55 protein-coding genes, 1 tRNA gene and 3 pseudogenes (2 of these 59 only partly in view) are annotated in these 55,133 nt (G+C 62.8%); 31 read left to right on the top strand and 28 right to left on the bottom strand.

Features of this window, described 5'->3' with window-relative positions; all coding sequences use genetic code 11:
• A protein-coding gene (locus tag AC1D2G_RS22990) for a DMT family transporter (RefSeq protein ID WP_477300170.1) crosses the window boundary here: on the bottom strand, positions 1-758 show its 5' portion. 133 nt of this gene lie to the left of the window's left edge; the window shows 758 of its 891 coding nt (coding positions 1-758); its start codon is at positions 756-758; the stop codon falls past the left edge of the window.
• Between the two features lie 97 nt (positions 759-855).
• On the opposite strand from AC1D2G_RS22990, the gene AC1D2G_RS22985 reads away from it, so the two are divergent.
• Positions 856-1,341 carry a MarR family winged helix-turn-helix transcriptional regulator gene (locus AC1D2G_RS22985; protein ID WP_477416783.1) on the top strand — a complete coding sequence of 162 codons (486 nt, stop codon included), beginning with the start codon at positions 856-858 and terminating at the stop codon, positions 1,339-1,341.
• Positions 1,342-1,344: 3 nt separating this feature from the next.
• On the opposite strand, the gene AC1D2G_RS22980 is transcribed toward AC1D2G_RS22985, so the two are convergent.
• The 4 genes from AC1D2G_RS22980 to AC1D2G_RS22965 are packed head-to-tail and all read right to left on the bottom strand — an operon-like array spanning position 1,345 to position 3,743.
• Positions 1,345-1,770 (bottom strand): DUF1178 family protein, encoded by a 426-nt coding sequence (locus tag AC1D2G_RS22980; RefSeq protein ID WP_477416781.1) that lies wholly within the window; start codon positions 1,768-1,770, stop codon positions 1,345-1,347.
• Positions 1,767-2,633 (bottom strand): carbon-nitrogen hydrolase family protein, encoded by an 867-nt coding sequence (locus tag AC1D2G_RS22975; protein WP_477416779.1) that lies wholly within the window; start codon positions 2,631-2,633, stop codon positions 1,767-1,769. Before AC1D2G_RS22975 ends, AC1D2G_RS22980 begins: the two co-directional genes overlap by 4 nt.
• Before the next feature lie 12 nt (positions 2,634-2,645).
• The gene (gene grxC, locus AC1D2G_RS22970) at positions 2,646-2,915 is read right to left on the bottom strand and encodes a glutaredoxin 3 (protein WP_477416777.1); all 270 of its coding nucleotides are present in this window, start codon (positions 2,913-2,915) and stop codon (positions 2,646-2,648) included.
• Positions 2,916-2,942: 27 nt separating this feature from the next.
• Positions 2,943-3,743, bottom strand: coding sequence for a ComF family protein (locus AC1D2G_RS22965; RefSeq protein WP_477416775.1), 801 nt, complete (start codon positions 3,741-3,743; stop codon positions 2,943-2,945).
• 64 nt (positions 3,744-3,807) lie between these two features.
• Between AC1D2G_RS22965 and AC1D2G_RS22960 the strand changes: the two genes are divergently transcribed.
• Complete coding sequence (locus tag AC1D2G_RS22960; RefSeq protein ID WP_477416773.1) at positions 3,808-4,680, top strand: class I SAM-dependent methyltransferase; 873 nt, start codon at positions 3,808-3,810, stop codon at positions 4,678-4,680.
• A 28-nt stretch (positions 4,681-4,708) separates the two neighbouring features.
• On the opposite strand, the gene AC1D2G_RS22955 is transcribed toward AC1D2G_RS22960, so the two are convergent.
• From AC1D2G_RS22955 to argJ, 5 genes are all read right to left on the bottom strand, one after another.
• A complete protein-coding gene (locus tag AC1D2G_RS22955) occupies positions 4,709-4,888 on the bottom strand; it encodes a Flp family type IVb pilin (RefSeq protein ID WP_095084830.1) in 180 nt (59 codons plus the stop codon).
• Positions 4,889-4,997: 109 nt separating this feature from the next.
• Positions 4,998-5,315, bottom strand: coding sequence for a hypothetical protein (locus AC1D2G_RS22950; RefSeq protein WP_477416771.1), 318 nt, complete (start codon positions 5,313-5,315; stop codon positions 4,998-5,000).
• A 128-nt stretch (positions 5,316-5,443) separates the two neighbouring features.
• Positions 5,444-5,866 carry an 8-oxo-dGTP diphosphatase MutT gene (mutT, locus tag AC1D2G_RS22945; protein ID WP_095084832.1) on the bottom strand — a complete coding sequence of 141 codons (423 nt, stop codon included), beginning with the start codon at positions 5,864-5,866 and terminating at the stop codon, positions 5,444-5,446.
• Between the two features lie 8 nt (positions 5,867-5,874).
• Positions 5,875-6,627, bottom strand: a complete 753-nt coding sequence (locus AC1D2G_RS22940) for a GNAT family N-acetyltransferase (RefSeq protein WP_477228434.1) — start codon at positions 6,625-6,627, stop codon at positions 5,875-5,877.
• Positions 6,628-6,656: 29 nt separating this feature from the next.
• Positions 6,657-7,898, bottom strand: a complete 1,242-nt coding sequence (argJ, locus tag AC1D2G_RS22935; RefSeq protein ID WP_477416769.1) for a bifunctional glutamate N-acetyltransferase/amino-acid acetyltransferase ArgJ — start codon at positions 7,896-7,898, stop codon at positions 6,657-6,659.
• A gap of 166 nt (positions 7,899-8,064) precedes the next feature.
• Here argJ and AC1D2G_RS22930 point away from each other — a divergent pair, with 166 nt between their 5' ends.
• The 3 genes from AC1D2G_RS22930 (at position 8,065) to AC1D2G_RS22920 (ending at position 10,815) form a co-directional block, all read left to right on the top strand.
• Positions 8,065-9,294 carry a caspase family protein gene (locus tag AC1D2G_RS22930; RefSeq protein ID WP_477416767.1) on the top strand — a complete coding sequence of 410 codons (1,230 nt, stop codon included), beginning with the start codon at positions 8,065-8,067 and terminating at the stop codon, positions 9,292-9,294.
• Between the two features lie 356 nt (positions 9,295-9,650).
• Positions 9,651-9,917 (top strand): hypothetical protein, encoded by a 267-nt coding sequence (locus AC1D2G_RS22925; RefSeq protein ID WP_477416765.1) that lies wholly within the window; start codon positions 9,651-9,653, stop codon positions 9,915-9,917.
• 298 nt (positions 9,918-10,215) lie between these two features.
• Positions 10,216-10,815, top strand: a complete 600-nt coding sequence (locus AC1D2G_RS22920) for a TetR/AcrR family transcriptional regulator (RefSeq protein ID WP_477299747.1) — start codon at positions 10,216-10,218, stop codon at positions 10,813-10,815.
• A gap of 76 nt (positions 10,816-10,891) precedes the next feature.
• Here the strand turns inward: AC1D2G_RS22920 and AC1D2G_RS22915 are convergent, their stop codons facing one another.
• Positions 10,892-11,830 (bottom strand): peptidylprolyl isomerase, encoded by a 939-nt coding sequence (locus AC1D2G_RS22915; protein ID WP_477416763.1) that lies wholly within the window; start codon positions 11,828-11,830, stop codon positions 10,892-10,894.
• A 260-nt stretch (positions 11,831-12,090) separates the two neighbouring features.
• Between AC1D2G_RS22915 and secA the strand changes: the two genes are divergently transcribed.
• The gene (secA, locus tag AC1D2G_RS22910; RefSeq protein WP_477228428.1) at positions 12,091-14,823 is read left to right on the top strand and encodes a preprotein translocase subunit SecA; all 2,733 of its coding nucleotides are present in this window, start codon (positions 12,091-12,093) and stop codon (positions 14,821-14,823) included.
• A 96-nt stretch (positions 14,824-14,919) separates the two neighbouring features.
• Here secA and AC1D2G_RS22905 read toward each other — a convergent pair whose 3' ends face one another.
• Positions 14,920-18,807, bottom strand: coding sequence for an ATP-binding protein (locus AC1D2G_RS22905; RefSeq protein ID WP_477416761.1), 3,888 nt, complete (start codon positions 18,805-18,807; stop codon positions 14,920-14,922).
• Positions 18,808-19,194: 387 nt separating this feature from the next.
• Here AC1D2G_RS22905 and AC1D2G_RS22900 point away from each other — a divergent pair, with 387 nt between their 5' ends.
• The 4 genes from AC1D2G_RS22900 to AC1D2G_RS22885 all read left to right on the top strand — a co-directional run bounded on the left by AC1D2G_RS22900 (position 19,195) and on the right by AC1D2G_RS22885 (position 24,476).
• Positions 19,195-20,595, top strand: coding sequence for an oligosaccharide flippase family protein (locus tag AC1D2G_RS22900; RefSeq protein ID WP_477416759.1), 1,401 nt, complete (start codon positions 19,195-19,197; stop codon positions 20,593-20,595).
• Positions 20,595-21,875, top strand: a complete 1,281-nt coding sequence (locus tag AC1D2G_RS22895) for a GNAT family N-acetyltransferase (RefSeq protein WP_477228427.1) — start codon at positions 20,595-20,597, stop codon at positions 21,873-21,875. The genes AC1D2G_RS22900 and AC1D2G_RS22895 overlap by 1 nt, the downstream gene beginning before the upstream one ends.
• A 371-nt stretch (positions 21,876-22,246) precedes the next feature.
• A complete protein-coding gene (locus AC1D2G_RS22890) occupies positions 22,247-23,902 on the top strand; it encodes an arylsulfatase (RefSeq protein WP_477416757.1) in 1,656 nt (551 codons plus the stop codon).
• Positions 23,903-24,167: 265 nt separating this feature from the next.
• Positions 24,168-24,476: a KOW domain-containing RNA-binding protein gene (locus tag AC1D2G_RS22885; RefSeq protein WP_095084841.1), complete on the top strand. Its 309-nt coding sequence runs from the start codon at positions 24,168-24,170 to the stop codon at positions 24,474-24,476.
• 231 nt (positions 24,477-24,707) lie between these two features.
• Here AC1D2G_RS22885 and AC1D2G_RS22880 read toward each other — a convergent pair whose 3' ends face one another.
• Positions 24,708-24,944 (bottom strand): hypothetical protein, encoded by a 237-nt coding sequence (locus tag AC1D2G_RS22880; protein WP_477416755.1) that lies wholly within the window; start codon positions 24,942-24,944, stop codon positions 24,708-24,710.
• Between the two features lie 233 nt (positions 24,945-25,177).
• Here AC1D2G_RS22880 and AC1D2G_RS22875 point away from each other — a divergent pair.
• From AC1D2G_RS22875 to AC1D2G_RS22850, 6 genes and pseudogenes are all read left to right on the top strand, one after another.
• A pseudogene (locus AC1D2G_RS22875) lies at positions 25,178-25,303 on the top strand (IS1 family transposase); the annotation flags it as partial.
• A gap of 89 nt (positions 25,304-25,392) precedes the next feature.
• Entirely contained in the window at positions 25,393-25,761 is a 369-nt protein-coding gene (locus tag AC1D2G_RS22870; RefSeq protein ID WP_477416753.1) for a cupin domain-containing protein, read from the top strand.
• A 244-nt stretch (positions 25,762-26,005) separates the two neighbouring features.
• On the top strand, positions 26,006-26,212 hold the full coding sequence (locus AC1D2G_RS22865) for a hypothetical protein (protein WP_477416751.1): 207 nt from the start codon (positions 26,006-26,008) through the stop codon (positions 26,210-26,212).
• A gap of 816 nt (positions 26,213-27,028) precedes the next feature.
• The gene (locus tag AC1D2G_RS22860) at positions 27,029-27,268 is read left to right on the top strand and encodes a DUF3302 domain-containing protein (protein ID WP_095084844.1); all 240 of its coding nucleotides are present in this window, start codon (positions 27,029-27,031) and stop codon (positions 27,266-27,268) included.
• Positions 27,265-28,200 carry an HlyD family secretion protein gene (locus AC1D2G_RS22855; RefSeq protein ID WP_477299755.1) on the top strand — a complete coding sequence of 312 codons (936 nt, stop codon included), beginning with the start codon at positions 27,265-27,267 and terminating at the stop codon, positions 28,198-28,200. Before AC1D2G_RS22860 ends, AC1D2G_RS22855 begins: the two co-directional genes overlap by 4 nt.
• 317 nt (positions 28,201-28,517) lie before the next feature.
• Positions 28,518-30,150: pseudogene (locus tag AC1D2G_RS22850) on the top strand (arylsulfatase).
• A gap of 32 nt (positions 30,151-30,182) precedes the next feature.
• Here the strand turns inward: AC1D2G_RS22850 and AC1D2G_RS22845 are convergent.
• Both AC1D2G_RS22845 and AC1D2G_RS22840 read right to left on the bottom strand, forming a co-directional pair.
• Positions 30,183-30,500 carry a helix-turn-helix domain-containing protein gene (locus AC1D2G_RS22845; RefSeq protein ID WP_477299757.1) on the bottom strand — a complete coding sequence of 106 codons (318 nt, stop codon included), beginning with the start codon at positions 30,498-30,500 and terminating at the stop codon, positions 30,183-30,185.
• A gap of 66 nt (positions 30,501-30,566) precedes the next feature.
• A tRNA-Leu gene (locus AC1D2G_RS22840) sits at positions 30,567-30,651 on the bottom strand.
• A 292-nt stretch (positions 30,652-30,943) separates the two neighbouring features.
• On the opposite strand from AC1D2G_RS22840, the gene AC1D2G_RS22835 reads away from it, so the two are divergent.
• Both AC1D2G_RS22835 and AC1D2G_RS22830 read left to right on the top strand, forming a co-directional pair.
• Positions 30,944-31,528 (top strand): YqaA family protein, encoded by a 585-nt coding sequence (locus AC1D2G_RS22835; RefSeq protein WP_477228421.1) that lies wholly within the window; start codon positions 30,944-30,946, stop codon positions 31,526-31,528.
• Between the two features lie 81 nt (positions 31,529-31,609).
• Positions 31,610-32,128, top strand: coding sequence for a disulfide bond formation protein B (locus AC1D2G_RS22830; RefSeq protein WP_477416749.1), 519 nt, complete (start codon positions 31,610-31,612; stop codon positions 32,126-32,128).
• 165 nt (positions 32,129-32,293) lie between these two features.
• Here the strand turns inward: AC1D2G_RS22830 and AC1D2G_RS22825 are convergent, their stop codons facing one another.
• Both AC1D2G_RS22825 and AC1D2G_RS22820 read right to left on the bottom strand, forming a co-directional pair.
• Entirely contained in the window at positions 32,294-32,851 is a 558-nt protein-coding gene (locus AC1D2G_RS22825) for an HNH endonuclease (RefSeq protein ID WP_006328497.1), read from the bottom strand.
• 127 nt (positions 32,852-32,978) lie between these two features.
• The gene (locus tag AC1D2G_RS22820) at positions 32,979-33,620 is read right to left on the bottom strand and encodes a DNA-3-methyladenine glycosylase family protein (RefSeq protein WP_477299759.1); all 642 of its coding nucleotides are present in this window, start codon (positions 33,618-33,620) and stop codon (positions 32,979-32,981) included.
• Positions 33,621-33,692: 72 nt separating this feature from the next.
• On the opposite strand from AC1D2G_RS22820, the gene gluQRS reads away from it, so the two are divergent.
• Positions 33,693-34,568 (top strand): tRNA glutamyl-Q(34) synthetase GluQRS, encoded by an 876-nt coding sequence (gene gluQRS, locus AC1D2G_RS22815; protein ID WP_477299760.1) that lies wholly within the window; start codon positions 33,693-33,695, stop codon positions 34,566-34,568.
• A gap of 138 nt (positions 34,569-34,706) precedes the next feature.
• A complete protein-coding gene (locus AC1D2G_RS22810) occupies positions 34,707-34,925 on the top strand; it encodes a hypothetical protein (RefSeq protein ID WP_477299761.1) in 219 nt (72 codons plus the stop codon).
• 61 nt (positions 34,926-34,986) lie between these two features.
• Here the strand turns inward: AC1D2G_RS22810 and AC1D2G_RS22805 are convergent, their stop codons facing one another.
• Positions 34,987-35,301 (bottom strand): DUF6678 family protein, encoded by a 315-nt coding sequence (locus AC1D2G_RS22805; RefSeq protein ID WP_477299762.1) that lies wholly within the window; start codon positions 35,299-35,301, stop codon positions 34,987-34,989.
• A gap of 19 nt (positions 35,302-35,320) precedes the next feature.
• Positions 35,321-35,508: pseudogene (locus AC1D2G_RS22800) on the bottom strand (IS1 family transposase); the annotation flags it as partial.
• Between the two features lie 121 nt (positions 35,509-35,629).
• On the opposite strand from AC1D2G_RS22800, the gene AC1D2G_RS22795 reads away from it, so the two are divergent.
• The gene (locus AC1D2G_RS22795; protein WP_477299763.1) at positions 35,630-36,544 is read left to right on the top strand and encodes a DMT family transporter; all 915 of its coding nucleotides are present in this window, start codon (positions 35,630-35,632) and stop codon (positions 36,542-36,544) included.
• Here AC1D2G_RS22795 and AC1D2G_RS22790 read toward each other — a convergent pair.
• Entirely contained in the window at positions 36,514-37,365 is an 852-nt protein-coding gene (locus AC1D2G_RS22790) for a YihY/virulence factor BrkB family protein (RefSeq protein WP_095084852.1), read from the bottom strand. The genes AC1D2G_RS22795 and AC1D2G_RS22790 overlap by 31 nt on opposite strands.
• A gap of 58 nt (positions 37,366-37,423) precedes the next feature.
• Between AC1D2G_RS22790 and AC1D2G_RS22785 the strand changes: the two genes are divergently transcribed.
• From AC1D2G_RS22785 to AC1D2G_RS22755, 7 genes are all read left to right on the top strand, one after another.
• On the top strand, positions 37,424-38,290 hold the full coding sequence (locus tag AC1D2G_RS22785; protein ID WP_477299764.1) for an SDR family oxidoreductase: 867 nt from the start codon (positions 37,424-37,426) through the stop codon (positions 38,288-38,290).
• A 23-nt stretch (positions 38,291-38,313) separates the two neighbouring features.
• A complete protein-coding gene (locus AC1D2G_RS22780) occupies positions 38,314-38,505 on the top strand; it encodes a twin transmembrane helix small protein (protein WP_095084854.1) in 192 nt (63 codons plus the stop codon).
• Positions 38,506-38,523: 18 nt separating this feature from the next.
• Positions 38,524-39,105 (top strand): cob(I)yrinic acid a,c-diamide adenosyltransferase, encoded by a 582-nt coding sequence (locus AC1D2G_RS22775; RefSeq protein WP_477416747.1) that lies wholly within the window; start codon positions 38,524-38,526, stop codon positions 39,103-39,105.
• Between the two features lie 33 nt (positions 39,106-39,138).
• Entirely contained in the window at positions 39,139-39,933 is a 795-nt protein-coding gene (locus AC1D2G_RS22770; RefSeq protein WP_095084856.1) for a rhomboid family intramembrane serine protease, read from the top strand.
• Between the two features lie 180 nt (positions 39,934-40,113).
• Positions 40,114-40,863: an electron transfer flavoprotein subunit beta/FixA family protein gene (locus AC1D2G_RS22765; protein ID WP_115140588.1), complete on the top strand. Its 750-nt coding sequence runs from the start codon at positions 40,114-40,116 to the stop codon at positions 40,861-40,863.
• A gap of 23 nt (positions 40,864-40,886) precedes the next feature.
• Complete coding sequence (locus AC1D2G_RS22760; RefSeq protein WP_477299766.1) at positions 40,887-41,816, top strand: electron transfer flavoprotein subunit alpha/FixB family protein; 930 nt, start codon at positions 40,887-40,889, stop codon at positions 41,814-41,816.
• Between the two features lie 117 nt (positions 41,817-41,933).
• A complete protein-coding gene (locus AC1D2G_RS22755; protein WP_095084859.1) occupies positions 41,934-42,812 on the top strand; it encodes a 3-hydroxybutyryl-CoA dehydrogenase in 879 nt (292 codons plus the stop codon).
• 27 nt (positions 42,813-42,839) lie between these two features.
• Here AC1D2G_RS22755 and AC1D2G_RS22750 read toward each other — a convergent pair whose 3' ends face one another.
• From AC1D2G_RS22750 to AC1D2G_RS22740, 3 genes are all read right to left on the bottom strand, one after another.
• A complete protein-coding gene (locus AC1D2G_RS22750; protein WP_477416835.1) occupies positions 42,840-44,819 on the bottom strand; it encodes a PAS domain S-box protein in 1,980 nt (659 codons plus the stop codon).
• Between the two features lie 255 nt (positions 44,820-45,074).
• Positions 45,075-45,713 carry an NrsF family protein gene (locus AC1D2G_RS22745; protein WP_477416745.1) on the bottom strand — a complete coding sequence of 213 codons (639 nt, stop codon included), beginning with the start codon at positions 45,711-45,713 and terminating at the stop codon, positions 45,075-45,077.
• Position 45,714: 1 nt separating this feature from the next.
• Positions 45,715-46,266 (bottom strand): sigma-70 family RNA polymerase sigma factor, encoded by a 552-nt coding sequence (locus AC1D2G_RS22740; RefSeq protein WP_457150780.1) that lies wholly within the window; start codon positions 46,264-46,266, stop codon positions 45,715-45,717.
• Between the two features lie 205 nt (positions 46,267-46,471).
• Here AC1D2G_RS22740 and AC1D2G_RS22735 point away from each other — a divergent pair, with 205 nt between their 5' ends.
• The 3 genes from AC1D2G_RS22735 (at position 46,472) to AC1D2G_RS22725 (ending at position 50,312) form a co-directional block, all read left to right on the top strand.
• A complete protein-coding gene (locus AC1D2G_RS22735) occupies positions 46,472-47,479 on the top strand; it encodes an iron ABC transporter substrate-binding protein (RefSeq protein WP_457150779.1) in 1,008 nt (335 codons plus the stop codon).
• A 173-nt stretch (positions 47,480-47,652) separates the two neighbouring features.
• Entirely contained in the window at positions 47,653-49,233 is a 1,581-nt protein-coding gene (locus AC1D2G_RS22730) for an ABC transporter permease (protein ID WP_477416833.1), read from the top strand.
• Positions 49,230-50,312: an ABC transporter ATP-binding protein gene (locus AC1D2G_RS22725; RefSeq protein ID WP_095084865.1), complete on the top strand. Its 1,083-nt coding sequence runs from the start codon at positions 49,230-49,232 to the stop codon at positions 50,310-50,312. The genes AC1D2G_RS22730 and AC1D2G_RS22725 overlap by 4 nt, the downstream gene beginning before the upstream one ends.
• Positions 50,313-50,357: 45 nt before the next feature.
• Here the strand turns inward: AC1D2G_RS22725 and AC1D2G_RS22720 are convergent, their stop codons facing one another.
• The 5 genes from AC1D2G_RS22720 to AC1D2G_RS22700 all read right to left on the bottom strand — a co-directional run.
• Positions 50,358-51,167, bottom strand: coding sequence for a phosphodiesterase (locus AC1D2G_RS22720; protein ID WP_477416743.1), 810 nt, complete (start codon positions 51,165-51,167; stop codon positions 50,358-50,360).
• 62 nt (positions 51,168-51,229) lie between these two features.
• Complete coding sequence (locus AC1D2G_RS22715) at positions 51,230-52,330, bottom strand: sn-glycerol-3-phosphate import ATP-binding protein UgpC (RefSeq protein ID WP_477416741.1); 1,101 nt, start codon at positions 52,328-52,330, stop codon at positions 51,230-51,232.
• A 14-nt stretch (positions 52,331-52,344) separates the two neighbouring features.
• A complete protein-coding gene (locus AC1D2G_RS22710; RefSeq protein ID WP_477416739.1) occupies positions 52,345-53,259 on the bottom strand; it encodes an ABC transporter permease subunit in 915 nt (304 codons plus the stop codon).
• Between the two features lie 7 nt (positions 53,260-53,266).
• Positions 53,267-54,151 carry a carbohydrate ABC transporter permease gene (locus tag AC1D2G_RS22705; RefSeq protein ID WP_095084869.1) on the bottom strand — a complete coding sequence of 295 codons (885 nt, stop codon included), beginning with the start codon at positions 54,149-54,151 and terminating at the stop codon, positions 53,267-53,269.
• A 158-nt stretch (positions 54,152-54,309) separates the two neighbouring features.
• A protein-coding gene (locus AC1D2G_RS22700; RefSeq protein ID WP_477228404.1) for an extracellular solute-binding protein crosses the window boundary here: on the bottom strand, positions 54,310-55,133 show its 3' portion. Its footprint extends 529 nt past the window's final position; only the last 824 of its 1,353 coding nucleotides appear in the window; the start codon falls outside the window, past its right edge; it ends in the stop codon at positions 54,310-54,312.

Here is a 55,133-nt window from a genome sequence, read left to right as displayed (position 1 = left end):
ACATAGCCGATCTGGCTGAGATAGACGGGGCCACCGACCGACTGCAGGCGGAAGAAGAAGGCGAACATCGCCGACGCCGACGCGGCCTGGGCGACGACGACCAACGGCACGCCGCCGAGGAGTGCGAAGGTCCCGGCGCCGAACAGAGCGAGAATGCCAACAAACAGCATCGCCGCCGACGCCAGGTGGCTGCCAACTGCAAGCTCGATCGGACCGGTGCCTTCCGGCCAGTCCACCGTGCGGTAGATGTTGCCGGCGGCAAGGCTGACCGGGATGAGCAGGCCCATCACCACCCACAACAAATCGGCCGGCTGGCCGGCCTCGCCGCGCGTCACCGCCACCATGACCGCGCCGACGAAGCCGACGGCGATGCCGGCGATGCCCAGCATGTTGGGACGCCGGACACGCAACACGATCGAGAACACCAGCGTGATGACAGGCGACAGCGTGAACATGATGCCGGTGTAGCCGGCGCCGAGATGCGGAATGGCCGAGAACATCATCAGGTTCGGGACGGCATAGGACACCGCCGCGGTGATGAAGAAATAGCGCAATTTGTGCGCGGTGAGCCGGATGCGCTGGCCGCGCAGCAGCAGGGCGAACAGCAGCACGCCGCCGGCGCCGAGCGAGATGACGAAGGCCCAGACCATGGCCGGCACACCGGCAGCCGTGGCGAGCTTGCCGAACGGCAGCGTCAGGCCGAGCAGGCCACCGGTGATCACCAGCAGGCCGAGCGCCGAATCCCAGAGAAATTTCATCATCGAGCCCCGTCGTGCGCGGCCCTTGGCCGGCATTGCATCTTGAGGTAAGATAATGGAAAGATTCTTAACGTCAAGATATATGATGGTGAGGCAGTTGGACAGAGCAGCAAGAGCGATCGAGCAATGGAAGCGGGAGCGGCCGGATCTGGATGTCTCGCCGATGGCGGTGCTCGGGCGGCTGAACGAGGCCGCCTCGCTGATCGCCCGCGAGCGCCTCGCTCCGCTCTTTGCCCGGTACGGGCTGCAGTCCGGGGAGTTCGACGTGCTGGCGACGCTGCGCCGCGCGGGATCACCCTACGCGTTGACGCCGACCGCTCTCTATGAAGCGACGATGGTGACGTCGGGCGCCATGACCAACCGGCTCGACCGGCTCGAAACGTCCGGATTGATCCTGCGCGGGCCGCACCCCAACGATCGGCGCGGCATTGTCGTGCGGCTGACCGAAAAGGGTCTCGCGCTGATCGACGAGGCTGTCAGCGCCCACGTTGCCAACGAGCATCAGATCCTCGCGAGCCTGACGCCGTCGGAACGGGAAACGCTGTCTCGTCTGCTTGAGAAATTGATCGGGACCGTGAGTTAGCACTCAGTGGCGGTCGTCCGGAAACACCGGGATCGGCATGAACTCGACGCCGTCCTCGGCCAGGCTCTTGGCCTCGTCCAGCGTCGCCTCGCCATAGATGCCGCGCGAGTCGGTTTCGCCGAAATGGATCTTGCGCGCTTCCTCGGCAAACTTGTCGCCGACATAGTCGGCATTCTCGCGCACCTTCTCGGCCATCGCCTTGAGCTGCGCCAGGGCCTGCTTCTGCGCCTCGCCCATGGCGAGCGCTATCGTTTCCTGCTTGCGCGCCGTGGAGACGGCCGGCGCCATCAGGGCCTTTTGCACCTTGTGCGAACCGCAGCTCGGGCAATCGACGAAGCCGCGCTTCTTCTGGGTGTCGAAATCCTCGTTGCTCCGAAACCAGCCCTCGAATTCGTGGTCGTGCTCGCAAATCAGGGCAAACCGGATCAAGAGGCCGCACCCCTGAGACGCGGCGCCTCGCCCACGCCGGCATTGACGGCGAAATCCCGCGCATTCTTGAGATTGGGGATCTTCTTGCGCGCCGCTGCCGACTGCGCCGGATCGATCTCGGCAACGATCACCGCCGGCTCGTCATGCGCGGCTTCGGCGATGACGCGGCCCCACGGGTCGACGATCAGCGAATGGCCATAGGTCTCGCGGCCGTCCTCATGCAGGCCGCCTTGCGCGGCGGCAACGACATAGGCGCCGTTCTCGATGGCGCGTGCCCTGAGCAGCACGTGCCAGTGCGCCTCGCCCGTCTGGCGGGTGAAGGCGGCAGGCACGGAAAGCAGGTCGGCGCCGGCCAGCGCCTCGGCGCGGAACAATTGCGGAAAGCGCAGATCGTAGCAAACGGCGAACCCCAGTCTCGCGCCTGCGATCTCGGTCACGACAGCCTCGGTGCCCGGCTCGTAGGCGGCGGATTCGCGCCAGCTCTCGCCATTGTCGAGATCGACGTCGAACATGTGGATCTTGTCATAGGTGGCGAGCGCGGCGCCGTCCGGGCCGAACAGCAGCGCCCTGTTGGCGAGCTTGCCGTCGGCGCGCAGGATGGCGGTCGAGCCAATATGCAGGAAGACGCCAAGCTCGCTCGCCAGTTTGCGCGCGGTCGCCACCACGATGTCCTTGTCCTCCGAGGTGAACGAGGCGGCACGCGCCTCCTTGTCGCGGATCAGCGCCCCGGTCATTTCCGGCGTCTGGATGTAGGTCGCACCTTGGCCGGCGGCTTCACGCACCAGCCGTTCGAGATCGACAGCGTTGCGCTCGGGGCTCTCGCCTGAACGCATCTGGATCGCAGCGGCCTTGAAAACACCCATCGTCATATCCCCTCAAATCGTTGCGCCGTTGGCGAGCATCTTATCGAGCCGGCCTTCGGCCTCCAGCTCGTGCAGGTCGTCGCAGCCGCCGACATGCGTATCGCCGATGAAAATCTGCGGAAAGGTCACGCGGCCGTGAGCGCGGGAAATCATTTCCTGGCGCAGTTCGGGCGAGAAGGAGGCGTCGTGCTCGGTAAAGGCGACGCCCTTGCGCTCGAGCAGCCGCTTGGCTGCCGTGCAATAGCCGCACATCATGCGGGTGTAGATGGTGACATCGGCCATGACGAATTTCCGCTGTTCGTTGCCGACTTATATAGTCGCGGACTCGTCCGCCCGAAAGTCCCCCGGCAACACACGCGCAAAGGTCAGCACGTCGACGGCACCGGCGCCACCTCTTTTCAGCGCCTTGGTTGCCGCCCGAACGGTGGCGCCCGTGGTGTAGACGTCGTCGATCAAAAGGACCCTGCGGCCGGCAATCTCGATCTCCGCCTCGGCGGGCACCCGAAAGGCGGCCCGCACATTTTCCTCACGTTCCTGCCTCTCCAGCCCAACCTGCTGGCGGGTGAGTTTGACGCGCCGCACCGCCGAAGGCGCGAAGGGCAATTGGCTGAGCGCGGAGACCGCCCTTGCCAGTTCCGCCGACTGGTTGAAGCGCCGCCTGAAAAAGCGCCGCCAGTGCAGCGGCACCGGCACCACCACATCCGCCTCGGCGATGAGATCGGCGCCGGCGCGCACCATCCAGCGCGCCATCCATGGCGCGAGATCCGTGCGATCCTGGTATTTCAATCCTTGCACCATCTGGCGGGCGACGCCGGAATAGGCGACGGCGGCCCGCGCCCGCTCGAAGGGCGGCGGATCGGCGATCGCCTCGGCGGATAGAAAGCCCTCGCCCATATTGTGGGTGAACGGCGTGCCCATCACCGGACACCATGGCCGTTCCAGGAGCCGCAGCTTCGGCCAGCAGGCGCCACACAGGACGCCGGGCTGCGAGACATGCCGGCGGCAGCCGGCGCAGACCGGCGGAAACAGGATGCGCGCCGGCCAGCCGAGGGCCGATCGGGCCAGGCTCTTGATCTCGATGGGCTTGATCTTGGGCATCGGATCGGCCACGTGGTTGGTCCTGCGCGCCACTATATGAACAATCTCAGGGCGTGGACAAACAAGGATTTGCCCGTTGCGGCCGATAATGGATATTTCGCTTTGGCTGGCGCACAAGCGGCGCGCGCTCGCCCATCCCGTTGACGGTGCCGATTTCCTCATGCGCCGCACGGCCGAGGATCTTGCCGATCGGCTGGCTGCGGTCGAGCGCCGGTTCGGCAAGGCCGCGGTGCTGTTTTGCCAGACGGCGGCGGCAGCCGAAATGATCGCCCAGAGCGGCAAGGTCGCGGATATTGTCCGTGTCGAGACGGACGCGGCTTTCCTGAATGGGAGCGCCGGTTTGATCGCACCACTCGAAACCGTGCCGTTCGAACCGGAAAGCCTCGATCTGGCGGTCTCCCTTCTGTCGCTGCAGGCGATGAACGACATCCCCGGCATGCTGATCCAGATCCGCCGCGCGCTGCGGCCAGACGGGCTTTTCCTCGGCGCCTTTGCCGGCGCCGGCACGCTTTTCGAGCTGCGCGAAAGCCTGCTTGCGGCCGAGACCGAGCTTTATGGCGGCGCCAGCCCGCGTGTCATCCCGTTCACCGATGTGCGCGATGCCGGTGCGCTTCTGCAGCGCGCCGGTCTCGCCCTGCCGGTCGCCGACGTCGAGACGGTGACGGTGCGCTATGCCAGCCTGTTCGGCCTGATTGCGGATCTGCGGGCCATGGGCGAAACCAGTGCGCTCACCGATCGCAGCCGGCGGCCGGGCTCGCGCAAGCTGTTTGCCCGCGCGGCGGAAATCTACGTCGAACGCTTTTCCGACCCCGATGGCCGCGTGAGGGCAAGTTTCTCGATCGTCTGGATGTCCGGCTGGGCGCCCGACGCATCGCAGCAAAAACCGCTGAAGCCCGGGTCGGCCAAGGTCTCGCTGAAGACAATACTGGAGGCTCCCGACGGGCAGTGAACCGGCCCCGCAGGCGCGGACGGCTACCTCAGGGCCCGAGGGCGTTGACAAGCCTGCTGGTATTGTCGCTGAACAGCCAAGTGATTGCGTTGAAAACCTGGCCGATGCCGCCAATGATGGTCAACGACAGCACACCGATGATCAGGGCATATTCGACAGCCGTGGCGCCGGTCTCGTCCTTCAGAAAACGAAGCAGCACTGCATTCATGACCTAAACCCCTCTGGCCAGAACCTTACCGCCGATCTGTTAAGAAAGGTTAACGGCAAAGGCTTAACAGGCGGTGAAACCGCCGCCCTTGTCGAATCTCTTAACCATGTCAGCAGTCGCCGCTGCTTCTGCCATTGGACCTGATGATGCAGACCGAACTGGGCTCCGGCTGCAGCACGCTGCGGCGCACCGTATAGGTTTCGCGATGGCTGACCGAGCCGGTGGCCGTCATGTCGAGCTCGCTGGCAAAATCGTCGCGGGCCGACAGCGAGCGTGTCTGGCTGTCGAGGAAAGGCGCGGCGATCAGCGCCAGCGCCACCGCGGCCGAACCGAACAGAAGCGTGATGCGCAAGATGCCCATGCCCGCGTCGGCGGCGCGAAAGGCGCGATCCGACCGGATCGAGTCCCAATCCCTGTCCAGGTTCATTCTATCGCTCCCCAGCGAATCGGCGGCACGGCCACGAAACGACCATGCTTCACTTTTTCACGGCGAGATAAATCTTCCATTAACGCTGACTGATACAGCGCTTTCAACACGGCAGGCGGAAGACGTCCCTAGAGGAGATCGATGAGGAACGGGATCAGCGGCGCATCCGCCGGCGGCATGGGATAGTCGCGCATCTGCTTTGGCCGCACCCATTTCAGCGCCTGCCCCTCCCTGGGCTGGGCGATGCCGCGGAAGCGGCGGCAGATGAACAGCGGCATCAACAGGTGGAAATCATCGTAGGAATGACTGGCGAAGGTGAGCGGCGCCAGGCAGGGAATGTCGGTCTCGATGCCGATTTCCTCGTGCAGTTCGCGGATAATGCATTGTTCCGGCGTCTCGCCGGGCTCGACCTTGCCACCGGGAAATTCCCACAGGCCGGCAAGTTGCTTGCCCTCGGGGCGCCGTGCCAGCAGCACCCGGCCATCGGCATCGACCAGCGCACAGGCGGCGACCAGCAGCAGGCGCTTGCCGGCGATCGTCACATCACTCATGCCCAATTTCACTCCTGAACAGGCGGCCGGCGATAGTGGTAGCGATAGACCTCGTCGAAGCCGAGCGATCGATAGAGCGCCAGGGCCGGCACATTGCCGGCCTCGACCTGCAGCCAGGCTTCGCGGGCGCCACGCAGCCGCGCCCACTTCAGCGCCGACAGGATCAGGTTGCGGCCATGGCCCTTGTTGCGCGCCGACTTGTCGGTGGCGATCTCGAACAGGCCGGCAAGATCGCCATCGTGCACGCAGATCAGCGTCGCCAGCGGCTCGGCTCCGTCTTCGAGCGCGAACAGCCCGGCCTCGGGCTGGATGGCGCCGATGATCTCCGACAGGCCGGGTCGCAGCGATACGTCCGAACCGCTGACCTTGAGCGACGCGCCGATGAAGCGGCTGATGTCCTTCAGCGGGATCTGGTCCATGGCGGCATCGAGTTGCGCGTCGGCCAGCGGCAGCCGCATCACCAGCGACTCGTCGAATCGGCTCCAGCCCTCGCGGTCGAGATGACTGGCGAGACTGGGACCCGACAGCGGCGACATGCGGAACGTCAGCGGCCTGCCATAGGCATCGAAACGGCGGCTGGCACGGCCGATGCGGTCGGCGATATGCTGGGTGTCGCCCGGATCGAGAGGATTGACCGAATTCAGCCGCTTGGCCGGATGGCCGGCGGTCAGCCGCACCACCCAGGTGCCGTCATAGTGGACGGCCGCTGCTGGCCAGGCGCGAAAGCCGGCCGCCTCGTAGCGGCGGACGATCGCGAGCATGCTTGCCGGATGCCTGGAAGCCAAAGCCATCAGCTCCGATAGTCGCCATTGATGGCGACATATTCCTTGGTGAGATCGCAGGTCCACACCGTCGCCTTGCCACGGCCGATGCCGATGTCGGCGCGGATGCGGATTTCGTCGCGCCTCATGTAGGCCGACGTCGCTTCCTCCGAATAGCCGGGGTCGCGCTCGCCCTCATGCGCCAGCCGGTTGTCACCGAACCAGATCGACAGGCGGTCGCGGTCGGCGGGCTCGCCGGCCTTGCCGACCGCCATGACGACACGGCCCCAATTGGCGTCCTCGCCTGCGACCGCCGTCTTGACCAGCGGCGAATTGGCGATCGACAGCGCGATGCGCTTGGCCGACCGTGCCGATTTCGCGCCGGTGACCGTGACTTCGACCTGCTTGCGGGCGCCCTCGCCGTCGCGCACGACTTGCAGCGCCAGCGATTTCAGCACCTTGCCGAGCGCCCGGCGGAACGCGCCAAGGCGCGCATCCTTCGCGTCGGTTATCTCAGGCGCGCCGCGCTTTGCGGCCTTGCCGGTGGCGAAGATCAGCAGCGTGTCGCTGGTCGAGGTGTCGCTGTCGACGGTGACCGCGTTGAAGGTCTTGGCGGTGCCGCGCGACAGCAGGTCCTGCAGGACGGGTGCGGCGATCGGCGCGTCGGTGGCGATGAAGGACAGCATCGTTGCCATGTCGGGCGCGATCATGCCGGCGCCCTTGGAGATGCCGTTGATGGTGACGTCGGCGTCGCCGAGCTTGACGGTTGCGGTCGAGACTTTCGGATAGGTATCCGTGGTCATGATCGCCTTTGCCGCTTCGGTCCACAAATCAGGCTTGCCGTTGCTGACCAGTCCGGCCAGCAGATGGCTGAACTTGCCGGTGTCGAGCGGCTCGCCGATGACGCCGGTCGAAGCCAGGAAAACCTCGCTCGCCTTGCAGCCGGCGGCTTTGGCCGCGGCTTCGCCCGTCAGCGCGGTGGACTCGCGGCCTTTCTTGCCGGTGAAGGCGTTGGCGTTGCCGGAATTGACGACCAGCACCCGCGCCTTGCCGGCGCCGAGATTCTGCCGGCAGAAATCGACCGGCGCCGAGGGGCACTTCGATTTCGTGAACACGCCGGCGACTGCGGTGCCTTCATCGAACACCATGGTCAGCAGGTCGGTCCGGTTCTTGTATTTTATCCCGGCCTCCGCGGTGGCGATGCGTACCCCCTCGATTTCAGGCATCTTGGGGTATTTCTTCGGCGCAAGCGGCGAAATCGTCGTGGACATGGGGACCTCGGGCGGGAAAATCGCAAGGGAAGGCCGGTTTGCCCGATACGACGCGCGGGCGCAAGGGCGTTTTCGCTTCACGCCAGGGGCGGAAACCCGATCTGAATTAAGCCTGCATTTCAAATCCGTTGGCATCGCCGGGGCCGATTGCATTATGATCTTCCCTATGGGCAGGCTTGCGATCCTCGCATGGGCGTTTCTGGGACTTTTGCTGCTGAGCGCCGATGCCCAGCCGCAGCGGCGCGTGGCGCTTGTCATCGGCAACGGCACCTATGCCGAAGCCGGCACGCTGGCCAATCCGGTCAACGACGCACTCGACATCGCCGACAAGCTGCGCGCCATCGGCTTTGAGGTCATCGAAGGCAATGATCTCGGCAAGCGCGAGCTGGAACGCAGCATCGGCGCGTTCTCCGATGCGCTCGAAGGCGCCGGTGTCGGGCTTTTCTACTATGCCGGCCACGGCTTGCAGGTCGAGGGGCGCAATTACATCGTGCCGGTCGACGCCAGGCTCGACATGCCGGTCAAGCTCCAACTCGAGGCCGTGCCGATCGACGAGGTTCTCGACATCATGGAACAGCAGACCAAGGTCAGCCTGGTGTTTCTCGATGCCTGCCGCAACAATCCGTTTGCCCGCAGCCTGAGCCGCACCGCCACCACCCGCTCGGCGACGGCGCTGGCCGGACTGGCGCAGTTCGATTCGACGCGCGGCTCGTTCATCGCCTTCTCGACAGCACCTGGTGCGGTCGCCATGGACGGAAGCGGCCGCAACTCGCCCTTCGCCGAAGCCTTGCTGCGGCACATCGCCGAGCCCGGCCAGAGCATCAACGACATGATGATCGCGGTGCGCCGCGACGTGGTGTCGCAAACGCGCGAGGCGCAGCGCCCCTGGGAACAGGGATCGCTGCTCGAGCGCTTCGAATTCGTCCCGGACGGACAACCCGCCCAGCCACAGAAGCCGGCCGCGGCTCCGGCACCCCCGACGGAAGTTGCAGCACTTGAACGATCCGTCGGTGACGACAAGGGCTCGATCGAGAAATTCCTGCGCCGCGACTATCTGGCGCCGGACACCAAGGCGATGAGCGAGACCGTCAAGCGGCTCTACGGTCCCTCCGCGACCATTTTCGGCACGCGCTACGACGCCGTCGCCATCGCCAGGGTCAAGGCCGACTGGTTCGCGCAGTGGGCCTCCTGGTCGCTTGCCCTGGAGCCCGGCAGCCTGGAGATCACCCCGCATGGCGAAGATCGCGCCGAGGCCGTCTTTGCGATGCGCTACGACTATCTGCCGAAGGACAAATCGGCGGCGCGCCTGACCGGCAAGGCACGCGTCACGCTTGGCCTGGTCAAGGCAGACAGCGGCTGGCGCATCGAGTCCGAGACATCTCAAGCGATGCAATAGAGATCGGCGCAAAGCATGGAGCAGTTGTGTGGCAATCCGTTGCCTTGTCAAAATTGAAAACGAAGCCTCGATGTGGACCTTCGCGTCGATGCCTGTGGTTGGCGACTGGGTGCACATGCCATCCGGCGAGAGTCTGGCCATCTACGCCGTAACTGAAATAACACATGTACCGCAGCCAGCCACAGCAAGCGCCGAGGAAGTGCCGCTCGTGTTTATCACTCTGGAAGGCGCAGGGGAGTAACATGCCAACCGGACCTAAAGGCCAAGGCTAACGGATGTCGGCCAAATACCTCCGAGATCGCTACGAGGTTGAATCGCTGAGGCTAAGGCCCGAGGATTCCACTCGCGACTTAGCCTTGATCGAAGCCGTCTCCTCTCTGGGAGTGCAGGGCGCTGTTTTCCATCTGATCAAAGAAGTGCCGGACCAATTCGATGACGAATATGTCGTTCTTGTCGATGCAAAAATCGTGGTCCAATTTGAAATGAAGCGGGAGGCTAGAGCTTCTCCAGAGGGAGCAAAACTCTGGTTCCTAGCGGAATATCAACGCGCGATAGGACAGGGGCGAGCAAGAATCCTGCTGGACCGTGCCGCCGATGCCGCGCGTTCGATTATTTCAAATTGAGGCACAACCGCCGGTCGCGTTTCATGTCGATAGGAATTTTTTCCTTGACTAGTGAGGGCAACTATGCTACGTATTTGTCGATGGTGCTGATTTGCGCCAGTGACCCGCCGCCCAGGTGGGTTTTTGCTTTTTGATGCTCCGTCAACCAACACGCCGGCGAAGGCTCCTATGGAACCCGTTAACCCGGGATCGTTGCCCCTGCCGCCGCCACTGCCTCCAGCAGCTTGAAAACGGGGCGTTTCGTTTAATCGCCGGGTCGCGTATATTGCCGGCGAAATTGTTGGCGAGGACGACAGAAATGGGCGTAGACGTCGATCCGGCGCGCAAATCGATCGGCGCGCGGCGCAACCCAGACAGCGCCGATGCCATTCTCGAAGCCGCCGAGGCCGTGCTGGTCGAGGCCGGTTATGCCGGTTTCTCGATCGAGGCGGTGGCGCGGCGGGCTCGCGCCGGCAAGCCCACCATTTACCGCTGGTGGCCGAGCAAGGCCGCATTGCTGCTCGAAGTCTACCAGCGCCAGAAGCGCGTCGATGTTCCCGATACCGGGCGGCTGGAGGAGGATCTCGTCGGTTTCCTGAAAAACCTGTTCGCCCACTGGCGCGAGACATCGTCTGGCAGCGTGTTCCGGTCGCTGATCGCCGAGGCACAGTCGGATGACGCGGCGTCCACGGCACTTGCCGGCTACGCACTGGGCCGAACGTCGCATACCGGCCAGATAATCGAACGCGCCAAGACGAGGGGCGAAATCGGCGTCGACATCGATTCAGCGCTGGTCGCCGACCTGATCGCCTCTTTCGCCTGGAAGCATCTGTTGACCAACCGGCTCGACGAGGACGAAGCCACGATCCGCAAGACGGTCAGCTACGTGATGCGAGGCATAGCAGCGCCTGGAAAGTAAACGCGGCCCGCGCGGCCGATAGAGGGCGCGGCAACCCTTGGCTGCCGCGCCCTTTTCAGGCTTACTTCCTTCAGGCTTACTTGGCGCTTTCCAGCGTATCGACCGCCTTCTTCAGCTTCTCGTTGGGGATCTCGACCTTGGCGCCGCCGCGCAGCGACTTGACCAGCGCAAAATACTTGTCGCGGATGACCGCCTGCCTGGCCTGGTCCTTGACGTCGTCGAATGCCGGCGGCTGCTTGGTGCGCTTGTCCTCGAGCTTGATGACATGCCAGCCGAACTGCGACTGCACCGGCTGCTCGGTGTATTTGCCGACCTGGAGCGCGAAAGCCGCCTTGTCGAACTCCGGCACCATCTGGCCAGGTCCGAACCAGCCGAGATCGCCACCGCTGGTCTTGCCCGACGGATCGCTGGTGTGCTCGTTGGCGAGCTTCTGGAAGTCGGCGCCGCCGTCGAGCTGCTTGATGATGGCCTCGGCCTCTTCCTTCGTCTTCACGAGGATGTGACGGGCATGCACCTCGTTTGTGGGCGGTGTGTTGGCGATCTCCTGGTCGTAGCGGGCGCGAACCTCGGCGTCGGTGACCTTGTCGACGACGCCCTTCTCGACCATCTCGCCATGCAGCGCGCGCTGCTGCAGGAAGGCCATGCGGCGCTGGAAGTCGGGATCCTTGTCGAGGCCGGTGGTGACCGCCTGGGCGGCCATGACGCGGATTTCGATGGCCGCCGAGAGGGCCGCGGCGCGGCGCTGCTCGGGCGGCAGCTGGGCGAACTGCTGCGACAGCTCGCCTTCGGCAAGCACCAGGTCGGCTTCGGTCAAGGGCTGGCCGTTGATCGTGGCGATCACGGTGTTCGGATCGACCGGTGCCGCGGCAGGTGCTGCCGCATCCGCCGGGGCAGGTGCTGCCGCATCCGCCGGAGCGGGAGCGGTCTGCGCCATCAGCGGCGACAACGAAAGGGCCGACAAGCCGAAGGCCAGGCCAAGGCTGGCAAGCGACGCACGGCGGAACAACAAGGACATAAGATGACTCCGGTAAGGGATTATGAGGGCGGAAGGTTCCAGATCAGCCGGATTGTGGCGGAATTTGGCGCGACGGGCAGGGCCAGCGCGGCGTTGACATCAGTTGAGCCCCCTCTTATCTGTCCAACGACTTTGCGTCCAGAACCGTTTTCCGGGCGCTTTTTGTGTTTGCCCGTATTCAAGCGGTGCGTTCACGTGGATTTGATGGGGCCAGCCGGCGTCCGTCTCAAGATTGAGAATTCTATCGAAAGGACCATTGGATGGTCAGTCTCGGCGGTCTCGCCCGTAAGGTTTTCGGTTCCTCCAACGACCGTCGGGTCAAATCGACCCGGCCCCGTGTCGAGGCGATCAACGCCATGGAAAACGAGATGCGGGCACTCTCCGACGAGGAGTTGGTTGGCCGCACCGCGAAATTTCGCCAGGACATCGCCAACGGCGCCACGCTCGATGACCTTTTGGTTCCCGCCTTTGCCACCGCCCGCGAGGCGGCGCGCCGCGTGCTCGGCATGCGGCCCTTCGACGTCCAGCTGATCGGCGGCATGGTGCTGCACAATGGCGGCATTGCCGAGATGCGCACCGGCGAGGGCAAGACCCTGGTCGCGACGCTGCCGGTCTACCTCAACGCGCTCGCCGGCAACGGCGTCCACGTCGTCACCGTCAACGACTATCTCGCCAGCCGCGACTCCGAATGGATGGGTCGCGTCTACAAATTCCTCGGCCTTTCGGTCGGCGTCATCGTCCATGGCCTGTCCGACGAGGAGCGCCGCGTCGCCTATGCCGCCGACGTCACCTACGCCACCAACAACGAACTCGGCTTCGACTATCTGCGCGACAACATGAAATACGAGCGCGCCCAGATGGTGCAGCGCGGTCACAATTACGCGATCGTCGACGAGGTCGACTCGATCCTGGTCGACGAGGCGCGCACGCCGCTGATCATTTCCGGTCCGCTCGAGGACCGCTCGGAAATGTACAACACCATCGACACCTTCATCATCCAGCTGCAGCCGCAGGATTATGAGATCGACGAAAAGCAGAAGACCTCGATCTTCACCGAGGAAGGCACCGAGAAGCTGGAAAACCTGCTGCGCGATGCCGGCCTGCTCAAGGGCGAGTCGCTCTACGACGTCGAGAACGTCGCCATCGTCCACCATGTCAACAATGCGCTGAAGGCGCACCGGCTGTTCCAGAAGGACAAGGACTATATCGTCCGCAACGACGAGATCGTCATCATCGACGAGTTCACCGGCCGCATGATGCCGGGCCGCCGCTATTCGGAAGGCCTGCACCAGGCGCTCGAAGCCAAGGAGCATGTGACGATCCAGCCGGAGAACCAGACGCTCGCCTCCGTCACCTTCCAGAACTACTTCCGCCTCTACAAGAAGCTTTCCGGCATGACCGGCACGGCGCTGACCGAGGCCGAGGAGTTCGGCAACATCTACAATCTCGACGTCACCGAGATCCCGACCAACCTGCCGGTCGTCCGCAAGGACGAGGACGACGAGGTCTACCGGACGGTCGAGGAGAAGTACAAGGCGATCGTCAAGGAGATCCGCGAAGCCAGCGCCAAGGGCCAGCCGACGCTGGTCGGCACCACCTCCATTGAAAAATCCGAGCAGCTGGCCGAGCGCCTGCGCAAGGAAGGCTTCAAGGATTTCGAGGTGCTGAACGCCCGCCACCACGAGCGCGAGGCGGCGATCGTCGCCCAGGCCGGCAAGCCGGGCGCCATCACCATCGCCACCAACATGGCCGGCCGCGGCACCGACATCAAGCTCGGCGGCAATGCCGAGATGCGCATTGCCGATGAGCTGGGCGACATGCCGGCCGGACCCGAGCGCGAGGCGCGGGAAAAGGAAATCAATGACGACGTCGAGCGCCTGAAGGAAAAGGCGCTGGCCGCCGGCGGCCTCTACGTGCTCGCCACCGAACGCCATGAATCGCGCCGCATCGACAACCAGCTCAGAGGCCGCTCCGGCCGCCAGGGCGATCCCGGCCGCTCGAAATTCTTCCTGTCGCTGCAGGATGATCTGATGCGCATCTTCGGTTCCGAGCGCATGGACGGCATGCTGCAGAAGCTCGGCCTCAAGGAAGACGAGGCGATCATCCATCCCTGGATCAACAAGGCGCTGGAAAAGGCGCAGAAGAAGGTCGAGGCGCGCAACTTCGACATCCGCAAGAACCTGCTGAAATACGACGACGTCTCCAATGACCAGCGCAAGGTGGTGTTCGAGCAGCGCATCGAGCTGATGGACGGCGAAGGCCTCTCGGAAACCATTGCCGAGATGCGCGAGGGCGTCATCGACGAGATCGTCGCCAAGGCCATTCCCGAAAACGCCTATGCCGAGCAGTGGGACGTTGCCGGGCTGAAGGCCGAGGTCGCCGAATTCCTCAATCTCGACCTGCCGGTCGAGGACTGGGCCAAGGAAGAGGGCATCGCCGAGGACGATATCCGCGAGCGCATCGCGCAGGCCGCCGACGCCGCGGCCAAGGAGCGCTCCGAGCGCTTCGGCCCCGAGGTGATGAACTATGTCGAGCGCTCGGTGGTGCTGCAGACGCTCGACCATCTGTGGCGCGAGCACATCGTCAATCTCGACCACCTGCGTTCGGTCGTCGGCTTCCGCGGCTACGCCCAGCGCGATCCGCTGCAGGAGTACAAGGGCGAGGCATTCGAGCTGTTCCAGGCGATGCTGGGCAATCTGCGCCAGGCCGTCACCGCGCAGCTGATGCGCGTCGAACTGGTGCGCCAGGCCGCCGAAGCACCGCCGCCCGAGGCGCCCGACATGTTCGGCATGCATATCGACGGCACCACCGGGGAGAATGATTTCGACGGCGGCGAGACCGCCCTCCTGGTCCGTCCGGAGACGACCGCGATTGTCGCTCCCGAGAACCGCGACCCGAACAACCAGGCGACCTGGGGCAAGGTCGGCCGCAACGAAGCCTGCCCCTGCGGCTCCGGCAAGAAGTACAAGCACTGCCACGGCGCATTCGCGTAAGCGAATGCTTTCCTTCTCCCCGTCACTATACGGGGAGAAGGTGCCGGCAGGCGGATGAGGGGCGGCGCGGATCGGACGGGTTTGTGCTCGCCAGTTTCAACCGTTGTAAATCACCCCAATAATTCGGCGCACATGTCGCACTTCGGGGATGCCAGATTGCGCCTTTCCAATGGAGAGGACTTCCGATGAGCCAAGACCGCCTATGCTCTCGAATTGGCGCAGATGACTGAGATTGCCCGGGAGAGCTAAGCCTATCCGCTTGAAGATCCCGGATCCATTGTCGAGAGCCAGCGCGACTAATGCTCCCTCATGACGCCCAATTTCGGCAAGGCTGATCGAAGACCCTCCGAGCACTACCTGCTTTGGCAGTGCAAGCGGCACAGCACTCTCATCAACAACGCGAAATGCGACCTCAACCCGAGCCAAAACTTTAGACGCATCGACAAGAACTGCCTCATCTTGCCCTTGATCTACCTTGATGTCGTGGTCGAATAGAACTCCCATAACCTGATGGGCAGCGACCTCTACTTCAGGAAAAAATAATGTTGAGGGGCTTCTTGTTCGAGGATCTGGAACTTCCGCTGTTAGCCCAATAATATCCGAGCCCTTTGAACGCAAGAAACGGCGCGCGAAGACCGATTGACCATGACGCGCAATGACAAGACGTCGATCGAGGACCAGACCAGGTTGAGCCTCAACGATCGCCAAGGCTCCCTGTGGACCTGCAAAGCCAAAATTATGGCGACGCAGATAGAATGCAGCCTTTCCGTCCAATAACTTAGGATCGAACGGTTCAGTAGCTTCCTGCGAACCCTCAGTGGGGGAGTGTTGGGTGAATGCAGCAAGATCGGGATAGACTACCACGTCGAGTTGCGACGGCGGCATCGGATCTAGGGCCGGCGGAGCAACAAGTGCCTCTATAGTTGGCTGAATGGCGGCCCTGCGTTTCCATCGATCGCATTCCTCGTACATGCGCCCGGTAAGTACGACAAGTTGCCCAAGATCATCGGCACATTGAGCAACTTCGCCAGGTCGAATGTCTTGACGATTGCCGTGGTGAGCTTTGTTCATTAGCTGCAGCACTGGCGAGCCCTCGGCCAATGCTGGATGCGCAATAAAGTCCGCAAACACCTGCATCGCAAACATCCCTTGCGGGCCGGCCTTTATGTAAGATCGCAGACGATCCACAAAGGTTTTCAATGTAGGATCGGGACTAGCTTTTGCCCAAGCCACGTGGGCAGGATCGTCGAATACATCGCCCAACACCCCTTCAAAGAAAAATCTGCATCCGTCCGTAAAAGACCGAGCCGGCTCTTCAGCATCTCGATCCCTGTCATACAATATCTTGCGGACCTCGATCTCGGCTTGATGAGGCGTAGTTCTAATCACAGGTTGATTTAGGGTCGCCGGATGAACGGCGAGATGCTCCACGGGAGGAACAACCGGTAGGCGGGCAACTGCGCCAGAAAAGCGCCTATCGTAGGATGTGACAATTAGCTGTGCACCTATTTCGACGAGAGTTCCCAGAGAGTCCGCTAGTTGTCTACGATTTTCATCATCAAGCAATTCTTGCGGATCATCCAGCAAGAGGGTCTTCAGGCCCCCACGGGTGTTCAGCACATGCTCCCAGAACGCGAAGAAGAACCCAACTAAACTGGCTCGCAAAGCCGACGCATTTGTCACGTGCTGAGCGGGCGCAGATACGCCGCCCGCACGTACAACGAGATCGAGTTCGCCCTTCCGTCCCATAGAGGTGTCGACTAATTCATGCGCGGTGCTGGGAAACGTGCTGACATAAATTCGCGACCGCCATAACGCCGCTTCGGTGCGGAGCGTCTTACGAAGCTGATCGACTTGCCAATCCGCCAACTCGCCTAACTTTGAAAGGTTTACTAGTGCGGCGCTTGCAGTTTCGTATTCGGTGATCCGCTTCTCGGCAGCACGTCGAAGTTTGATTTCATCTTTCAAACGGGTGCACTTCGATAGAGCCTTGGTAATCGGCTCAGCGCCTTTCACTGTGGCGTCAAGCTCCAAGAGCTTGCCCATGAGCGTGTTCTTTTCTAGAGCTTCACCCGCTTTGGGCCTGCGACCGAGGACGCTCTCAAAGACTTGACGCGCAAAAACTTCGTTTCCCTGTCGCCACCGGGCAAAACGCATCGCTAAGTCGAGACGCCTCAAGCCCTCTGCCAAGGCGACACAACTCGCAGGAAGCGAGACAGGCCTGGCTGCACCCTCGTCAAATGCGTTGACCGTTTCACTTTTGAGAGTGGCTAATTCACCCGAAAACGCGTCGAGTGCGTAAAGCTCATCGACAAGCGCTTTACGTATGAGGTCAACAGGATGGTCGGGGAGGTCCCGCTTGAGTTCAGCTTGCAACGCTTCCGGTAGAACGTTGTTGAGTTTGCCAAGAGCGGCTTGCGCCCATCGATTTAGCGTCTGAGCAAATAGAACCGCGTCCGCGCTTGCCTCATGGAGGTGCGTCTTGACCAGCCGGCCGCTGATGGGATCACGCGCGTCGAGCAGGGAAGCGCCACATACCGCGCACAGATCTTCACTGCGATCAAGGTCGGGGTGTTCATTCAGCCACGTAGCCACGTGAGCGTAAAGACGCGATCGAGCCGCAGACGATGGATCTTGCGCCAAGGCTTCGAGTAATTTTGCCTCTCGCATTATCTCGCTGAATTTGGTCTCGGCCGTGTTCAACTGCTCCAGCGTGAGTTCGCGGAAACCTCGCAACCTCGCCATCGAAGGAAGCCGTTGAGGTTGGCCTACTTCGTTGATTGCTGGCGAAATCGAACTCTCAAGATCCGCACTGCGTTTCGGGTCCGCAGGATCGAATCCTTCACCAAGAATATTCTGAACGGACCCATAAGCGGTCGCCTTTGCGGTCTCAAAATACCTGATGATTTCGTCAACAGTTTCTTCAACAGCCGCATCATTAGGCTCCGGCACTGCCTTTGGCAGCATGAGTACTGGATAGGGCTTTAGCTCCACCGCCAGATCATCCCGCGCAGTTCTATAAATCCGATCAATTCCCTCCATCTCCTTAGTTTTGGCCTTGATAAGGTCTTTTATTTTGTTCTTGGCGCGCAGAGCGTGCCCTGCAAGGTCCACCAGCGCTGAAAGGCCGGTCAACTCCGCAACGGCACGGCCAAGTTCGGATTCGCTTCCGACTTTGATGAGTGGGAGAAGGCCTGGCATAACTGTACCGATCCGTATCGCGATCGGATCAATGCCGAGGCCCGTCAACTCCGGCGGTATCTCCTCAAGGGCACCTCGCGCAGTTCGCTTCTGAGTACGGCGGATGGGAGGCAATAACCCTCCTTCTTCGTCAGCAAAGGTCAGTTCCACCCATGTATCAGCTGGAACCCATCCCTGATCAGGTCGGTACTGAGAAACATCCGGCATAGGGGTAACTGGAGAGAGACGATGCGCCGTTTCATCGCTCCCTCCACCTGCATTTTCTATCCAGCAGTCGAAGTCTACGTCCGCCTTTTCTGGCTCGCGCTGCGGGCGAAGAATCTCACCTGTTAGAGCCCAAATAATAGCATTTAGAAGAGAGGTTTTTCCGGAGCCATTGCGGCCTTCGAACAGGGTCACCGGGCCTGGAAATTCATGAACATAATTTTGCGGCGGCGCGTTAGGAGTTCCAAATTTGTGAAGTCCCGCAAACCTGTGAACTTCGACCTTTGCCAGTGTCAGGCGCCTATTGTTGGCATTGGCTGGGCGCGCCGGAATCGCCACCACCTCTGGCGGCTTTGCGAGAATTGCATCTACCAATTGTTCAACATGGACAGCACTTACATTCGCAGTCCAATTCGCCGCGCCTCTCGTTCGATACCATTGCAGCGCACTGCGGGTCCTATCATCGGACAAAGAAAATAATACGTCGCCCTCAATAGTAACTGAACGACCGCTGACTAAATCAACCAGCAAAGATTGGAGAGTATGTAGGTGCAAGAGCTGCGGCGTAGGTACAATCATTTTCCCCCCGATATTTTTTCCACGAACTCTGTTCGCGGTGGATCTCTGGTTGTCGCGTTTGGCCCAACGGTTTGAGCTCAACGAATATATTTTTCAGAGATACGACGAGCAGCCCCAAACTGCGCAATCGAATTTTGTACACAAACCAAGATTTGTCTATAGCTTTGCAGTACCCCTGCGTCGGCCAGAAAGCTTTATTTTTGGAACGTCTTCCATAGCCGGCACGGCAGCGCAAATCCCCCAAAGCCTGTGCCGCCCCTCATCCGCCTGCCGGCACCTTCTCCCCGTATAGAGACGGGGAGAAGGACAAGCTCACCCAACCGTTTCTTAATGTGTCCTTGCTACACCGACGCCTGAAAAAGAGGCGGAAAACGGAGAGTAATCGGGGTGCGCTTTTCCGCGGCCACGACAGCCGGGCGGTTCTTGCCGCAGCGTTTGGCGCTGCGCATCGGGCCGTTGCTTGGCCGCATCGACGCCGTGCTGTTCACCGCCGACGAGCGCGGAGAGGCCGGCCGCATGTCGGTCATCGCTTTCTCCATCCGCATCATCAGCGCCGTCATCGCCTTTGTCAGCCAGGTGCTGATGGCGCGCTGGATGGGCTCGTTCGAATACGGCATCTTCGTCCTCGTCTGGGTGACGATGGTCATCGTCGGCAACCTCGCCTGCCTCGGCTTCCACACCTCGGTCATCCGCTTCATCCCCGAATACCGCGAGCGCGGCATGCTGGCCGAACTGCGCGGCATCGTGCTGGCCAGCCGGCTGTTCGTGCTGATCGCCTCCACGCTCATCGCTGGGCTCGGCGCGCTCGGCGTCTGGCTGGCCGCGCCATGGATCGAGAACTACTACGTGGTGCCGTTCATCCTCGGCGTCATCTGCCTGCCGATGATCGCCATGTCCGATTTGCTGCAAGGGCTGGCGCGCGCCAATTCATGGGCGCTGTTCGCGCTGTCGCCGACCTATCTGGTACGCCCGGTGCTGATCCTGCTGTTCATGGCGCTGATGCTGGCCGCCGGCTATGCGCCCGACGCCAGGACCGCCATCTTCGCTTCGATCGCCGCCACATACGTCACCACGCTCGGTCAGCTCATCGGCGTTACCCAGCGCATGGAAAGGCGGATCCCGGCCGGACCGATGAAGGTCCATTTCGCGCAATGGTTCCTCGTGTCGCTGCCGATCTTCCTGGTCGAGAGCTTCTTCTTCCTGCTCACCAACGCCGACGTGCTGATGGTCGGCGCCTATATGGATCCCAACGACGTCGCCGTCTATTTCGCCACCGTCAAGACACTGGCGCTGGTGCACTTCGTCTATTTCGCCGTCAAGGCAGGCGTTGCCCAGCGCTATGCGCAGTTCACCCATGGCGAGCCGCAAAAGCTCGCCGCCTTCGCCCGCGAGACGGTGTCGTGGACGTTCTGGCCCTCGCTGCTGATGGCGATGCTGGTGCTGGCGCTGGGTGAGCCGATGCTGGTGCTGTTCGGCCCTGAATTCAGCAGTGGCTATCCGCTGTTGTTCCTGCTCGTTTTCGGCGTCGTGGCGCGGGCCGCCGTCGGTCCGTGCGAAAGCCTGCTGACGATGAGCGGCAACCAGAACATCTGCGCCGCCGTCTATGCCATGACGCTCGCCTTCAACATCGGCCTCAACGTGATGCTGATCCCGCATTTCGGCCTGTGGGGCGCGGCGATGGCCACCGCCTTTGCCATGATCTTCGAAGCCTGTGCGCTGTCCTTCACCGTATGRCGCAAGCTCGGCATCGTCATGCTTATCTTCGTGCCTGCGAAAGGAGCCGCGTGATGGCCGCCATCCCGTTGCTTGAAGAAACCAGCGGCGGCACGGCCGGCGCCATGGTGTCCGGCCTCGCCGGGCTGACCCGCGACCCCGACCCCGCCCATATCGAGATCCTCGCCAACAACCGGCCGGAGCGCAAACTCGCCATCTACCCGGCATCGGCCGGCTTCGACCTGGTCGAGGAACTGGACTACCTCTGCACCCGCACGGTCGAGCCGAACGTCTTCTTCAACCCGCGCTTCCTGGCGCCGGCCATGCCCCGGCTGGAGGATCGCGAGGTGCGGCTGGCGGTGATCCGCGACGGCGACGAATACCGCAACCGGCTGCGCCTTCTGGTGCCGTTCTCGGTGGAACGGCCGGGAATGCCGCTCGGCGTTCCGGTCATGCGCACATGGTCGAGCCCGTTCGGTCCGCTCGGCACGCCGCTGGTCGACCGTGACGACCCGGTCGGCGTCGTCGAGGATTTTTTCTCGATGCTGTCGCGCCCGCACCTGAAGCTGCCTAAAGTCTTCGTCCTGCCCGATATCCGGCTCGACGGTCCGGTGGCGAGCCTGTTCGCGACCGTGGCCGAGACGCGCGGCCTGATGCTGGTCACCACCGGCCAGACCCAGCGCCCCGCGCTGGAGAGCCAAGCCGACGGAGACGAGTATCTGAAGGCCTCGCTGCGCGCGCACCATTTTCGCGAGTTCCGCCGGCTGAAGCGGCGCCTCGGCGACCTCGGCAAACTGGAGCATGTCGTGGCGCGCGGCCCCGATGAGATCCGCCACGCCATCGAAAGCTTCCTGACGCTGGAAGCGGCCGGCTGGAAAGGCCGCGAACGCACCGCCATGGCGATCGACCGCTACCGCGCCGCCTTCGCCCGCGAAGCCGTGCACCGGCTGGCCGAACAGGACATGTGCCGCATCCATTCGCTGACGCTCGACGGCCGCACGATTGCTTGCCTGATCGTGTACGTCGAAGCCGGCGTCGCCTACACCTGGAAGACGGCTTATGACGAGACGCTGGCCGCCTATTCGCCGGGCACATTGCTGATGATCGAGGTGACCAGGCAGCATCTCGACGATCCCAACATCATGATGACCGATTCCTGCGCCATGCCCGACCATCCGGTGATGAGCCGGCTATGGACCGAGCGCAAGCCGATGGGCACGCTGGTGATCGGCCTGACGCCGGATGCCGATCGCCTCACCCGCCAGGCGGCCTCGCAGCTGCATCTCTACCGCGAGACCCGCAACATGGCCCGCCTGCTGCGTATCCGGATGAAGAGCCTGCTGGGACGGCGGTAGACCAGAGCTTGGTGGTAACCGATGCCTAGGCTTCCCACGTGGCCAGGCGCCTGGAATAGACCTGTTCGGCAACCGTCCCCCTGGGAACAGGCGCAGCGGCCGCTCCGGCTTATCCACGACCGCCGGGATCGCCCATGCGGTCGCCGAGGGATCACCCGGTTTCTGGCCTTCATCCCGTCGCGCCGCCGGGCACATTCGGGCATCGGCACGGCCGGGGTTGGCCGAAGAGCGACGCCAGTCAAGGGCGTACCTTGCTTACGCCACGAGATGTAACAGTAACGTACTTACCTAGCGTCATCGCCAGTCGCAGGGTGACATATGTCGGGCCGCTAAAGACTGGCTTGGGTTAGGCGTGCCCAAGGGAGCAAGCAATGGCCAAACAGCAGCAAGAACACGAAACCGATAGCAGCACCTTCAGCCGACGCAGCGTCCTGCTTGGAGGCACCGCGCTTGCGGCGGCAGCCGCCGCCCTCACATCGCGGCCGTCGACCCAGCCCGCGCAGGCGGCAGGTGGCAAGCCGAACATCCTCGTCATCTTTGGCGACGATATCGGCTTTTGGAACATCAGCGCCTACAACAGAGGCATGATGGGCTACCGCACGCCCAACATCGACCGTATCGCCAATGAGGGCGCAATCTTTACCGACCTCTACGCCCAGCAGTCTTGCACCGCGGGACGCGCGGCGTTCATCACCGGGCAGAGTTGCTTCCGCACCGGCTTGCTCAAAGTCGGTCTGCCGGCCGCCCCGGAAGGACTGTCCGGGAAGGACCCGACGCTCGCCGAGTTGCTCAAGCCGCAGGGCTACGCCACCGGCCAGTTCGGCAAGAACCATGTCGGCGACCGCAACGAGTTCTTGCCCACCGTCCACGGCTTCGACGAGTTCTTCGGCAATCTCTACCACCTCAATGCCGAGGAAGAGCCGGAGAATGTGGACTATCCCAAATCGCCAGAGTTCCGCGCGAAATTCGGCCCGCGCGGCGTGCTCAAATGCACCGCCACCGACACGGATGATCCCACCGAAGATCCCCGCTTCGGCCGGGTCGGCAAGCAGAAAATCGAGGACACAGGCCCGCTCACCAAAAAGCGCATGGAAACGGTCGATGAGGAATTCCTGGGCGCGGCCAAGGACTTCATCGATCGGCAGCACAAGGCCAGTAAGCCGTTCTTCTGCTGGTTCAACACGACCCGCATGCATATTAACACCCATCTCAAGCCCGACTCGGAAGGCAAGACCGGCTTGGGCCTGGAGGCTGACGGCATGGTCGAACTCGACGGCTATATCGGCCAGATTCTCAAGCAGCTGGACGATCTAGGTATTGCCGACAACACCATCGTGCTGTGGACCACCGACAACGGCGCCGAAGTTTTCTCATGGCCCGATGGCGGCACGACGCCGTTCCATGGCGAGAAAAACACCAGTTGGGAGGGCGGCTACCGCGTTCCCGGCATGATCCGCTGGCCAGGGGTCGTCAAGCCTGGCACAGAGATCAACGACATCGTCTCGCACGAGGATTGGGTTCCGACGCTGGTGGCGGCAGCCGGCGAGCCGGACGTCAAGGAGAAGCTCCTGACCGGTTACGAGGCTGCGGGCAAGACCTTCAAGGTCCACCTCGACGGTTACGACCAGCACGATCTGCTGGCCGGTACCGGCCCCGACCCTCGCAAGGAGTTCTTCTACTGGACCGACGACGGAAACCTCGCCGCCTTGCGCTATGACCGTTGGAAGATCCTTTTCCTGGAGCAGCGGGCGGAGGGCTTCGACGTGTGGCAGGAACCGTTCGTAGCCTTGCGGGTGCCCAAGATCTTCGACCTGCGAGCCGATCCGTTTGAACGCGCCCAGCATGAAGGGGCCGAATATATCAGGTGGCGCTTCGATCGGACGTATCTGCTCATGCCGGCGCAGGCCTTCGTAGGCCAGTACATTCAAAGCTTTGTCGCGTTCCCGCCGCGGCAGAAGCCGGGCAGCTTCTCGCTTGACCAGGTGCTGGCAAAACTCCAGGAAGCCGGCGGCGCTGGCAAGAACTGAAGCCAGCTGACGAAACCTTTCAGCGGGGCCGCGCCGGTTCAACCGGCGTAGGCTCCGTTCGCGACTTGACGCATCATCTTTCACTCCTCTCCCCGATATGATGAGGCCGTCGCATATTCCCCGCCACGTCCCGCTTCGGAGGTAAGGCAACGTGTGGTCGCCAATGGCTTTCTACCGCCAATAGGCGTAATTGCGCAGTTGCTAATATACCCATAAATTAATCAGTGCGGCAGTAACAAACCCACCGGAGTGGCCGGTACGCTGCATGACTTTGGCAATTGGCATTGGAGATCTGGTGGGGGTCACGGCCACTGTGCGCAGGCGGATTGACGATGAGCGCGTCAGCGTGTCGGTCCCGAACTATGATTGCCCGCAATCGATCCGAAGCTATGATTTTGCGCATTCGATCCGCACCGAGGTGCAGCGGGGGGATCAGATCGAGCTTGTTGGCGAGGTCACCCGGATCGATGGCGAGACGGTGACAATCGACCTGGGGCCGCTGGTGACGGTCGAAATCGATATGGTCAGGCTCATCGAGAGATACCGGCCAAAGCAGCGCAGGACGCCACTCTGAGGCCCCTTCTTTCTAAGAATTCCTCAATCGATCCGCAACCCCAGCATCGTGATGCACGATGGACCCGATTCTGCTTCGACCTCGTACGCACGGTTATGGGTTTGAGCGATCCTTCGCCAGAGCGTTGAAAAGCAACGCGCACGCCACCAGCGATACGAGCCCGCCTAACAGGTCGTCCCCCGTCAGGCCGAAAAGATAGACCGTCTCAAACGCCAACGCTGCCACTGCTGTTCACCCAGGTGCGAATTGATCAGCCTTCCTGTCCATCATCAGGGCTACACCGCGAGCCGCAGCTATCTTTGCGACAAGAGCCTCTAGATCGGCATCCGATCGCATCGATCCGGTTTTCTGTCGGAGTCGGGAAACCGCCAGTGTGACAGAAAGGGGAGCCTTCCCCTTCGCCTCGCTCACAATTTCGTCGGCCGCCGCCGCAACGTTACAGAACTCTGGTGCAACTTTGATCCTCATGGCTAGCCACCTCCATACAAAGGTCGCGCGCCATAAACTCTCGAACCCAATCCAAGTTCCAACCAAACCGAGCCGGCTGGTGTCGCGCCTCGGAGCGGGAGCGGGCCATTCATGGATGCTGGGGATCAAAACCAGCATAGGGCAACGAGCGGCTGCGCGGTTGGTTGCGGACCGATCATTTTGGTAGTGGGTCAGGTTTGAAATTTGACCGGATGCAATATGCATTCAAGCATCTCAGCACATTATTCGCGGAACGTCAGAACCTGACAATGCGGATGCACATGCTCCGCTTCACGTGTCTGACAAACGGCTTTTCCAAGAAGGTTGAAGCTGATGCAAACGCGGTGGCTTTGCACTATTGTTGCGCTGGTGGAAGCGGAACAGGCGAAGATTGACCGCAAGCGTGTTACAAGAAGCACGTTGCCGCCTAAACATTCGGGGGAAGCCAATGCAAATCACGGAAATATATGCTGACGAAGTTAGCGAGACGCACTTGCGCAATGTTCCGGTGAATCTTGCGGCACGCGACTTTGCCCCTCCATCTGCCCCCATTGGCGCGTCACCCGAAACGCCGATGACGACCGGTGTATTTCTTGAATTGCCGCCCGGATGGGATCCGCAATACCATGCGACGCCGCGCAGGCAATTGGTGGTGTTGCTCCAAGGTCACCTCAAAATCACGACCACCGACGGAACTTCAGCCGACTTCCAGCGGGGCGATGTCCTCTTGCTCAATGACAAAGACAGCAAGGGCCACCGGTCGCTAGTCCAAGGTCAAGAGGCGGTTGGCCTGCTTCTCGTTGGCATCGCAGATTGATTCATCGACAAATTTCAGACTGACCCACTGCCGTCATTTTAGAGAAATTGAATATTCGAATAAACGGCCTATAATTTGCCAGCCGGCAAACCCACCCCTCTTTGCCGGTAAGGCCCGGCGGTCAAACCCCGAGCCACCGCTATGGCCGCCGGACCGCTGAAGACGGTCGGCAACGCCACGACGTTGTGCCGGGGTGAGGCGGGCACGAATCGATGGCGGCGCCCAGCCAAGGGAGGTCATTCGCATGCAAACGGCAGCACTGCAGCTTCGATCGCTCCGAGAAGCCTTATTGCCAATGATGGGGTTTACCGCCTGGCACGAAAGCGTCAGCGAAAAAGGCACGCCCATTTGGACACGTTACATCGCGAAAACGGACTCATGGGAGGTCCGTCCGATGACGCCTGAAGAGGAAGCCAAGGCTTTCTGGTGGTATTGTCCACCATTTATTTGAACCCCGTCCGAGGCGCCGCAGCCACTGTCTGGCCTCAAAGCCCGCGCCACGGAGGGACCGCTGGCGCGGGCCGGCCGATGTGCCCACCAGCCTGCGACGGAGCCAAGCAGCGGCGTCCGAAGCATGAACTCAACAATTCAAGCCCGCTAATGTTCCAGCCTCTTTTGTCGGCACGCATACCGGCCCGGTATTCCCTCACAGTCGCGGCGCTGGTCTCGTGCCTGATCTGTGTCGCAGGGTCCAGAACCAAGCCGTCGAGGAGGATGGTCACGCGGTCGTCAATCTGTACGCGCTCCCGTGGCGCGCGTAGTGATCCGCGTGGGACCGACAGAACCGAGTGTCCAGCCCGTCCTCCGTGCCCGCTCTGGCCGGCTTGCTGCACCAAACCACGCGACTGCGGCTAAACATGCTGCTCGGCTCCTAAGCCCGCCTCTTCACCTCAGTCTTGCGTTCGCGCCTCGCCGCCCAATACGTCAATCCGGTATCCCTCAAGATGGCCACCCCGTATCATCGGGCAGGCAAGCGTCTAACAGCAGGGAGAGCGAACGACACCGGCAAAAGGCCGCGCCATGGTTACGCGGCGTTACCGTTACGTACTTGTGTGTGCCACCGATGGGCGAGACCCTTGCTGACGATTGCCGTCGTCAGAATGGAGGACTGGCAAATGATCCGTATGCTGCTTGCCGTGCTGAACTTCGAGTAACGGTCAACTTGCGGTCTTACTGAGGTACACCAGCGCTCCGGTTCGTCCTGACGCGAACGTGGAAAGAATGTCGGAAAGGCTGGAACCGGCGATTGACAGCGTGGAGCGGCGATATGACCTTCATCGACATCTTCGCCTGGATCGTCCTCCTCGTCGTCATAGCGACACTTGTTGCGGTCGTCGTGGCGCTGGGAGCAATGCCGGGCCGTATTGCACGCAAGCGGGGCCATCCCTGGGCGCAAGCGGTGGCAGTTGGTAGCTGGGCAACCTTGATCTTCGGCTTCGTTTTCTGGCCGCTGGTGCTGATCTGGGCCTATGTCGACTTCCCGGAAAAGCGGGACGCGACCAAATGATCGTCGTCCTTCTCAATGGTTACATTGCGCTTCTCGCCCTCTTCGTCTGGCTGAGGTTCATCCCGTTCAACCTGTTTTGGAAGCTGTCCCCGGTCATCGTGCTGCTGGCTCTTCTCATCGGCCTGTTCATCCCGATGGGATGGGGAGCGCCGTCCGGGCCAGCCGCAGTGCAGCGCAACTCCGTACAGATCATTCCGTCCGTGGCGGGCGAAGTCATCGACGTCCCTGTGCTTGCTAACACGCCGCTCAAGGCAGGCGATGTTCTTTTCCGCATCGACCCGACGATCTACGAGGCACAGGTTCGCGGCATCGAGGCGCAGCTCAAGCTGGCGGAGCTGCGGCTTGGTCAGTTCTCACAGCTTCAGAAGAACGATGTCGGACGCGCCTTCGATGTCGAGCAGCGCCAGGCCGAGCGTGACCAGCTTCAGGCGGAGCTCGACGCGGCGAAATGGAACCTCGACAAGACGACCGTTCGTGCGCCAACCGACGGCTATGTGACGAACCTCGCCCTTCGCAAAGGAGCGCGCGTCAACGGCCAATCACCCGTCATGGCCTTCATCGACACATTCGACACCATCTTTGGCGCCGAGATAGCGCAGAACAATGCGCGCTACATCGAGGCTGGTCAGCCGGTCGAGGTCACGTTCAAGACGCTTCCCGGCGAGGTCTTTGAAGGCAAGGTCGAGACGGTAATTCAGGCGATTGCCACCGGGCAGTCGCAGCCGGGAGGCCTCGCAGTGGCGCCGTCGGAGGTGCTGGCGTCTCCCTTTGTAGTGCGCTTCAAACTCGACGATCCGTCGGTCGGGCACCGGCTACCAGCGGGAAGCACTGGCGTTGCCGCCATTTACACCGATCATGTCAAGGCGGCGCATGTGATAAGGCAAGTTGTACTCAGACAAAGCGCCATCCTGAACTACGTCAACCCGTTCTGAACCGGACCGCGCCGGCCAGAGGTGCAGCAACAGGTCAAGGCGCTCGCCTACTTGCGCCCGATTGGTTCGAGGCGCTTGGCCAGCCTCGCGAGCGTCGAGCGTGAGCAGTTAGTGGCCTTCACGATGGTGCTCCAGCTCTGGCGCTTGCGCAGCAAGTCCATGATGGCCTCGTTGCGTTCGGCGTCCGGAACCGCATGAAGGTCCTTGGCAACAATCGCACAACGGCAGAAACTCCATTTGGCAGGGGGCGCGAGCTTGGAGGAGAGCGCGCTATGCTCAATGAACGAAAGCGAGATCAGTCCGCAGCGCCGCCGACCATGTCTGTCAGCCGACGCAGCATCCTGCTTGGCGGCAGCGCACTTGCGGCTGCCTCAACTCTCATGGGTGAGACACGGGTTGCCCAGGCCCAGGACCAACCCACGGCGGCGGCCGACGGCAAGCCAAACATCCTGGTCATCTTCGGCGACGACATCGGGCAATCAAACATAAGCGCCTATACATTCGGCGTGATGGGCTATCGCACGCCGAACATCGACCGCCTCGCCCGCGAAGGCATGATGTTCACCGACTACTATGCCGAGCAGAGCTGCACGGCAGGGCGTTCGACATTCATCACCGGGCAGGCGACGCTCAGAACCGGCCTGTCCAAGGTCGGCCTTCCGGGGTCAACGCTCGGCCTGCAGCCGCAGGACATCACAATCGCCGAGGCGCTGAAGCCGCTCGGCTACGCCACCGGCCAGTTTGGCAAGAACCATCTCGGCGACCGCAACGAGTTCCTGCCGACGGTGCATGGCTTCGATGAGTTCTTCGGCAACCTCTATCATCTCAATGCCGAGGAGGAGCCGGAGAACCCCGACTACCCGAAGGACCCGGCCTTTAGAGCAAAGTTCGGACCGCGCGGCGTTCTGAAGTGTAAGGCCTCGGACACTGACGATCCGACCGAGGACCCACGCTTCGGGAAGATCGGCAAGCAGACTATCGAGGACACCGGACCGCTGACCAAGAAGCGCATGGAGACGATCGACGACGAAACAAGCGCGGCGGCAATCGACTTCATCCAGCGTCAGAAGCAAGCGGGTAAGCCGTTCTTCTGCTGGTTCAACTCAACCCGCATGCATTTCATCACTCACGTGCGGGCGTCAATGCGAGGCCAGAGCGGCATGCCGGACAATGAATATGCCGACGGCATGATCGAGCATGATGGCGACGTTGGCAAGCTGCTCAAGGCGCTCGACGATCTCGGTATCGCGAACGACACCATCCTAATCTACACCACTGATAATGGTCCGCATTTGAACGGATGGCCGGACGCGGGCATGACACCGTTCCGCAACGAGAAGGCCTCGAACTGGGAGGGCGCCTACCGCGTGCCCGCCTTTGTACGCTGGCCAGGTCACATCCAGGCCGGAAGCGTGACCGACATCATATCGGGGCTGGACTGGTTCCCGACGCTACTCTCAGCGGTCGGCGATACCGACGTGAAGGATAGGCTGCTCAACGGCTGGGACATCGGCGGGAAGACCTACAAGGTGCATCTCGACGGCTACAACCAGCTTGCATATCTCACCGGGCAACAGGAGAAGTCGGCGCGAAAGGAGTTCTTCTACTTCAACGACGACGGCCAGTTGGTGGCGGTCCGCGTGGAGAGCTGGAAGATGCAGTTCTGCGAGCAGCGCGCCGAGGGGGGGGCTGGCCGTCTGGCGCGAACCGTTTGTCTGCATGAGGGGACCGACGATGTACAACCTGCGTATGGACCCGTACGAGCGGGCGAGTATCACATCGAACACCTGGAACGACTGGATGCTGAAGCGCGCCTTCCTTGTTGTGCCGACACAGGTCGCGGTCGCGCAATTCATCGGGACGTTCAAAGCGTTTCCGCCACGCCAGCGGCCTGCGAGCTTCAGCGTCGACCAGATCATGGAGCAGTTGCAGGCGCCGCAAGGAGGCTGACACAATGAGACCGTAGCGTGGTGCCGACCACGTCACGCACGCTGTACACGAGGTACCTGGAGCCGCTTCGCCAACCTCGACAGGGTCGAGCGAGAGGCTCCTGTCGCCTTCACGATGGTGTTCCAGCTCTGCCCCTTCCGCAGCATGTCCATGATCGCCTCGTTACGGCCGGCGTCCTCTGGGCGACCCTTCATGCGCCCTTCAGCCTTTGCCTTGGCGATCCCCTGAGCCTGCCTGCGGCGTCGGTCGTCATAGTCCTTGCGGGCGATGGCGGCGAGCATGTCGAGCAGCATCCCGTTGAGCGCATCGAACATCCGCCCGGTGAAGGCGTCCTCGGTCTTCAGAATCATGTGCGAAGTCGGCAAGTCCACCGCCACGACCTTGACCTCTCGGTCCTTGATCTGACGGGTTGTCAGTGGTGCCCCTAGCCGGGATCGAACCAGCACTCCTTGCGGAACTCGATTTTGAGTCGAGCGCGTCTACCAATTCCGCCATAGGGGCTCAGGCCGGGCGGCCTGGATGGGCGCGGACTATACGGTTGGAGGCCTGTTCGTCAACTGGCCAATTGTCGATGGCCCGGATGCGACCAAACTTCACCTTTCGATTTCGTGGCGGCGCTGCCATTGTGCAGCGCGGAAAATCTTTCTAGACAGGCGGCGCATCAAAGCGAGGCGCGTCCCACTGGATGGATGGCGCGCGCTTTGGGTCTTTGTTTGTGCATGCCCTTTGGTTTGTGCATGCCAATTTCCCGATACCGCTGCGCACCGTTTGGGCGACACGCATAGGAGTGCCGATGCTTCGCGGACTTTACGACTGGACCTTGTCGCTGGCGGCAAGGAAATCCGCGGAATGGTGGCTTGCCATCATCGCCTTCATTGAGAGCTCGTTCTTCTTCGTACCGGCCGATGTGCTCTATCTGCCGATGGCGTTGGCACGCCCCGACCGCGCCTACCGCTATGCGCTGACCGCCACGGCCGCCTCGGTGCTGGGCGGCATCGCCGGCTGGATGATCGGCTATTTCGCCTTCGACGCCATCGCCCGTCCGATCCTGGAGCATTTCGGCGGCCTGTCGACCTTCGAGCGCTGGCAGAATTCTGGTACCGGCCTGATGCTGGTGCTGCTCGTTACGTCCGGTCTCGCGCACCTGCCGCCGATCAAGGTCGTCACCATCCTTGCCGGCGCCCTGCACGTCAATTTGCTGATCTTCATCATCTCGGCCATCGTCGCGCGCGGCGCCCGCTTTCTGCTCCTGGCCTGGCTGCTGCGCCGCTATGGCGAGCCGATCCGTGAGTTCATCGAAAAGCGTCTCGGACTAATCGCCGGCGCCGGGGCGGCTGCCCTGATTTTGCTCTATATCCTCGTCAAATACGCGTTCTAGTCCTGTCGCCCAAAGTGCCCGGCGCTGTTGGGACAAGGACAGGGACAAAGAGCGCGGCGAACTCAACGGACGAAGAACACGATGACAGCGACCATGAATGCCGACACCGGACGCCAGCGGACGCGCACCGCCTTGTTTCTCGCCGTCGCCATGGCCGCTACCGTGGGCTCGGCGCTGGGCTGCCAGTATCTCGGCGGCTACATCCCCTGCCACCTCTGCCTTGAACAGCGCACGCCCTACTACATCGGCGCGCCGCTGATGCTGCTGGCGGTGCTTACATCCATGCTGCACGCGCCAGCATGGCTGACGCGCGGCCTGCTGGCCATAGGCGGCCTGCTCATGCTCTACGGCCTCTATCTCGGTGTCTATCACTCCGGCGTCGAATGGCAGTGGTGGGCCGGCCCGACCGATTGCACCGCCGGCGCTGGACCGGTCGACACCGGCGGCAAGGGCGTGCTCGACGCGCTCGACAAATTCGTGCCGCCCTCGTGCGACAAGGCGGCGCTGCGCATCCTCGGCCTGTCGCTGGCCGGCTGGAACGCCATCGCCAGCCTCGTCCTGGCCGCCGTCGCCTTCCGCGGCGCCCTCACCCGCGATTGAGCAAATTCGTTTGGCCGGCGCGACGCAGAGTTCGCGCAAAAATTCGGCAGGCTGTGTCGGATGGCGCGGCTTTCGAGAACCGGAGCGGAGCGTACTCAGGTACGTGAGCACCGGAAGCGCAGAAAGCCGCGTCAGGCGGCCAGCATGGCGGATTTGTGCCGAACTCTACGGTTCGAGTTCGACATCCCAGTACAAATAATCCATCCAGCTTTCATGCAGATGGTTGGGCGGGAACAGGCGGCCGTTGTTGTGCAAATCGTGCACCGTCGGCTGGAAGGGTTTCTGCAGCGGCCACATCTTGGCATGCGCCGGCATCATGCCGCCCTTCCTGAGATTGCAGGGCGAACAGGCCGCGACGACATTCTCCCACGTCGTGGCGCCACCGCGATGGCGGGGGATGACGTGATCGAAGGTCAGATCCTCCGGCGTGCCGCAATACTGGCACTGGAAGCGGTCGCGCAGGAAGACGTTGAAGCGGGTGAAGGCCGGGTGCCTGGACGGCTTCACATAGGCCTTCAGGCTGACGACGCTCGGCAGCTTCATCGAGAAGGTCGGCGAGGAGACGGCGTGCTCGTATTCGGCGACGATGTTCACCCGGTCGAGGAACACCGCCTTGATGGCATCCTGCCAGGACCAGAGCGACAAAGGGTAATAGCTGAGCGGACGGTAATCCGCATTCAGCACCAGTGCTGGAAGCCCATCCGGAGATACGGCGACCGTCACGTGTTTACCTCCTTGGTTCTAGACCCGAACGGCGGGGATACTGTAAGCCTGACATGACAGGGATGTGAAGCGGATTGTCGCGCCGCTGAAGCGCCAAAAATGCGTGATTCTCATGCCTTTTTGCAGATTAAGCCGGCGGCGCGGCGTCCCGCCCTCTGGTTTCGCGATAATAGGACCAGAAAAGCCGCGATGCGACACCTCGCCACGGGCTCCATGATTCGGCCAGTGCCATCAGTGTTTTCTCCGGCGGACGCGGCTCGATGCCGAGCGCGTGACCGACCGCGCTCTGCAAGGCGACGTCGCGCGCCGGAAAAATGTCGGGGTGGCCGGCGGCAAACAAAAGATACACTTCCGCCGTCCACGGGCCGATCCCGGACACCGCCGTCATTGCCGTGATCGCCTCCTGGGCGTCGAGCGAACAGAGGTGATGGAGGTCGAGCCCGTCGGCCACCGCCTGGGCAATGGCGATCAGCCCACGCTGCTTCGGCCGCGACAGGCCGGCCTCGCGAAACATGTCTTCGCCGGCGGCAAGAATCGCCTGCGGCGTCAGCGGATCGACGAGTTTGGTCAGCCGGCCGAAGATCGCATCGGCGCTGGCGCGGGACACTTGCTGCGAGACGATGATCGAGGCCAGGCTTCGGAACCCGGGCTCGGAAAGCCGCAGCGGCACCTCGCCGGCCATGCCGCGCACCTTTTCCAGGCGCGGGTCGATCAGGCAAAGCGCATCGAGCCCCCGGGCAATGTCGTCTGATGTGGCAATGCGCTGCATGTTTCTTGTTCCTTGACCCTCGACAGGGTAGCAATTGGCGAAGCGCCGCAAAACCTGATTGCCGCCGGACAAATGACACTCCTGACATTCCGCTTCGCCCCCAGCCCAAACGGCGACTTGCATCTCGGCCACGCCTATTCGGCACTGCTCAATCAGAAATTGACTGACGCCACCGGCGGCCGCCTGCTGCTGCGCATCGAGGATATCGACACGACGCGCTGCACGCCGCAATTCGAGGCCGGCGTGCTTGCCGATCTGACGTGGCTGGGGCTTGGCTGGGAACAGCCGATGCGCCGCCAGTCCGAGCACTTCGCGGAATACGAGACGACGCTTGATCGGCTGATTCGGGACGAACTCGTCTATCCCGCCTTCATGAGCCGTGGCGAGATCCGGGCCTTCATCACCGAGAGCGAACAGCGCGGACGCGACTGGCCTCGCGATCCCGACGGCGTGCCGCTGTACCCCGCCGCCGACAAGGCGCTGCCGGCGAAGGAACGCAAGCGACGGATCGCCGAGAACGCGCCCTTCGCCTGGCGGCTGGATATCGATGCGGCCGTGGCGCGTGTCGGCAAGGACCTTGCATGGGCCGAATTCAGCGATGAGAGGCTCGTCGCGACACGCGCGATAGAAGCCCGGCCGCAGGACTGGGGCGACGTGATTGTGGCGCGCCGCGACATCCCGACCAGCTATCACCTCGCCGTCGTCATGGACGATGCCCTGCAAGGCGTCAGCCATGTCGTGCGCGGCCAGGACCTGTTTTCCGCCACCGGCGTGCAGCGCCTGCTGCAGGAACTCCTCGGACTGCCGCAGCCGGCCTATTTCCATCATCGCCTCATCCTCGGGCCGGATGGACGAAAGCTGTCGAAGAGCCTCGGCGATACCGGCCTTGCCGCCTTGCGCCATGCCGGCGCTTCGGTGGACGACATCAGGCGGATGGTCGGCCTTTGAGCCTGGCGGGCCAGAGAAACCGCGTGGCGAATTCGGGTCATGTCGGTTTGAAATTGCTCCCTCGTCAATCTCCATCAAACGATTGTCGCGTGACGGTCAAAACTTCTGTATGCTCGGCGCCAAGCGATGGAGGCTTCCATGAAGCGACATCTGACTGACCAAGAAAAGGCGCGCGTTCGCGACAGGCTGACGGCAATCGAGGGCGCCAAGTACCCGGACCACATCGTTTCGGTCATGGTGAACAACGAGACCGACGACAACGGCGATCCGGTATGGTCGGTGGTCAAATCATGTGACGACAGGGAAGCTGTCTATGGGCACAGCCCGCTTATCAAGTGGCCGGGGTGCACCTGGTAACAGAGATCAGTCTCCCGAAATTTCAAACTGAGCCGAATATCGGGTAGTGGGTCAGTTTGAATTAAAAGAAGTCGACGGCCTGACCGACCTGCACATAACCGAACACGCGAAAGCCGTCGGGAGTTTCCTCGCCTGGCACGTGTACCTCCTTGAGAGCCGCCCGGACACGTTCTCGCTGGGCTGGTGTTTCGACATGAATGTCTAAGTGAAGGATGGTTTCGTATCCGCCCTCCCTAAAGTGGTAGAACCATTCACGGTCGGGCTGTGAGCGGTAGCCGTTCATGGAAAGTGTGCTCCATGACGGGGGCGGAGTGAGCGCGTACATTTCCAGCCGGAGCTCATCCCACTTTGTGTTGTTCATCGCCGGATGGAGCATTTCATTCCTTTCAAAGCCCTCACTYCTTGTACGTGCCGCGCACGGTAGGCTTTTCGGCTTCCTTCGCCTCGACCTGCGAAACGATGTCCGCGATTTCCCAAGCTTGTCGGTGACGCCAGCGGCCATCGCCGGAGTCATGCGCAGCGAAGCATGGATGCGAACAAAAAAGTACATGAAGTGTAGCGCAACCGCGTTGGCGTGAGCCTCGAATTCGCCGTCGGTTGAATTCCAGTGATGTATGGATCAATCGTTTCGTTTTGCGCGCCGCCTTGAACCGCATTAGAGCAGCGCCACGATCAACTCTCCCCAGTGCGGCGGTCTCCCGAACATGCACAGCATCAAGCGGTTCATCCCCGCCACCTTCGTTGTCCTGTGGGCAACCGGCTTCATCGGCGCGCGCTACGCCATGCCGTGGGCCGAGCCGTTCACCTTTCTTGCCGGGCGTTTCGTGCTGGCTGCGATCCTGCTGGCCGTCCTGATGGTCGTACTGGGATCGAAGAGAGCCACCCGCACTGAAGCGCTGCACGCCACCGGCGCCGGCATCCTGATGCATGGCGTCTATCTCGGCGCCGTCTTCTGGGCCATCCACCGGGGCATGCCAGCCGGATTTTCGGCCCTCATCGTCGGCCTGCAGCCGCTGATCACGGCCGTGCTTGCCGGCAAGTTTCTCGGCGAGGCGATCCTGCCGCGTCACTGGGCCGGGCTTGGCATCGGCCTCATCGGCATCGTCATCGTGCTGTGGCCGAAGCTCGGCGCGCTCGGCGGCGGCGTGACGGCGGCGACGCTGACCGCCTCGCTGGTCTCGGTGCTCGGCATGAGTGCAGGTACGATCTGGCAGAAGCGTTTTGCCTCCGGCGGCGACCTCGTCGCGGCGACCATGTGGCAATATGTCGGCGGCGCCTCTTTGATGATCCTGGCTTCGCTCGCCTTCGAGACACGCACCGTCGTCATCAACGGCGAATTGATCTTCGCCATGGCCTGGCTGGTGCTGGTGCTGTCGCTCGGCGCCATCTTCCTGCTGATGGTGATGATCCGTGACGGCGAGATGTCGAAAGTGGCCTCGCTGTTCTACCTGGTGCCGGCGGTGACGGCCATCATCGCCTGGGCCCTGTTCGACGAGCAGCTCAACGCGCTGCAGATTGTCGGCATGGCGATCACGACATTCGGCGTCGGCCTGGCAACGGCTCGACAGGCCAGGCCTCGGCCTTTCAATCAACCGACTCGGGCGCGCGCCTCCAGATAGCGGCTGATCGCGGCATTGAGTTCGCCGCCGAGGATGAAGATCGCCGAGAGCATATAAAGGAAGACCACCGCGATCATGATCGAGGCGAGGCCGGCATAGGTCGTCACATAAGACGAGAAGTGATCAAGATAGGTGGCGAAGACGGTCGAACCGACGAGCCATGCCGCCAGCGTGAAGATGATGCCCGGTATGATCGAGACAAAGCGGCGCCTGCCCGCCGGCAGCCAGAAATGCACGGCAAACAATCCGCCGACGATGACCACCGAGGCGATGACGTAGCGCCACAGCGTGATCGTGCCCATGTAGGGCTTGATCCCTTCGATATGGGCTTCGGCGAGCCGCGCCAGCAGTGGCGCGAACACCAGGAGCACGCTGATCGCCAGGAAACCGGCCGTCGCGATCAGAACGAAGATGATGCTCTGCACCCGGCGATAGATGATGCCGCGCGTTTCCGAGACGCGATAGGCGCGGTTGAGCGATGTGCGCAACGCCTCGATGCCGTTCGAGGCAAAGTAGGCGGCAAGCAGCACGCCGTAGGTCAACAGGTCGGTGCGCCTGACGGTCAGCACATTGAGCACCTCGCGCGCGATCGGCTTGGCGATCTGCTCGGGCCAGGTGTCGAAGACCAGATGCACCGCCGTGTCCGAGAACGCCTGCGCTCCGAGGAAGCTTGCCAGAGTCGTGGCGAAAATCAGGAACGGAAACAGCGCCATCAGCGAGGTGATGGCCAGATGGCTGGCCATTGCCCAGCCGTCATCGGTGTTGAAATGGCCGAGCGCGTCGTAGAGCACGCGGCGCAGGGCGACAATATTCCGCAGCAAGAACCCGCGCTCCCTTCGATTGTCTCGACGCCGCGAATATGGGAAGGGATTGCGGCAAATGGCAACCCTTGGCGAAACCACGAACAGTCAGGCGCAAGCGTTGCGCTCGATCATCGTTACCGGTGCCTCTTCGGGAATAGGCGCCTACTGCGCCCGCGCATTGAAGGCGGAAGGCTGGCGGGTGTTCGCGACGGCACGCAAGCCGGACGACATCGCTGCACTCGAAGCGGACGGCATCGAGGCCTTCTATCTCGACTACACTGAAGCCGCATCCATTGAAGCGCTGGTCGCATCGGTTCTGGATCGCACAGGCGGCCGGCTCGACGCCTTGTTCAACAACGGCGCCTACGCGCAAGCCGGCGCTGTCGAGGATCTGCCGGTGGCGGCGCTCAAGCAGCAATTCGAGGCGAATTTCTTCGGCTGGCACGACCTGACCCGGCGGCTGGTGCCGGTGATGCGACGCCAGGGCCATGGCCGCATCGTCCATTGCTCGTCGATCCTCGGCCTCGCGCCGGTGCGCTTTCGCGGCGCCTATTCGGCTTCGAAGCACGCGCTGGAGGGTCTGATGCTGTGCCTGCATCAGGAACTCAGGGGCAGCGGCATCCATGTCTCGCTGATCGAACCCGGGCCGGTAACGTCGAAAATCGCCAGCAATGCACTGCCATGGTTCCTGCAGAACGTCGATCACGAGAATTCGGTCCACCGCCTAGACTATGAGGCGCAACTGGCAAGGTTGCGGGCCGGCGGCAGCCAATCGGCATTGAAGCCGGGGCCGGAAGTGGTACATGCGGCGCTGCGCCATGCGCTTCTGTCGCGGCGCCCGCGCCCGCACTATGTGGTAACAGCGTCGGCTAAGATCGGTGCGGCGCTCAAACGCATCCTGCCCGCATCTATACTCTACCGCTTCCTTGCCAAACGCGCCTGAACCAACCGAACTGGGAACACACCATGGCAACCGTCTTCAACATCCTCGCCATTCTGGTCATGGTCGCCGTGGTGATCGTGCTCGTTCGCGGTCTCATCAACATGATGCGAGGCGGGTCCGGCGTCACCTCGAACAAGCTGATGCAGGCGCGTGTTCTGCTGCAGGCCGTGGCGCTGGCGCTGATCCTGCTGGCGGTGTATTTCACCCGCAAGTGAGGCCGTTCGGGAGGCGATGTGGTCAAGCTCAACAAGATCTACACCCGCACCGGCGATGATGGCACCACCGGTCTCGGCACCGGCGAACGGCGGCTGAAATCGGACCTGCGGGTGGACGCCTACGGCACGGTCGACGAAGCCAATGCCTGCATCGGCATCGCCCGGGTCCACACGGCAGTCACCCACCCGGTGATCGACGCCATGCTTTCCCGCATCCAGAACGATCTCTTCGACCTCGGCGCCGATCTCGCCGTGCCCGATGACGGCAAGCCGCTCGGCTATGAGCCGCTGCGCATCATCGCCACGCAGACCGACCGGGTCGAAAAGGATATCGACCTGCTCAACAAGCATCTTCAGCCGCTCAGATCCTTCGTGCTGAACGGCGGCACGCCGGCCGCCGCCGCCCTGCATCTCGCCCGCACCGTGGCGCGGCGGGCCGAACGGCTGATGGTGGCCCTGGCCCAGGACCCCCGCGAGCACGTCAACCCCGACGGGCTGAAATACATCAACCGCGTCTCGGATTTCCTGTTTGTCGCCGCTCGGGCGATCAATGACAATGGAAATGCCGACGTGCTATGGGTTCCCGGCAAGAACCGCTGAACTGTCCGAAAGCGCGAGGGGGCCAGGGGACCGATGTTCATCCCGCTTTACGACACCAACAGGCTGCGGCACATCCGCCTGCAATATGTGACGATCGGGTTGATCGTGGTCAACGCCCTGGTCTACTTCGCCACCGCGCTCGGCGGCGAGAATTTCTCCAATGCCGCCGTGCTCGGCCTCGGCTTCATCCCGGCCGTCGTCCATGACACCGCTGAGCTTGATCCTCGCTTTGTCGTCGTCCCCGAAAGCCTGAGCTACCTCACCTATTCCTTCCTGCATGCCGACATCTTCCACCTCGGCGGCAACATGTTGTTCCTGTGGGTGTTCGGCGACAATGTCGAGGACGCCCTCGGCCACGTCCGCTACCTCATCTTCTATCTGTTGTGCGCGATCGCCGGAGCCGCCTTCCAGGGCCTCATCGCCTGGGATTCGCAGGTGCCGCTGATCGGTGCGTCCGGCGCCATCGCCGGCGTGGTCGTCGCCTATCTGATCCTTTATCCGCGCGTGAAGGTGTGGGTGCTGGCCTTTGCCCGCATCCCGCTGCGCATTCCGGCCTTCATCCCGCTGGTCCTGTGGGTGGCGTTCCAGGTGGTGATGTTTGCCGCAGGCGGTGAGGACCGGATTTCATGGGCCTGCCACATCGGCGGCATCATCGCCGGCGCCATTCTGGTGCTTGTCTTGCGCAGCCGTGGCGTGCCGCTGTTTGCCGGCCCCGACGAGGATGTCCCTGTCGCTCCCGCTGACCAGCCTGCGGCCGAACCGGTGACCCCCGACCCGCCTGCCGCGACGCCACGCTGGGGGCGGGGAAACGCTTCCGGTTCGGATTGAACCGATTTGAGCGCCTTGCGGCGTATTGACGTGCAGGGTTACCGCAACTACGGAAACGTCTCCGTCGCAGCCTAAGGCGGTCAAAGACCAGAATTTCCATCCGGAATGTCGGCTTTCGACAACTCAGAAAGGGCGCAGGCTGTTATAGCGCGCCTAATTATCTTGAAGAGGTGACAGGCAATGAAGATCCTTGTGCCCGTAAAGCGGGTTGTGGATGCGAACGTCAAGGTTCGCGTGAAGGCTGATGGTTCGGCGGTGGAACTCGCCAACGTCAAGATGGCGATGAACCCGTTCGACGAGATCGCGGTTGAAGAGGCGATCCGGCTGAAGGAGGCCGGCAAGGCCGAAGAGATCATCGTTGTTTCGATCGGTCCGCAGCAGGCGCAGGAAACCTTGCGCACCGCGCTTGCCATGGGTGCCGACCGCGCCATCCTGGTCAAGACCGACGAACAGACCGAGCCGCTCGGCGTCGCCAAGGTGCTGAAGGGCGTCGTCGACGCCGAACAGCCCGGCCTCGTCATCCTCGGCAAGCAGGCGATCGACGACGATTCCAACCAGACCGGCCAGATGCTGGCGGCCCTGCTTGGCTGGGCGCAGGGCACCTTCGCCTCCAAGGTGGTGCTCGACGGCGACAAGGCCAAGGTGACGCGCGAGGTCGACGGCGGCCTGCAGACGGTGGAGCTGAAGATGCCGGCGATCGTGACCGCCGACCTTCGCCTCAACCAGCCGCGCTACGCCTCGCTGCCCAACATCATGAAGGCCAAGAAGAAGCAGCTCGACGAGAAGAGCCCGGCCGACTACGGCGCCGACGTCAAGCCGCGGCTGAAGGTCATCAAGACCGAGGAGCCGAGCGGCCGCAAGGCAGGAGTCAAGGTCAAGAGCGTCGCCGAACTGGTCGACAAGCTCAAGAACGAAGCCGGCGTTTTGTAAGCGGTCGGGAAAGGAACACGAAAATGGCTATTCTTCTGATTGCTGAACACGACAACGCCACCCTTTCCGACCAGACCGCCAAGGCGCTCTCCGCGGCCCTGCAGATCGGTTCGGACGTGCATGTGCTGGTTGCCGGCAAGGGCGCCAAGGGTGCGGCCGACGCCGCAGCCAAGCTGAAGGGCGTGAGCAAGGTGCTGCTGGCCGAGGCCGAAGAGCTTGCCGAGCGCCTCGCCGAACCGACCGCAGCACTCGTTGTGTCGCTCGCGGGCGGTTACGACACCATCATCGCGCCGGCGACCTCGTCGGGCAAGAATGTCGCGCCGCGCGTGGCGGCCCTGCTCGATGTCGCGCAGGTCTCCGAGATCATCGAAGTCGTCTCGCCCGATACGTTCAAGCGGCCGATCTATGCCGGCAACGCCATCCAGACGGTGCAGTCGACGGACGCCAAGAAGGTGATCACTGTCCGCACCGCCTCCTTCCAGGCAGCCCCCGAGGGCGGATCGGCCGCGGTCGAGACCGTGAAGGCGGCGGCCAATCCCGACCTCTCCACCTTCGTCGAGAACAAGCTCTCGGAGACCGACCGTCCGGAACTGACCTCGGCCAAGATCATCATCTCGGGTGGTCGCGCGCTGGGCTCCTCGGAGAAGTTCCAGGAAGTCATCCTGCCGGTCGCCGACAAGCTTGGTGCCGCCGTCGGCGCTTCGCGCGCCGCGGTGGATGCCGGCTATGCGCCGAACGACTGGCAGGTCGGCCAGACCGGCAAGGTCGTTGCCCCCGATCTCTACATCGCGGTCGGCATCTCCGGCGCCATCCAGCACCTCGCCGGCATGAAGGATTCGAAGGTCATCGTCGCCATCAACAAGGACGAGGAAGCGCCGATTTTCCAGGTCGCCGACTACGGCCTCGTCGGCGATCTCTTCGTCATCCTGCCGGAACTGCAAAAGGCGCTTTGACGCTCTCTGCCAAAGCGTATTAAATAGTGAAGGGTGGGGTAGACGAAGTCGCCCCGCCCTTTTAGTTTGCACCGCACAAAAAGCAGGCCGCAAAGGCCTTTTGACGGGATCGGTGTAATGAGCAAGATCGAGACGATCGGCATCATCGGCGCGGGCCAGATGGGCGGCGGCATCGCCCATGTCTCCGCGCTTTCGGGCTACAAGGTGCTGATCTACGACATATCGCCCGACCGTATCGAGAAGGGCATCGCCACCATCAGCGGCAACATGGCCCGCCAGGTAGGGTCAGGCAAGCTCGACGAGAAGGTGCGCAACGAGGCGATGGCGCGTATAGCCTCCGCCCCGGCGATGGCCGATCTTGCCGGCGCCGATCTGGTGATCGAGGCGGCGACCGAGGACGAGACGGTCAAGCGCAAGATCTATGCGCAGCTCTGTCCGCAGCTCAATCCCGAAGCCATCCTGGCGACCAACACCTCGTCGATCTCGATCACGCGGCTTGCCGCGCAGACCGACCGGCCGGAGCGATTCATCGGCATACATTTCATGAACCCGGTGCCGCTGATGAAGCTGGTCGAACTGGTGCGCGGCATCGCCACCGAGGACCAGACCTTCGAGGCGGCGAAGACCTATGTGAAGCAGCTCGACAAGACGATCACGGTCTCGGAGGATTTCCCGGCCTTTATCGTCAACCGCATCCTGCTGCCGATGATCAACGAGGCGATCTACACGCTCTATGAGGGTGTCGGCTCGGTCGACGCCATCGACACCGCCATGCGGCTCGGCGCCAACCACCCAATGGGCCCGCTGCAGCTGGCCGATTTCATCGGGCTGGATACCTGCCTGTCGATCATGCAGGTGCTGCACGACGGCCTGTCGGATTCGAAATACCGCCCCTGCCCGCTGCTGGTCAAATACGTCGAGGCCGGCTGGCTCGGCCGCAAGACCGGACGCGGTTTCTACGACTATCGCGGCGAGCATCCCGTTCCGACGCGCTAATCAGGTCCGGGGGCTGATCGGCCGAGATCAGGAGGCCGCGGCAAGCGGCTCGGGCGGTTTCGTTCTGTCGTCCATGACCTCGCCGTCCGGCGCCACGCAAACGCAGCCGCGGCCGGCCGCCTTGGCCGCATAGCAAGCGGCGTCGGCCCTGGCGATGATCTCGTCGACTTCGCCGCAACTGGCGCCGATCGCAGCCAGGCCGATGCTGGCGCCGATCACGTGAGGACGGCCATCCCAGGCGAAGTCCAGTCCGCGTATCGCATCGATGATGGAACGCGCCGCGATTTTGGCGCCGGCAGCCGAACCCGATTTCAGGACGACCGCGAATTCGTCGCCGCCCAGGCGCGCGACCATGTCTTCGGGACCAAGCACACCGCGAACCGCCTCGGCAACCCGCTTGAGCAAGGCATCGCCGGCTGCATGACCGCCGGTGTCGTTGACCAGTTTGAAGTGGTCGAGGTCAATGAACATGAACTGATATCCGCTGCCTGTGCCCGAGATGCCGCCCTTGCGCGCCTGATCGACCAGGTCCTCCATGGCGCGGATGAAGCTCGAGCGATTGGCAAGGCCGGTCAGTGCGTCATGCGCGGCCGCATGGGCAAGCTGGCGCTGCAGCGCGCGCGCGTCGGTGAAGTCCTGGAAGACGATGACCAGTCCGCAGAATTCGTTTCGCTCGTTGATGATCGGCGACACCACCTGGCGGATGCTGCAGCGCGTATCGTCGCGCCGGATCAGGACGGCGCGGCTGTTCTGGTCGGCGGGCGCCTGGCCGCCGATGGTCGGCCGGGTGACGCCGATCCGGTGCCCCGTCTCCTCATCGACCGCCCAGTAGACATGGCCAAGCATCTTGCCGAGGGCCTCGCCACCGGCAACCCCGGTCAGCTTTTCGGCGACCGGGTTCATGAAGGTGACGCGGTTTGCGGCATCGGTGCAGATGACGGCATCGCCGATCGACTGCAGCGTCACCCTCAGCCGCTCCTTCTCATCGGCCAGCATCGCCGCCGATACGGTGAGGCGTGCTTCCGCCTCCTTGCGCTGGGTAATGTCGGTCAGGCTGCCGATGGCCCTGACCAGCCGCCCCTCCTCGTCACGCTCAATGGCCTTGCCGCGGTCGAGTATCCATATCCAGTGGCCATCCCTGTGGCGCATCCTGAATTCGGCTTCGAAGTAGGGTGTCTTGCCGTCGAGATGGGCGCGATCCGCCTCGGCGACGGTCTCGCGATCGTCGGGATGGATCATCGTCAGCCAGCAGTTGGGATCACCGTCGAGCTCGCCTTCGTCAAAGCCCAGCATCTTGCCCCAGGTCTCGGAGTACGTCGTCCCGCCCTTGCGCATGTCGAGATCCCAGACGCCTTGGCCGGCACCGGCAAGCGCGAAATTCCAGCGCGTTTCGGCTTCGGCAATGCGCGCCTCGGCCTGCTTGCGGGCGTCGATGTCCTCGATCTGCGAGACGAGATAGAGCGGACGGCCGCTCCTTTCGTCACGGATGACGGAGCCGGCAAGATGCGCCCAGACGGGTGTGCCATCCTTCCTGAGATAGCGTTTCTCGAAGTGGAAGGAATTGACCGTGCCCGCTTTCAGACCGGCCATCGTGTCCCGGCCGATCTGGATATCGTCGGGATGCGTGATCTGGAAGAAGGTCAGCGCCTCGATCTCCGCGCGGCTGTAGCCAAGCATGGCGGCGAAGGCCGGATTGGTCTGGAGAATGCGCCCGTCGAGGCCGACAACGGCGATACCGATCGCCGAATCCTCCATGGCGCGGCGGAAGCGCTGCTCGCTCTCCGCTATCTGCCCGCGATCCTCGCTGATCCGACGGATGCACAGGGCGGCAAGGAAAAGCGCACCCGCCGCCACCGCCACCGAAACCTGCATGCAGAGCTTCAGCGCCTCGGTGCCGGGATCCAGTCGCGACAGCAGGATCGAGGCTGCCCCCACACCAAGGCTGGCCACGAGCAGCGCCAACCCTGCGTGCCCAAAAGATCTTCGGCCGGTCAATCCTCGCCCCATCACGATACGTGCCACCCCCGTGCGCAAACGCATGTTGTTGCGCCGACCTTGGCGGATCGATTTTAAGGAATGGTTGCGTGGGGCATGCCGGCGCGATTGGTACCCGACAAACAATTGCCGGCATGATTAAGGATCGGTGTGCATGGGGCGCGACTAAGCAATTCCAGGAAAAGTGTGAAGCGGTTTTCCGTCCGGAATTGCGTCAAACAAAAAGATGGAGCGGTTCGGCGTTCCGTGAACTGCTCCGGCGCCGCACTACCAGCGCACGAAAAACCGCCCGCCGAGCGCGCCAAGCAGCGCGAGGAACGCAATCGCTATCGTGTACCAGGTGGCGACGAAAAGCGGCGAATCGTCGAAGCAGTGCGCGGCGTAGAAGGTTGCCGCCAGCCCGCCCGCAAGCAGGCCCGCGACCGCACCGGCAAGCATCGGCCGTGTCGGCGCGCCGTAGCGCAGCATCCACAGGAAAATGGCAAGCGGGCCAATGCCGATCAGCGGAATGAAGCCCATGCAGATCATCATGTTGGAGCCGACCATCCTTGTGCCCCAGTCGGCCTCGGGCACGGCAAGCAGCTCAAGAACCACGGCCAAGGCTACCAACAGCGGCGCGGCGATCATCCCGGCCATTGCCCTGCTGGTCGGCGCACCAGGTGTCGACAAAACGCGGATCAGGGCAAAGGCGCTGATGGCAAGCACGATGGTGAAGACGAATTTGGAGAGAAAGCGCATCGTGTGCGCGGCGGCCATGAAGTCGGGGCGCGGGCCGATCGTCAGCAGGAAAACGATAGCCGCGATAACCGCCGCCGCACCGGCGGCCATCCACCAGGCCGATTGCAGCGGCATCGCCTTGCTGCGGGCATCGGCGTCCAGCGCTTTGATGAGATCGTCCGTCCTCATGTCATTCCCGCCCGAACCGCCCCTGCCCGAATCGCTTGGCTATCGCGGCAAGTCCCCGATGCAGCGACACGCGCACCGCCGTCTCGCTGATGCCGAACTTGGCCGCCGTCTCGCCGATTGACCGCCCCTCCACCGACACGGCCGAAACCACGGAACGCTGTGCCGGCGACAGGCCGTCCAATGCCCGGTTGATGTCGCGTTCGCTGACGCTCTCCTGTTCCGGTTCGGCGAAGGTCTCGGCGATATCGTCGACATCGATCTCGATGCGTCGTCCGCGCCGCCGGAACGCGTCGATTAGCTTGAAGCGGGCGATCGCATAGACCCACGGCAACACTGGCGCATCCTGGCGCCAGGTATGTCGTTTCACATGAATGGCCAGCAAGGTTTCCTGCACGACATCCTCGGGATCGACCCCGCCCTGCACGATCTTGCGCCTGACAAAACCGCGAACCAGCGCGGCAATCCGGCGCAGAAAGTCGGCGTAGGCCTTTTCATCTCCCGCGATCGCGGCCCGCATCAGCCGGGAAAGCTCGGCCTCATCCTTGCCGGTCACAAGAGTTACTCCCCGATGTTCGCGTCTCGGCGGTGATTTGTTACGTGGCCGGCGAAATAATGTCCAAGCCAAATTGCCGGCAAATCACGAAAGTTTGCGCCTCGGCGCTCGATCAAAATCGGCAAGACAATGTTGACTATGCCTGTCAGGTATTGATAGGTGCAGCCGTGACAGATGCAAGACCCCCGAGATCGAGGACAATGCCATGAAATATGCTCTTTCCACCCTCGTCGGCGCCACCGCGCTGGCAATCAGCCTGATCGCCGGCCCGGCGATGGCGGAAGATGATGGCATCATTGTCTACAACGCCCAGCACGAGAACCTGACCAAGGCGTGGGCCGAAGGCTTCACCAAGGAAACCGGCATCAAGGTCACAGTCCGCAATGGCGGCGACAGCGACTTCTCCAACCAGATCGTCGCCGAAGGCGCGGCCTCGCCGGCCGACGTGTTCCTGACCGAAAACTCGCCGGCCATGGCGCTGGTCGAAAGTGCCGGCCTGTTCGCGCCGGTCGACGCCGACACGCTGGCCCAGGTTCCCAACGACTATCAGGCGGCCAGCGGCAAATGGGTCGGCGTCGCCGCACGCAGCACCGTCTTTGCCTACAACAAGACCAAGCTGACGGCCGACCAGCTGCCCAAGTCGATGCTCGATCTCGCCGATCCGAGCTGGAAGGGCCGCTGGGCCGCCTCGCCGTCGGGCGCCGATTTCCAGGCAATCGTCAGTGCGCTGCTGCAGCTCAAGGGCGAAGCCGCCACCGCGGACTGGCTGAAGGCGATGAAGACGAATTTCACCGCCTACAAGGGCAACAGCACGGTGATGAAAGCGGTCAATGCCGGTGAGATCGAAGGCGGCGTGATCTACCACTATTACTATTTCGGCGATCAGGCCAAGACCGGCGAGAACAGCAAGAATGTCGAACTGCATTACTTCAAGAACCAGGATCCGGGCGCGTTCGTTTCGATCTCCGGCGGCGGCGTGCTGGCCTCGAGCAAGCATCCGAAGGACGCCCAGGCGTTCCTGAAGTGGGTGACAGGCAAGGGCGGCCAGGAGATCTTGAAGACTGGCGATTCCTTCGAATACGCGGTCGGCAAGGGTGCAGAGTCCAACCCGAAGCTGGTGCCGCTGGCCGATCTGCAGGCACCCAAGGTCGATGCCACGACACTGAACTCCAAGAAGGTCACCGACCTGATGACGGCAGCCGGCTTGCTTTAGTTGCCATTCGTCCTAAAAGGACACCGACCACGCTCCCGCGGGAATTCACTTTCCGCGGGAGTGATTTTGTTTTTCGAGATGGCATTCGTCGATGACGACACGCTGTGTTCCCGACCGCAATTGCGGTCCTTCAACTGCTGCCGCTGGACGGCACCGGCACGGCGTCTGACCTGATGCAGTCTGCGGTCGATCTCGCGCGCTCGGGCCTGCCTGTGGGCACAGGCCGAAGGGCTCGGCGACGCGCGGCACCTTGGCTGGTCATCGCCGCCCTCTTCGTTTCGCTGCTGGCGCTGCTGCCGCTTGCCTTCATCATCTGGACCGCGGTGCAGACCGGCTGGGGAACCGTCTCGGCACTGGTCTTCCGGCCGCGTGTCGGCGAGCTTCTGGTCAACACGGTCCTGTTGGTCTTGCTGGCCGTGCCGATCGCCGTCGTGCTGTCGGTGGCGCTGGCCTGGCTGACCGAGCGCAGCGACCTGCCTGGCGCCCGGCTCTGGGCCTGGCTGTGCGTGGCGCCGCTCGCCATTCCGGCTTTCGTGCACAGCTACGCCTGGATCACCATGGTGCCCAGGCTGCACGGCCTGGGAGCCGGCGTGCTGGTTTCCGTCATCGCCTATTTCCCGTTCCTCTATCTGCCGGTGTCGGCGGCATTGCGCCGTCTTGATCCCGCCCTCGAGGACGCCGCGGCAGCGCTCGGCCTTGGGCCATGGCGCGTTTTCTGGCGCGTCGTGCTGCCGCAACTCAGGCTTGCCATCTGCGGCGGCTCGCTGCTGGTCGGGCTGCATCTGCTGGCCGAGTACGGCCTCTATGTCTTCATCCGCTTCGACACCTTCACCACGGCGATCGTCGACCAGTTCCAGTCGACCTTCAACGGGCCGGCAGCCAACATGCTGGCCGGCGTGCTGGTGAGTTGCTGTTTCGTGCTTCTGGGCCTCGAAGTGCTGGTGCGCGGCGAAGAGCGCTATGCGCGCGTCGGCTCCGGCGCCGCACGACACCAGCAGCGCGCGCCCCTCGGCCGCGCCACCATCCCGTGCCTGGCCTTGCTTGTCGCCACCACGCTGCTGGCGCTTGGCGTGCCTTTCGTCACCATCGGCGGCTGGCTTGCCGCCGGTGGCACCGCCGTCTGGCGCTTCGACGAGATCGGCCTTGCGCTCGGCCAGACGCTGTTCCTGGCGCTCGCCGGCGCGCTGCTCGCCACTGTCGCCGCCATGCCGATGGCCTGGATCTCGATCCGCGCGCCCGGGCCATTGCAGCGCCTGCTGGAGGGCTGCAACTACATCGTCGGCTCGTTGCCCGGGGTCGTCATCGCGCTGGCGCTGGTCACCATCACGGTGCGCATCGCCATGCCCCTCTACCAGACCCTGTTCACCATCCTGGTGGCTTATGCGCTGATGTTTCTGCCGCGCGCACTGGTCAGCCTGCGCGYATCGATCGCGCAGGCGCCGGTCGAACTCGAACGCGCTGCTTCCAGTCTCGGCCGGCCGCCGCTGCAGGCGCTGTGGTCGACGACGATCCGCCTGTCGGCGCCAGGTGCCGCGGCAGGCATGGCGCTGGTGGCGCTCGGCATCATGAACGAACTGACGGCCACCCAGATGCTGGCGCCGAACGGCACCCGCACGCTAGCCATGGCGTTCTGGTCGTACAGCGGCGAGATTGATTATGCCTCGGCCGCCCCTTACGCCTTCATCATGGTGGCGATGTCGCTCCCCTTGACCTGGCTGCTCTATGTCCAGTCGAAACGGATGGCCGGACGATGAGCTTTCTCGAAATCAGCGGCCTGCACAAGCATTACGGCCCGGTGGCGGCACTTGCCGGCGTCGACCTGAGCGTCGTCAGCGGCAGCCGCACGGCGATCGTCGGCCCGTCCGGTTGTGGCAAGACGACCTTGCTGCGGCTGATCGCCGGCTTCGAGGCGCCGGACCAGGGTCGCATCACGCTCGATGGCGAGGTGCTGGCCAAGGACGGCAGCGCGGTGCCGGCGCATCGTCGAGGCATCGGCGTGGTGGCGCAGGACGGCGCGCTGTTCCCCCACCTGACCATTGGCGACAATATCGGTTTCGGCATGGGTCGCGGCGAGGACAAGCGCGCCGAGCGAATCGCCGAACTCGCCTACATTGTCGGGCTCGACAAGGCGATCCTCAAACGCCGCCCCCATCAACTCTCCGGCGGCCAGCAGCAGCGCGTGGCGCTGGCCCGCGCGATGGCGATGAAGCCGCGGCTGATGCTTCTCGACGAGCCGTTCTCGGCCTTGGATACCGGCCTGCGCGCCTCCATGCGCAAGGCCGTCGCCGAACTCCTGGAGGCAGCCGGCATCACCACCATCCTGGTGACGCACGACCAGGCCGAGGCGCTGTCCTTCGCCAGCCAGGTGGCGGTGATGCGCGACGGCAAGTTCTCGCAGGTCGGTACGCCGCGCGAGCTCTACCTCAAGCCGAAGGACAGGATGATCGCCGAGTTCCTCGGCGACGCCATCATCCTGCCGGCCAAGATATCGGGCGGCTTCGCCTATTCTCCGCTCGGGCGCATCGCCGTCGATACGTCGGACAGCCGCGATGTTGTCCGCATCATGCTGCGGCCGGAGCAGATTGCCTTGAAGAGGACATCGCGCGAAGGCATGTCGGGCACCCCTGACATGCTGTTCGGCGAAGTGACGGAGTCCGAATTCGCCGGCTCGATGTGCACGGTCGCGGTGCGGCTTCTGAACAGCGCCGATCCCCCCGACGCCGCCGCGATCGGCAACACGCCGCTGATCCTGCGCAAATCGGGCATGGACGCGCCGGCGGTCGGCGAGATCGTCCGGCTGACCGTATCGGGAACGGCGCACGTGTTCGCCTGAACGGTCGAAGGCTGTCGACGTTGTGCCTCAACGCGGCGAGCAGGCTCACGCCGTGAGGCGTTCGCCGGTTTCGCCGGAATAGATCGGCCATTGTTCGAGAAAATCGCAGCCATGCACGACCACGCGCCCATTGGCGCTGTCGAAAAGGATGACCGCGTAGGAGGGTGGCGCCTGCTCGACGATCTCGCTCGATTTGTCGAGGGCGAGCGCGAACCTTGCATGCAGGCCGCGCTGCGCCGAGAACGGAATGCCGGCGACCGTTCCGGCAATGTCGCGATGGACGTGGCCGAAGAAGATGTGGCGGACATTGCCATGGCGCCGCAGCAGGCCGAGGAACCGTTCGGGCTGCTCGAGCGCCAGCGGGTCGAGCTGCGGCAGGCCGAGCGCGACCGGCGGATGGTGCATGAAGACATAGGCGGGCCTCCCGGCCGTCTCTTCGAGCCGGGCGTCGATCCAGGCAAGCCGCCTCTCGCACAATTCGCCTTCGATGCGTCCTTCCGCCAGGCAGTCGAGGAAGAGCAGCACCTCGTCGGCCATTTGATGAGCCGACTGCACGAAGCCGTTCTCATCGACCGGAACTTCAGGAAACGCCGCGGCAAGATTGGCTCGCCGGTCGTGATTCCCCGGCAGCAGCCGCCAGGGCACCGACAGCGCATTCAGGGCTGTCCTGAGATCGGCATAGCTCTGGGGCGCACCGGTCTCGGTCAGGTCGCCAGTGAAGACGCAAAGCGCCGCGTCGGCGTGATGCGCATTGATGTGCGCGATGCATGAAGCCAATCGCTGATGCAGGTCCACGCCATAGCGGCGCTGGCCCTGCCGGCCAAGATGGACATCGGTGACCTGGATTATCTTCATCGCACGACCGTTTTGCCAGCACCGCCTGCCCCGTCATCGGCGACAGTGACTGCCTTCAGAAATCAGAGTGCCGGCTCCGGCACCGAGGCCTTGAAGACCTCGATACGGGTTCCCGTTTCCGACGAGAAGAAATGCAAGTCATCCGGCGAAAACCGCAGACCAACAGTGCTGCCCGGCTCGGGGTGGACGGCCTCCGAAGTCATGACGGAGAACGACGCGCCGTCGAGATCGACATAGATGACCCGTCCAGCGCCCAGTTCCTCGACGAGGTCGACCGTCGCGTCGAGCGCGCCTGCCGTGCCGGGCGCCACCAGACGGACGGCTTCCGGCCGGATGCCGACGGCCACCTGCGTGCCGACAGCCAGACCGGCGCGTTGAACGGCAAGGCGCCGGCTGCCGCCCAGCAGCGAAAGCCCGTCGAGCTCGACCGTGCCTTCGAGCATGTTCATCGCCGGCGCACCGACGAAGGTGGCGACGAAACGGCTTGCCGGACGGCTGTAGACCTCACCGGGCGTGCCGACCTGTTCGACACGTCCGCCATTCATCACCACCAGCCGGTCGGCCAGTGTCATCGCCTCGACCTGGTCATGCGTGACGAACACGGAGGTGGCGTTCAAGCGGCGATGCAACTTGCGGATCTCCGAGCGCATCTGGACGCGCAGTTTGGCGTCCAGGTTGGACAGCGGCTCGTCGAACAGGAACACCTTGGGTTCGCGGATCATCGCGCGGCCCATGGCAACGCGCTGCCTCTGGCCTCCGGAAAGCGCCATCGGCTTGCGGTCGAGCAGATGTTCGAGCTCCAGCGTACGGGCAACCGCCTGGATGCGCTGCGTACGCTCGGCGGCCGGAACACCCGCGACCTTGAGCGAATAGCCGATGTTCTGCGCCACGCTCATATGCGGATAGAGCGCATAGTTCTGGAACACCATGGCGCAGCCGCGCTCGCGCGGTTCCAGCTTGTTGACGACGATGCCGTCGATCGCGATCGTGCCGCCGGAGATATCCTCCAGCCCGGCGATCATGCGAAGCAGAGTGGACTTGCCGCAGCCGGACGGCCCGAGGATGACGACGAACTCGCCCGACGCGATGTCGAGGTCGACGCCGTGCACGACCTGCGACTTGGCGTAGCTTTTCTTGACGTCGCGAATGGTGATGGAGGCCATTGGCCGTCTCCTTGTTACTTTTCGGTGGCGATCAGGCCGCGCACGAACCAGCGCTGCATGGCGACCACGACAATCAGTGGCGGCAGCATGACGATAAGCGTTCCGGCCATGGCGATGTTCCATTCCGGGATGCCGCCGACATTGGGGATAAGCTGCTTCAACTCGGTGACCGCTGTCGCATGCGACTGGTCGGTGGTGATGAGCAGCGGCCACAGATACTGGTTCCATGCCCACAGGAACATGATGGTTCCAAGCGCCGCCATGTTGTTGCGCGACAGCGGCAGCAGGATGTCGATGAAAAAGCGGAGGGCACCGGCGCCGTCCATGCGCGCAGCCTCGGTCAGCTCATCGGGAACCGTCAGGAAGAACTGCCGATAGAGGAAGGTGCCGGTTGCCGTCGCGATCAGCGGCAGGATAAGTCCGGAATAGGAGTTGAGCAGCCCGAGGCTGAGCGAGACCTGCACGCCCGAGACTTTCTCGATGAGCCAGCTCAGACCAGTCAAATCGAGGATGGTCTGATAGGGCGACAGAACGTTGGCGACCACTGCATAGGTCGGCACGATGCGCACTTCCAGCGGCAGCATCAGCGTGACGAAGATCAGCCAGAAGATGAAGGTGCGGCCGGGGTATCGGAAATAGACGATCGAGAAGGCGGTGAGTGCCGAGATCATCACTTTGCCCGCCGCGACGCCGGCGGCCATGATGAAACTGTTCAGAAGCTTGGGGCCAAGGTCGGCGGTCGTCCAGGCCGTCTTGATGTTGAGCCAGAAGTCGCTGCCCGGCAGCAGCGACATCGGCACGTCGTTGACATCCTTGAGATTATGCGACGCGGCAATGGTGACGACCACGAACGGCGCGATGCAAAGCACGAAGCCGACGAACAGGATCACATGCGTGAAGAAATTGAGGAAAGGGGTGCGCTCTATCATATCAGCCTCACCTGTAGTGCACACGCCGCTCGATGAAGCGGAACTGGAAAATGGTCAGCACGATGATGAGCAGCATCAGGATGATGCTCTGCGCGGCGGCACCCGAGTAATCGAGCCCTTTGAAGCCGTCGGAATAGATCTTGTAGACCATCAGGTTGGTGGCGTTGGCCGGCCCGCCCGAGGTCATGATGTCGACGATGCCGAACGAATCCTGGAAGCTTTCGGTGATGTTGATGACCAGCAGGAAGAAGATCGTCGGCGTGATCAACGGGAACTGGATGTCCCGGAAACGCCTCATGACGCCCGAGCCGTCCATCGCCGCCGCCTCGATCAGCGAACGCGGGATGGCTTGAAACGCGGCGAGGAAGAAGATGAAATTATAGCCGACATATTTCCAGGAGAAGGCGATGATGATCGAGGCCATGGCGTCGGCGCCATCAAGGCCAGGGTCCCAGAAGCCGGGCCAGACCTGGTTGACGACGGCCATGAAGCCCGCTTCCGGTGCGAGGATGAATCGGAACGCCATTGCCAGCGCCGGAGCGGCGATGCCGTAGGGCCAGATCAGCACCACGCGATAGAAGCGCGAGCCGGCAAGCTGCCGGTCGGTCAGCGCCGCGAGCACGAGCGCGATGAACATGGCAAGCCCGGTGCTGATCCCTGCAAAGACCAGGCTGGCGGTGATCGAGTTCCAGTAATCGGCGTTGGATAGGATCGAACGGAAATTGTCGAGCCCGACCCAGATGTTGCCGCCGCCCCAAGGCTGTTGCAGCGTCAGCGACCAGTAGACCGCCTGACCGGCCGGCCAGTAGAAGAACGTGAAGATCAAGAGGAGCTGCGGCACCGCGAAAAGGATGCCGATTGTCCAACTGCTGAAGGTAACGCGTTTTTCCATCGGTCCGCCGACGCCGCCTAACAGCTGGCCTAGAGCAAAGGGAGACTAGTCTACGAAATGGCCGCCCGTCGACCCAAGCATGATCCCGAAAGTGGAAACCGGTTTTCGGAAGAGATCATGCCTGGACAAGACCGGCGGGCGGCCGCGTAGATCCGAGATCAGGGCAGGGTCTTGCCCGGATAGGTCTGCTGGAAGCGGTCGAGGATGGCATCGCCATTCTTGACCAGCGTGTCGAGGCCTTCCTGGACGCTGACCTTGTTGGCGAAGATCGCCTGCATCTGCGTGCCGAACTCGGCGCGGATCTGGGTGAAATTGCCCAACCGGATACCACGGGTGATTTCGGTCGGTTCGGACGCGGTCAGGCTGGCGATCGCGGTTTCACGGCCCTTGAAGGGCGCCTTGTCGTAGAAGCCACTGGACTTCATGTAGTCGAAGCCCGACTTGGTCACCGGGATGTAGCCGGTGTTGGTCGACCAGAACAGTGCGGTCTTGGGATCGTGGATGAAATTGAGGAACGCGGCCGCGCCCTTGTATTCCGCATCCGACTTGCCCGAGAGCACCCACAGCGAGGCGCCGCCGACCAGCGAATTCTTGCGCTCGGTACCGGCGTAGGCCGGCAGTTCGGCGACATCCCAGTTCATGCCTTCCTTCTGGGTCTTGCCGACGGTGCCGTGGTCGCCGACCGAGGTCATGATGACCTGGCAGGTGCCCGAAGCGAAAGCCTGGACCATGTCCTGGCCAAGGTCCTTCGACTTGATCTTGATCAGGCCGGCGTCATACCACTTCTTGAGGTCGGTCACGTACTGGACGAACTTGGTCTTGTTGACTTCCAGGCGCGCGTCGAGGCCGTCATAGCCGTTGTTCTTGGTGGCGATCGGCTGGTTGTGGATGGCCGAGAACTGCTCCATCAACTGCCAGCTTTCATTGGCCGAGATGTTGATCGCCATCGGGCATTCGTAGCCGGCGTCCTTCATGGCCTGCA

Source organism: Mesorhizobium sp. P2_C7, from assembly GCF_056404515.1.
Note: the sequence above shows the minus strand (reverse complement) of the source record. Positions and strands in the feature narration are given on the sequence as shown.

Excerpts from the sequence above, each read along its gene's own strand:
- AC1D2G_RS22975 (WP_477416779.1), bottom strand. The coding sequence starts at position 2,633 with ATGGGTGTTTTCAAGGCCGCTGCGATCCAGATGCGTTCAGGCGAGAGC.
- grxC (WP_477416777.1), bottom strand. The coding sequence starts at position 2,915 with ATGGCCGATGTCACCATCTACACCCGCATGATGTGCGGCTATTGCACG.
- AC1D2G_RS22955 (WP_095084830.1), bottom strand. The coding sequence starts at position 4,888 with ATGAATGCAGTGCTGCTTCGTTTTCTGAAGGACGAGACCGGCGCCACG.
- AC1D2G_RS22950 (WP_477416771.1), bottom strand. The coding sequence starts at position 5,315 with ATGAACCTGGACAGGGATTGGGACTCGATCCGGTCGGATCGCGCCTTT.
- mutT (WP_095084832.1), bottom strand. The coding sequence starts at position 5,866 with ATGAGTGATGTGACGATCGCCGGCAAGCGCCTGCTGCTGGTCGCCGCC.
- AC1D2G_RS22940 (WP_477228434.1), bottom strand. The coding sequence starts at position 6,627 with ATGCTCGCGATCGTCCGCCGCTACGAGGCGGCCGGCTTTCGCGCCTGG.
- argJ (WP_477416769.1), bottom strand. The coding sequence starts at position 7,898 with ATGTCCACGACGATTTCGCCGCTTGCGCCGAAGAAATACCCCAAGATG.
- AC1D2G_RS22930 (WP_477416767.1), top strand. The coding sequence starts at position 8,065 with ATGGGCAGGCTTGCGATCCTCGCATGGGCGTTTCTGGGACTTTTGCTG.
- AC1D2G_RS22920 (WP_477299747.1), top strand. The coding sequence starts at position 10,216 with ATGGGCGTAGACGTCGATCCGGCGCGCAAATCGATCGGCGCGCGGCGC.
- AC1D2G_RS22915 (WP_477416763.1), bottom strand. The coding sequence starts at position 11,830 with ATGTCCTTGTTGTTCCGCCGTGCGTCGCTTGCCAGCCTTGGCCTGGCC.
- secA (WP_477228428.1), top strand. The coding sequence starts at position 12,091 with ATGGTCAGTCTCGGCGGTCTCGCCCGTAAGGTTTTCGGTTCCTCCAAC.
- AC1D2G_RS22905 (WP_477416761.1), bottom strand. The coding sequence starts at position 18,807 with ATGATTGTACCTACGCCGCAGCTCTTGCACCTACATACTCTCCAATCT.
- AC1D2G_RS22895 (WP_477228427.1), top strand. The coding sequence starts at position 20,595 with ATGGCCGCCATCCCGTTGCTTGAAGAAACCAGCGGCGGCACGGCCGGC.
- AC1D2G_RS22890 (WP_477416757.1), top strand. The coding sequence starts at position 22,247 with ATGGCCAAACAGCAGCAAGAACACGAAACCGATAGCAGCACCTTCAGC.
- AC1D2G_RS22885 (WP_095084841.1), top strand. The coding sequence starts at position 24,168 with ATGACTTTGGCAATTGGCATTGGAGATCTGGTGGGGGTCACGGCCACT.
- AC1D2G_RS22880 (WP_477416755.1), bottom strand. The coding sequence starts at position 24,944 with ATGAGGATCAAAGTTGCACCAGAGTTCTGTAACGTTGCGGCGGCGGCC.
- AC1D2G_RS22870 (WP_477416753.1), top strand. The coding sequence starts at position 25,393 with ATGCAAATCACGGAAATATATGCTGACGAAGTTAGCGAGACGCACTTG.
- AC1D2G_RS22865 (WP_477416751.1), top strand. The coding sequence starts at position 26,006 with ATGCAAACGGCAGCACTGCAGCTTCGATCGCTCCGAGAAGCCTTATTG.
- AC1D2G_RS22860 (WP_095084844.1), top strand. The coding sequence starts at position 27,029 with ATGACCTTCATCGACATCTTCGCCTGGATCGTCCTCCTCGTCGTCATA.
- AC1D2G_RS22855 (WP_477299755.1), top strand. The coding sequence starts at position 27,265 with ATGATCGTCGTCCTTCTCAATGGTTACATTGCGCTTCTCGCCCTCTTC.
- AC1D2G_RS22845 (WP_477299757.1), bottom strand. The coding sequence starts at position 30,500 with ATGATTCTGAAGACCGAGGACGCCTTCACCGGGCGGATGTTCGATGCG.
- AC1D2G_RS22835 (WP_477228421.1), top strand. The coding sequence starts at position 30,944 with ATGCTTCGCGGACTTTACGACTGGACCTTGTCGCTGGCGGCAAGGAAA.
- AC1D2G_RS22830 (WP_477416749.1), top strand. The coding sequence starts at position 31,610 with ATGACAGCGACCATGAATGCCGACACCGGACGCCAGCGGACGCGCACC.
- AC1D2G_RS22820 (WP_477299759.1), bottom strand. The coding sequence starts at position 33,620 with ATGCAGCGCATTGCCACATCAGACGACATTGCCCGGGGGCTCGATGCG.
- gluQRS (WP_477299760.1), top strand. The coding sequence starts at position 33,693 with ATGACACTCCTGACATTCCGCTTCGCCCCCAGCCCAAACGGCGACTTG.
- AC1D2G_RS22810 (WP_477299761.1), top strand. The coding sequence starts at position 34,707 with ATGAAGCGACATCTGACTGACCAAGAAAAGGCGCGCGTTCGCGACAGG.
- AC1D2G_RS22805 (WP_477299762.1), bottom strand. The coding sequence starts at position 35,301 with ATGCTCCATCCGGCGATGAACAACACAAAGTGGGATGAGCTCCGGCTG.
- AC1D2G_RS22795 (WP_477299763.1), top strand. The coding sequence starts at position 35,630 with ATGCACAGCATCAAGCGGTTCATCCCCGCCACCTTCGTTGTCCTGTGG.
- AC1D2G_RS22785 (WP_477299764.1), top strand. The coding sequence starts at position 37,424 with ATGGCAACCCTTGGCGAAACCACGAACAGTCAGGCGCAAGCGTTGCGC.
- AC1D2G_RS22780 (WP_095084854.1), top strand. The coding sequence starts at position 38,314 with ATGGCAACCGTCTTCAACATCCTCGCCATTCTGGTCATGGTCGCCGTG.
- AC1D2G_RS22770 (WP_095084856.1), top strand. The coding sequence starts at position 39,139 with ATGTTCATCCCGCTTTACGACACCAACAGGCTGCGGCACATCCGCCTG.
- AC1D2G_RS22765 (WP_115140588.1), top strand. The coding sequence starts at position 40,114 with ATGAAGATCCTTGTGCCCGTAAAGCGGGTTGTGGATGCGAACGTCAAG.
- AC1D2G_RS22760 (WP_477299766.1), top strand. The coding sequence starts at position 40,887 with ATGGCTATTCTTCTGATTGCTGAACACGACAACGCCACCCTTTCCGAC.
- AC1D2G_RS22755 (WP_095084859.1), top strand. The coding sequence starts at position 41,934 with ATGAGCAAGATCGAGACGATCGGCATCATCGGCGCGGGCCAGATGGGC.
- AC1D2G_RS22750 (WP_477416835.1), bottom strand. The coding sequence starts at position 44,819 with ATGGGGCGAGGATTGACCGGCCGAAGATCTTTTGGGCACGCAGGGTTG.
- AC1D2G_RS22745 (WP_477416745.1), bottom strand. The coding sequence starts at position 45,713 with ATGAGGACGGACGATCTCATCAAAGCGCTGGACGCCGATGCCCGCAGC.
- AC1D2G_RS22735 (WP_457150779.1), top strand. The coding sequence starts at position 46,472 with ATGAAATATGCTCTTTCCACCCTCGTCGGCGCCACCGCGCTGGCAATC.
- AC1D2G_RS22725 (WP_095084865.1), top strand. The coding sequence starts at position 49,230 with ATGAGCTTTCTCGAAATCAGCGGCCTGCACAAGCATTACGGCCCGGTG.
- AC1D2G_RS22720 (WP_477416743.1), bottom strand. The coding sequence starts at position 51,167 with ATGAAGATAATCCAGGTCACCGATGTCCATCTTGGCCGGCAGGGCCAG.
- AC1D2G_RS22715 (WP_477416741.1), bottom strand. The coding sequence starts at position 52,330 with ATGGCCTCCATCACCATTCGCGACGTCAAGAAAAGCTACGCCAAGTCG.
- AC1D2G_RS22710 (WP_477416739.1), bottom strand. The coding sequence starts at position 53,259 with ATGATAGAGCGCACCCCTTTCCTCAATTTCTTCACGCATGTGATCCTG.
- AC1D2G_RS22705 (WP_095084869.1), bottom strand. The coding sequence starts at position 54,151 with ATGGAAAAACGCGTTACCTTCAGCAGTTGGACAATCGGCATCCTTTTC.